The sequence below is a fragment of the Pedobacter africanus genome, from assembly GCF_900176535.1.
GTDB lineage: Bacteria > Bacteroidota > Bacteroidia > Sphingobacteriales > Sphingobacteriaceae > Pedobacter > Pedobacter africanus.
Genome location: NZ_FWXT01000004.1, coordinates 173,015 through 230,685 on the forward strand (window position 1 = coordinate 173,015; position 57,671 = coordinate 230,685).

The 57,671-nt window shown below is 45.6% G+C and carries 46 protein-coding genes (2 of these 46 running past the window's edge); 28 read left to right on the forward strand and 18 right to left on the reverse strand.

Translation table 11 applies throughout. The features are described from left to right. A protein-coding gene (locus tag B9A91_RS20565; protein ID WP_084240920.1) for an alpha/beta hydrolase-fold protein crosses the window boundary here: on the reverse strand, window positions 1-95 show its start. It extends 1,054 nt beyond the left edge of the window; the window shows 95 of its 1,149 coding nt (coding positions 1-95); its start codon is at window positions 93-95; the stop codon falls past the left edge of the window. A 129-nt stretch (window positions 96-224) separates the two neighbouring features. On the opposite strand from B9A91_RS20565, the gene B9A91_RS20570 reads away from it, so the two are divergent. The 9 genes from B9A91_RS20570 to B9A91_RS20615 all read left to right on the forward strand — a co-directional run bounded on the left by B9A91_RS20570 (window position 225) and on the right by B9A91_RS20615 (window position 13,382). Next, window positions 225-1,085: an AraC family transcriptional regulator gene (locus tag B9A91_RS20570; protein ID WP_084240921.1), complete on the forward strand. Its 861-nt coding sequence runs from the start codon at window positions 225-227 to the stop codon at window positions 1,083-1,085. 124 nt (window positions 1,086-1,209) lie between these two features. Beyond that, a complete protein-coding gene (locus B9A91_RS20575; protein WP_084240922.1) occupies window positions 1,210-2,034 on the forward strand; it encodes a phytanoyl-CoA dioxygenase family protein in 825 nt (274 codons plus the stop codon). A 144-nt stretch (window positions 2,035-2,178) separates the two neighbouring features. Next, complete coding sequence (locus B9A91_RS20580) at window positions 2,179-3,759, forward strand: alpha-amylase family glycosyl hydrolase (RefSeq protein WP_084240923.1); 1,581 nt, start codon at window positions 2,179-2,181, stop codon at window positions 3,757-3,759. A gap of 89 nt (window positions 3,760-3,848) precedes the next feature. Beyond that, window positions 3,849-6,800 carry a SusC/RagA family TonB-linked outer membrane protein gene (locus B9A91_RS20585; protein ID WP_084240924.1) on the forward strand — a complete coding sequence of 984 codons (2,952 nt, stop codon included), beginning with the start codon at window positions 3,849-3,851 and terminating at the stop codon, window positions 6,798-6,800. Between the two features lie 16 nt (window positions 6,801-6,816). Next, entirely contained in the window at window positions 6,817-8,415 is a 1,599-nt protein-coding gene (locus B9A91_RS20590; protein ID WP_200815702.1) for a RagB/SusD family nutrient uptake outer membrane protein, read from the forward strand. A gap of 18 nt (window positions 8,416-8,433) precedes the next feature. Next, window positions 8,434-9,450, forward strand: coding sequence for a SusE domain-containing protein (locus tag B9A91_RS20595; RefSeq protein ID WP_084240926.1), 1,017 nt, complete (start codon window positions 8,434-8,436; stop codon window positions 9,448-9,450). Between the two features lie 20 nt (window positions 9,451-9,470). Continuing rightward, window positions 9,471-11,798 carry a glycoside hydrolase family 65 protein gene (locus B9A91_RS20600; RefSeq protein WP_084240927.1) on the forward strand — a complete coding sequence of 776 codons (2,328 nt, stop codon included), beginning with the start codon at window positions 9,471-9,473 and terminating at the stop codon, window positions 11,796-11,798. A 225-nt stretch (window positions 11,799-12,023) separates the two neighbouring features. Beyond that, entirely contained in the window at window positions 12,024-12,866 is an 843-nt protein-coding gene (locus B9A91_RS20610; protein WP_084240929.1) for a sigma-70 family RNA polymerase sigma factor, read from the forward strand. Between the two features lie 63 nt (window positions 12,867-12,929). Further along, window positions 12,930-13,382, forward strand: coding sequence for a carboxymuconolactone decarboxylase family protein (locus B9A91_RS20615; RefSeq protein WP_084240930.1), 453 nt, complete (start codon window positions 12,930-12,932; stop codon window positions 13,380-13,382). A 5-nt stretch (window positions 13,383-13,387) separates the two neighbouring features. Here B9A91_RS20615 and B9A91_RS20620 read toward each other — a convergent pair whose 3' ends face one another. Both B9A91_RS20620 and B9A91_RS20625 read right to left on the reverse strand, forming a co-directional pair. After that, complete coding sequence (locus tag B9A91_RS20620) at window positions 13,388-14,701, reverse strand: NRAMP family divalent metal transporter (protein WP_084240931.1); 1,314 nt, start codon at window positions 14,699-14,701, stop codon at window positions 13,388-13,390. A 16-nt stretch (window positions 14,702-14,717) separates the two neighbouring features. Beyond that, window positions 14,718-15,437: a 1-phosphofructokinase family hexose kinase gene (locus B9A91_RS20625; RefSeq protein ID WP_084240932.1), complete on the reverse strand. Its 720-nt coding sequence runs from the start codon at window positions 15,435-15,437 to the stop codon at window positions 14,718-14,720. 8 nt (window positions 15,438-15,445) lie between these two features. On the opposite strand from B9A91_RS20625, the gene B9A91_RS20630 reads away from it, so the two are divergent. The 3 genes from B9A91_RS20630 (at window position 15,446) to ppsA (ending at window position 19,926) form a co-directional block, all read left to right on the forward strand. Beyond that, window positions 15,446-16,333, forward strand: coding sequence for an HAD-IC family P-type ATPase (locus B9A91_RS20630; protein ID WP_262497628.1), 888 nt, complete (start codon window positions 15,446-15,448; stop codon window positions 16,331-16,333). 284 nt (window positions 16,334-16,617) lie between these two features. Next, a complete protein-coding gene (locus B9A91_RS20635) occupies window positions 16,618-17,352 on the forward strand; it encodes a YoaK family protein (RefSeq protein ID WP_084240934.1) in 735 nt (244 codons plus the stop codon). A gap of 213 nt (window positions 17,353-17,565) precedes the next feature. Then, complete coding sequence (gene ppsA, locus B9A91_RS20640; RefSeq protein WP_084240935.1) at window positions 17,566-19,926, forward strand: phosphoenolpyruvate synthase; 2,361 nt, start codon at window positions 17,566-17,568, stop codon at window positions 19,924-19,926. Between the two features lie 8 nt (window positions 19,927-19,934). Here ppsA and B9A91_RS20645 read toward each other — a convergent pair whose 3' ends face one another. Next, window positions 19,935-20,720, reverse strand: a complete 786-nt coding sequence (locus B9A91_RS20645) for a PhzF family phenazine biosynthesis protein (RefSeq protein ID WP_084240936.1) — start codon at window positions 20,718-20,720, stop codon at window positions 19,935-19,937. Window positions 20,721-20,882: 162 nt separating this feature from the next. Here B9A91_RS20645 and B9A91_RS20650 point away from each other — a divergent pair, with 162 nt between their 5' ends. Both B9A91_RS20650 and B9A91_RS20655 read left to right on the forward strand, forming a co-directional pair. Continuing rightward, window positions 20,883-21,755 (forward strand): lysophospholipid acyltransferase family protein, encoded by an 873-nt coding sequence (locus B9A91_RS20650; RefSeq protein ID WP_159451751.1) that lies wholly within the window; start codon window positions 20,883-20,885, stop codon window positions 21,753-21,755. An 88-nt stretch (window positions 21,756-21,843) separates the two neighbouring features. Beyond that, window positions 21,844-24,327, forward strand: a complete 2,484-nt coding sequence (locus tag B9A91_RS20655) for a PAS domain S-box protein (RefSeq protein WP_084240938.1) — start codon at window positions 21,844-21,846, stop codon at window positions 24,325-24,327. Between the two features lie 3 nt (window positions 24,328-24,330). On the opposite strand, the gene B9A91_RS20660 is transcribed toward B9A91_RS20655, so the two are convergent. Beyond that, window positions 24,331-25,218 carry a LysR family transcriptional regulator gene (locus B9A91_RS20660; protein WP_084240939.1) on the reverse strand — a complete coding sequence of 296 codons (888 nt, stop codon included), beginning with the start codon at window positions 25,216-25,218 and terminating at the stop codon, window positions 24,331-24,333. A 76-nt stretch (window positions 25,219-25,294) separates the two neighbouring features. On the opposite strand from B9A91_RS20660, the gene hutH reads away from it, so the two are divergent. Together hutH and B9A91_RS20670 are read left to right on the forward strand one after the other, a co-directional pair. Continuing rightward, window positions 25,295-26,869, forward strand: a complete 1,575-nt coding sequence (hutH, locus tag B9A91_RS20665) for a histidine ammonia-lyase (protein WP_084240940.1) — start codon at window positions 25,295-25,297, stop codon at window positions 26,867-26,869. A 3-nt stretch (window positions 26,870-26,872) separates the two neighbouring features. Further along, entirely contained in the window at window positions 26,873-28,873 is a 2,001-nt protein-coding gene (locus B9A91_RS20670) for a urocanate hydratase (RefSeq protein ID WP_084240941.1), read from the forward strand. Between the two features lie 2 nt (window positions 28,874-28,875). On the opposite strand, the gene B9A91_RS20675 is transcribed toward B9A91_RS20670, so the two are convergent. The 4 genes from B9A91_RS20675 to B9A91_RS20690 all read right to left on the reverse strand — a co-directional run bounded on the left by B9A91_RS20675 (window position 28,876) and on the right by B9A91_RS20690 (window position 31,201). Beyond that, window positions 28,876-29,403, reverse strand: a complete 528-nt coding sequence (locus B9A91_RS20675; protein ID WP_084240942.1) for an SRPBCC family protein — start codon at window positions 29,401-29,403, stop codon at window positions 28,876-28,878. A gap of 27 nt (window positions 29,404-29,430) precedes the next feature. Further along, complete coding sequence (locus B9A91_RS20680) at window positions 29,431-29,895, reverse strand: SRPBCC family protein (protein ID WP_084240943.1); 465 nt, start codon at window positions 29,893-29,895, stop codon at window positions 29,431-29,433. Window positions 29,896-29,914: 19 nt separating this feature from the next. Further along, on the reverse strand, window positions 29,915-30,229 hold the full coding sequence (locus B9A91_RS20685) for an ArsR/SmtB family transcription factor (protein ID WP_084240944.1): 315 nt from the start codon (window positions 30,227-30,229) through the stop codon (window positions 29,915-29,917). A 96-nt stretch (window positions 30,230-30,325) separates the two neighbouring features. Beyond that, the gene (locus B9A91_RS20690; protein WP_084240945.1) at window positions 30,326-31,201 is read right to left on the reverse strand and encodes a glycerophosphodiester phosphodiesterase; all 876 of its coding nucleotides are present in this window, start codon (window positions 31,199-31,201) and stop codon (window positions 30,326-30,328) included. Between the two features lie 228 nt (window positions 31,202-31,429). On the opposite strand from B9A91_RS20690, the gene B9A91_RS20695 reads away from it, so the two are divergent. The 7 genes from B9A91_RS20695 to B9A91_RS20725 all read left to right on the forward strand — a co-directional run bounded on the left by B9A91_RS20695 (window position 31,430) and on the right by B9A91_RS20725 (window position 41,304). Further along, window positions 31,430-32,005: an RNA polymerase sigma-70 factor gene (locus tag B9A91_RS20695; protein WP_084240946.1), complete on the forward strand. Its 576-nt coding sequence runs from the start codon at window positions 31,430-31,432 to the stop codon at window positions 32,003-32,005. 118 nt (window positions 32,006-32,123) lie between these two features. Continuing rightward, window positions 32,124-33,224, forward strand: coding sequence for a FecR family protein (locus B9A91_RS20700; RefSeq protein WP_084240947.1), 1,101 nt, complete (start codon window positions 32,124-32,126; stop codon window positions 33,222-33,224). A gap of 198 nt (window positions 33,225-33,422) precedes the next feature. Then, window positions 33,423-36,944: a SusC/RagA family TonB-linked outer membrane protein gene (locus B9A91_RS20705; protein WP_159451752.1), complete on the forward strand. Its 3,522-nt coding sequence runs from the start codon at window positions 33,423-33,425 to the stop codon at window positions 36,942-36,944. Window positions 36,945-36,954: 10 nt separating this feature from the next. Continuing rightward, window positions 36,955-38,304, forward strand: coding sequence for a RagB/SusD family nutrient uptake outer membrane protein (locus B9A91_RS20710; protein ID WP_084240949.1), 1,350 nt, complete (start codon window positions 36,955-36,957; stop codon window positions 38,302-38,304). A gap of 19 nt (window positions 38,305-38,323) precedes the next feature. Further along, window positions 38,324-39,556, forward strand: coding sequence for a TlpA family protein disulfide reductase (locus B9A91_RS20715; protein WP_084240950.1), 1,233 nt, complete (start codon window positions 38,324-38,326; stop codon window positions 39,554-39,556). Window positions 39,557-39,689: 133 nt separating this feature from the next. Beyond that, on the forward strand, window positions 39,690-40,502 hold the full coding sequence (locus tag B9A91_RS20720) for an SDR family NAD(P)-dependent oxidoreductase (protein WP_084240951.1): 813 nt from the start codon (window positions 39,690-39,692) through the stop codon (window positions 40,500-40,502). A 55-nt stretch (window positions 40,503-40,557) separates the two neighbouring features. Beyond that, window positions 40,558-41,304, forward strand: a complete 747-nt coding sequence (locus B9A91_RS20725; protein WP_084240952.1) for a phosphatase PAP2 family protein — start codon at window positions 40,558-40,560, stop codon at window positions 41,302-41,304. On the opposite strand, the gene B9A91_RS20730 is transcribed toward B9A91_RS20725, so the two are convergent. The 7 genes from B9A91_RS20730 to B9A91_RS20760 form a co-directional block, all read right to left on the reverse strand. Further along, the gene (locus B9A91_RS20730) at window positions 41,301-44,432 is read right to left on the reverse strand and encodes an efflux RND transporter permease subunit (protein ID WP_084240953.1); all 3,132 of its coding nucleotides are present in this window, start codon (window positions 44,430-44,432) and stop codon (window positions 41,301-41,303) included. The two genes, B9A91_RS20725 and B9A91_RS20730, sit on opposite strands and share 4 nt — an antisense overlap. Before the next feature lie 21 nt (window positions 44,433-44,453). Continuing rightward, a complete protein-coding gene (locus tag B9A91_RS20735; RefSeq protein ID WP_084240954.1) occupies window positions 44,454-45,548 on the reverse strand; it encodes an efflux RND transporter periplasmic adaptor subunit in 1,095 nt (364 codons plus the stop codon). Window positions 45,549-45,553: 5 nt separating this feature from the next. Continuing rightward, window positions 45,554-46,822, reverse strand: coding sequence for a TolC family protein (locus B9A91_RS20740; protein WP_084240955.1), 1,269 nt, complete (start codon window positions 46,820-46,822; stop codon window positions 45,554-45,556). A gap of 58 nt (window positions 46,823-46,880) precedes the next feature. Beyond that, window positions 46,881-48,239 carry a sensor histidine kinase gene (locus tag B9A91_RS20745; protein WP_084240956.1) on the reverse strand — a complete coding sequence of 453 codons (1,359 nt, stop codon included), beginning with the start codon at window positions 48,237-48,239 and terminating at the stop codon, window positions 46,881-46,883. A 5-nt stretch (window positions 48,240-48,244) separates the two neighbouring features. Continuing rightward, the gene (locus B9A91_RS20750; protein WP_084240957.1) at window positions 48,245-48,922 is read right to left on the reverse strand and encodes a response regulator transcription factor; all 678 of its coding nucleotides are present in this window, start codon (window positions 48,920-48,922) and stop codon (window positions 48,245-48,247) included. Between the two features lie 59 nt (window positions 48,923-48,981). Further along, window positions 48,982-49,887 (reverse strand): sugar phosphate isomerase/epimerase family protein, encoded by a 906-nt coding sequence (locus B9A91_RS20755; protein ID WP_084240958.1) that lies wholly within the window; start codon window positions 49,885-49,887, stop codon window positions 48,982-48,984. 98 nt (window positions 49,888-49,985) lie between these two features. After that, the gene (locus tag B9A91_RS20760; RefSeq protein ID WP_084241221.1) at window positions 49,986-50,339 is read right to left on the reverse strand and encodes a hypothetical protein; all 354 of its coding nucleotides are present in this window, start codon (window positions 50,337-50,339) and stop codon (window positions 49,986-49,988) included. A 114-nt stretch (window positions 50,340-50,453) separates the two neighbouring features. Here B9A91_RS20760 and B9A91_RS20765 point away from each other — a divergent pair, with 114 nt between their 5' ends. After that, window positions 50,454-50,900, forward strand: a complete 447-nt coding sequence (locus tag B9A91_RS20765) for a KTSC domain-containing protein (protein ID WP_084240959.1) — start codon at window positions 50,454-50,456, stop codon at window positions 50,898-50,900. Between the two features lie 83 nt (window positions 50,901-50,983). Continuing rightward, complete coding sequence (locus B9A91_RS20770) at window positions 50,984-52,510, forward strand: glycoside hydrolase family 10-like protein (RefSeq protein ID WP_200815703.1); 1,527 nt, start codon at window positions 50,984-50,986, stop codon at window positions 52,508-52,510. Between the two features lie 19 nt (window positions 52,511-52,529). On the opposite strand, the gene B9A91_RS20775 is transcribed toward B9A91_RS20770, so the two are convergent. Together B9A91_RS20775 and B9A91_RS20780 are read right to left on the reverse strand one after the other, a co-directional pair. Beyond that, on the reverse strand, window positions 52,530-54,074 hold the full coding sequence (locus tag B9A91_RS20775) for a flotillin family protein (RefSeq protein WP_084240960.1): 1,545 nt from the start codon (window positions 54,072-54,074) through the stop codon (window positions 52,530-52,532). A 1-nt stretch (window position 54,075) separates the two neighbouring features. After that, a complete protein-coding gene (locus B9A91_RS20780) occupies window positions 54,076-54,642 on the reverse strand; it encodes a serine protease (RefSeq protein ID WP_084241223.1) in 567 nt (188 codons plus the stop codon). A gap of 108 nt (window positions 54,643-54,750) precedes the next feature. Between B9A91_RS20780 and B9A91_RS20785 the strand changes: the two genes are divergently transcribed. From B9A91_RS20785 to B9A91_RS20795, 3 genes are all read left to right on the forward strand, one after another. Further along, entirely contained in the window at window positions 54,751-55,323 is a 573-nt protein-coding gene (locus B9A91_RS20785) for an RNA polymerase sigma factor (protein ID WP_084240961.1), read from the forward strand. Between the two features lie 82 nt (window positions 55,324-55,405). Continuing rightward, window positions 55,406-56,557, forward strand: coding sequence for a FecR family protein (locus tag B9A91_RS20790; RefSeq protein ID WP_084240963.1), 1,152 nt, complete (start codon window positions 55,406-55,408; stop codon window positions 56,555-56,557). Window positions 56,558-56,838: 281 nt separating this feature from the next. Continuing rightward, a protein-coding gene (locus B9A91_RS20795; protein ID WP_159451753.1) for a SusC/RagA family TonB-linked outer membrane protein crosses the window boundary here: on the forward strand, window positions 56,839-57,671 show its beginning. 2,488 nt of this gene lie beyond the right edge of the window; the window shows 833 of its 3,321 coding nt (coding positions 1-833); its start codon is at window positions 56,839-56,841; the stop codon falls past the right edge of the window.

Below are 57,671 nucleotides of genomic sequence, written 5' to 3' on the forward strand. Positions count from 1 at the left end.
TTTATGCTCAATTTAACCTGCTGGGCCAAAGACGGATTGTCAAGAAAAAGCAGGCCCAGCAATAAATGCATGGTAAAGACTATAGATTTGCTCATTGATCAGGTATTCTGGTTATTTCAAAATACGGGTTAATAAGTTGTACCTACAATGCAGAAGTTGTCACAAAAGTGGGATATGTTGTCTTTTTGTTAATCAAAATAGTACCTTAGTGTTAAAAAAAGACAATGATAAGAGCAACACCAGAAATTGTTCAGCCGGCCAGCGAGCAATCTTTCCTGCTCCGGGCATTTGGCGATGAGGCTTTTAAGGCCCCATATCACTTTCATGTGGAGTATGAGCTGACTTTAATTTTAAGCGGCAAGGGGAAACGGTACATCGGAAACCATATGGCCGATTTTAAAGCTGGGGATATGGTATTGGTAGGTGCCAACCTGCCCCATTGCTGGAAACTGGTACCGGAAAAACAAAGTGATGCCAAAGCCATTGTGATACAGTTTACCGCTGATTTTCTAGGTGAACATTTTTTTGATAAACCCGAAAATGCAGCGATCCGATCGATGTTTCAGAAGGCTGTCAACGGAATCTGGTTTGATACAGAATGCTTTGCAAAGGTATATGCGGCAATTCTGGAAATGCAGCAGCAGGACAGTTTCAATACGTTGATCAGTTTCTTAAAGATACTGTACCAGCTCAGCCAGTCGCCCAAAGTGGTGTTGCTGGATAAAGAGCCGGAGGTGGTACGGCTGAGCCTGGTGGAGCAGAAGCGGATCAACCCGGTATTGGCGTATCTGGTGGACAATTTCAGAAAACAGGTTTCATTAAACGAGGCGGCGGCGCTGACCAATATGACGACCAATGCTTTTTGCAAGTATTTTAAAAAGATGACCCGGAAAACCTTTATGGAGATGGTGATCCAGTACCGGCTTAATTATGCTACCCAGCAGCTGATTGAAACTGACAAGCCTGTATCGGATATTGCATTCAGCAGTGGCTTTACCGATGTATCGCATTTTTATAAGGTCTTTAAATCGAAAATGGGGCTAAGCCCCCTGGGCTACAGAAAAAAATTCATGGTGGCGTATTGATATATTTATCTGTGTTTTTTTGATTTTTAACACATTTGGATAATATATGCCACTTTATAAGTAATTTCCTCATTTTTTTACGTTGTTGATTGGCTTTACTTTGAATCAACCAATTTTATAAAGTATGAAGACAGAAAGCACACATTTGCCAGACCTTAATGATGTAAAGCCGACAGCGCAGGATAAAATAAACGAGTTTCAGAAAAAAGGGCATACACTGATTGAACATGTGATCAGTCCGGAAGAAGCTGCTGTTTACCAGAAAGTCATCAGCAATGCAGCTACAAAATACAATGAAGAAAAGAGAAAGCTGGAAGACCGGGATACTTATGGTAAGGCGTTTTTGCAGATCATGAACCTGTGGAGGGGCGATGATGCGGTTAAGCAGTTTGTGCTGGCTAAAAGGTTTGCTAAAATTGCGGCCGATCTGCTGGGGGTAAAGAATGTAAGGCTTTACCACGATCAGGCACTTTTTAAAGAACCAGGTGGAGGCCCTACGCCATGGCACCAGGATCAGAACTATTGGCCTTTGGATACCAACAATACCATCACCATGTGGATGCCCCTGGTAGATATTCCAAATCCTGAAATGGGAATGCTCACTTTTGCTTCAGGTTCACATGTAAACGATAATGTGTTCGATTATATCATTTCTGATGAATCGGAAAATGCTTTTGAGGACCATGTAAGGGAAAAAGGTTATGAAATCTCGAGGCCTTCAGCAATGAAAGCAGGGGATGCTACCTGGCACAGGGGGTATACCATACACAATGCACCGGGTAACAGCTCGGATAAGATGCGTGAGGTAATGACCATCATTTACTTTGCCGATGGTGCAAAGGTTACTGAGCCTCAGCACAAATGGCAGGAGAACGACAGGCAGACCTGGCTGATGGGAAAAGCCCCGGGCACTGCAGCCGATTCAGAATTAAATCCCTTGCTGTTGTAAGCAGCAGGGGCGCTTTCAGCACGTTAAGGCGTTTACGAGGGCTTTGCTGCTTTCCAACGTCCTTAACGCGCTCGACGTTCTCTTTTATGTTCTCTTAGCGCTCTCCGCTCGCTAGTAATATTGCAGAAATAACCAGATATATTTATGAACGGACTTACAAGAGGCATTGCCGGTTTAATGATGATTTTCCTTTTTGGTACAGGCTGTCGGGCGCAAAAGCAAAAAGCACCGGCCGATGAAGTGATGTACCATGTATTTCAGCGAAGCTTTTACGACGCCAACGGAGACCAGCATGGTGATCTGAAAGGCCTGAGGGAAAAGCTGGGCTATCTGCAGGAACTCGGCGTTACCTCTATTTTAATGACCCCTTTGTATGAGTCTGTCTATTACCACAACTATTACTCGAGCAATTTCGATAAGATCGATCCGCGCTATGGCAGTATGAAAGATTATACAGACCTGGTAAAAGAAATCCATAAAAGAGGCATGAAGATCTATATGGATATGGAAACTCAATATGTTACCGAAGACCATCAATGGTATAAGGAGTCTTTAAATAATCCGGCTTCAAAATTTTCCGAATATATCCTGTACGATGATAAAGCGCAAAGTAAGCCTTCTTCTATTGTTTACAATATAACCGAGTTGAAAGGCTACGATGGTACTGTTCGAAAAATCACTACGGTAAACCTGAACAGCAAAGCGGTTCACGATTACAACTATAAGCTGTTTAAATTCTGGCTCGACCCGAATGGTGATGGTAAGTTTGACGATGGGGTAGACGGGTACCGCCTGGACCATATGATGGACGACCTTGATAATAAAAAGCGGCTGAGCAATCTTTTTACCACTTTCTGGGTACCACTGATCAATAAGCTGAAGCAGGTAAACCCTAAAATTACGATTATGGCCGAGCAAGCCAACTGGGGTTCTTATGGTATAGATTACCTGGAGAAGGCCGCGGTTGACCGTGTTTTTGCCTTCCGCATTCAGCAGGCCATACCTTCCTTTAATAAAGAAAAGATTGCTGCCTATGCCGATACTACTTTTTCCCGAACCCCTGCCAATAAACAGCAGATTGTGTTTATAGAGAACCACGACATTGCCAGGTTTGCCACTGTTGTTAAACAGGACCCAGGAAAAGAAAGGGTGGGCGCAGCATTGAACCTGCTGATCGGTGGAGTGCCTTCCATTTATTACGGACAGGAGATCGGCATGTTGGGCGATACCTGGTTTGGTAAGTATGGTGGCATTACCGATGCCAATGAGATCCCATCGAGGGAAGCTTTTGAATGGCACAAGAATGTCGAAGGCAAAGGCATGGCTTTCTGGTACAAAAACAGCGGGCCATGGTGGGATACCAGTACCGTGAAAAGCGGAGATGGCATTTCTTACGAAGAACAGAAAAGCGACCCATCCTCCCTATGGAATTTTTATAAACACCTTACCGGCCTGAGAAAAGAAAACCCGGCATTTATCAACGGAGTGTATAAAACCTTGAAAAATGACAATGGACAGGTTTATACCTTCAGCAGGGGGCAGGGGGCAGCTAAAGTGATTGTGGCTGTAAACCTGTCAGACCGGGAACAGCAATTTCATATAGAAAATGCCGGTGCAGGCAAGCTCAACCAGCGCTCGGGTGCAGGCACAGCAAAGCTGGATGCCGGTAGGCTGACAGCCAGCATTCCTGCGTATGGACTGCAGGTCTGGCGTATTGAAAATTAATCATACCTGTGAGTGGAGCTGTCGGTCCACGGTGCTCCGACGGGCTGCTTATGAAAAAATAAAACCAAATATAAATTAAACCTGAGTGTATGAACGTATTAACACCTTTAAAACAAGGGCTTGTGGTGCTGCTCCTTTTTACTGCAATGCTGGTAAAAGCGCAGAGCGGATCGGTGTCGGGCCGCGTACTCGATGAAACCGGTCAGGGACTACCCGGTGCTTCGGTAGTTGTTAAAGGAACAACAAGAAGCACCGCCACCGATGCAAAAGGCAATTATCAGATCAGCGGACTGCAAGGCGGTACTATAAGCTTAAGTGCCAGCTTTGTGGGGTATGTAACACTGGAAAAGAGCGTTGCAGTTTCGGGCAACAGCAGCCTCAATTTTAACCTGATGCCCGATGCCAAAGGGCTCACTGAAGTAGTGGTGATTGGCTACGGAAGCACCACCAAAAAAGCACTGACGGGGGCCGTCAGTACTGTTACCGCAAAAGACTTCCAGAAAGGGGCCATCACCTCACCCGATCAGCTCATTCAGGGTAAGGTTGCGGGGGTTACCATTGTCCCAGGTGGTGGACAGCCAGGTTCTTCGGGTACCATACGCATCAGGGGCGGTGCTTCCTTAAATGCAAGCAACAACCCTTTGTATGTAATTGATGGCATTCCCCTGAGTGGGGAAGGCATCAGTGGTGCCCCCAGCCAGCTATCGCTCATTAATCCAAATGAAATAGAGAGTTTCACTGTGCTTAAGGACGCAAATGCGACCGCAATTTATGGTTCGCGCGCTTCCAATGGCGTGATACTCATCACCACTAAAAAGGGGGGTGGCGCTGCGCCTGTGTTTAATTTCAGTACCAACAATTCGTATGCAACAGTAGCAAAAAAGGTGGATGTGTTGTCGGCCAATCAGGTGCGTGATTATGTGAACGAAAATGGACTGGCGGCTACCAAAGCATTGCTGGGCACGGCCAATACCGACTGGCAGGATGAAATCTATAGCAATGTATATGGTACGGATAACAACTTTAATCTTAGCGGCACCTTTAAAAAAGTGCCCTACCGGATATCGGCAGGATATCTGGACCAGAAGGGTTTGTTAAGAACGGACTGGCTTAAAAGGGGAACAGGCGGCATCCGCCTTACGCCTTCCCTTTTCGGTGATCATCTGAAGGTAGATTTAAACCTGAAGGGCTCCATTTCCAATTCGCGCTTTGCCAATCAGCTGGCTGTACCCAATGCCATTGCTTTCGACCCTACGCAAAATGTGCATGCCGACAATCAGTTTGGGAATTATTTTGAATGGGCAAGTGGCAATGTGCCCAATGTGGCCACACCAAGAAACCCGGTTTCCCTGCTGGAACAATACACCAACCGCGGTAAGGCCGACCGTAGTTTTGGGAACCTGCAGCTCGATTATTCCTTTCATTTTTTACCGGAGCTGCATGCCAACCTAAATATTGGTTATGATGTGGCCAAAGGCCAGGGGCAAACTGATGCGCCTGCAACAGCCGCCAGCTATTATTTAACCAAGGGATATTCCTTGGCTTACCTGGCTACCCAGCAGGACAAATTTATAGAGGCTTACCTCAATTATACCAAAACGGTAGAAAGCATCAACAGTAATTTTAACGTTACTGCCGGTTATGGTTATTACGACAACTCCAAAAAGAACTACTTTCTGCCCACCTATAATGCAGTCGGGCAGGTACAGGCAACGCCCAATTTCCCTTTTGAGATACAGCGCAATAAGCTGCTTTCCTATTACGGGCGTTTGGTATACACCCTGGCAGGTAAGTACATTTTATCGGGTACCATTCGCGCCGATGGTTCATCCAAATTTAGTCCTGATGGCCGCTGGGGTTATTTTCCTTCGGCAGCCTTTACCTGGAGGCTTAAGGATGAATCGTTCCTGAAAGACAGCAAAACGCTTTCCGACCTCAAGATCAGGCTCAGCTATGGAGAAACCGGAAATAAAGACATCCCTGTAAATTATGCCTATCTGGCCAATTATAACCTTGGGGTAGACCAGGCGCAATACCAGCTGGGCGATAACTTTTACCAGTTGTACAGCCCGCAGCCTTACGATAAAAACCTGCGCTGGGAATCTACCACTACCTATAACGCAGGACTGGACTATGGTTTCCTTGATGGCCGCATTTACGGAAGTGTAGATGTTTATTATAAAAAGACGAAAGACCTGCTGGCTACCATCGAAATCCCTATTGGCACCAATTTCAGCAACCAGCTGCTCACCAATGTAGGCAATATGGAAAACCGGGGCATCGAAGCGAGTATCAATCTGGCACTCCTCAAGAGCGAGCGCCTGAACTGGGATGTAGGCTTTAATTTCGCTTACAATAAAAACAAGGTTTCCAATTTAACGCTCAATAGGAACCCCAATTACAAACAGGTAGCCAGAGGCATTACCGGCGGAATAGACAATTATATCCAGTACCATGCAGTAGGTTTACAGCCATATGCCTTCCTGTTGTACAAACAGGTGTATGATGCTTCTGGAAAGCCTTTGGAGGGTGTTTATGAAGACCTGTCGGGCGATGGAAGGATTACCGGAGATGACCTGAGGTTTTACAAATCGCCTGCCCCGGTTTACGTGATGGGCTTTAACACCTCATTTAATTATAAGAAATGGACGCTGACTACGGTGCTGCGTTCCAATCTGGGCGCTTATATCTACGACAATGTTTCCGCTCAGTTTGGGGTAAGCCGTTTTATGATGAACGAGAAATACATCAACAATGCCGCAGCAGATATTTACAACAGCGGGTTTGTAACCAATCAGTATAAGAGCGATTATTACCTGAAAAATGCGTCCTTCCTTAAAATGGACAACCTGGGACTGAACTTCAATGCCGGTCGTTTATCCAAAAATGGTACGGCAACCTTATCCGTTTCGGCCAACTGCCAGAATGTATTTGTTGTTAGCGATTACAAAGGTATTGATCCCGAGATCTTTTCAGGCATAGATTACAATTTATACCCGAGGCCCAGAACCTATACCCTGGGTGTAAATGTTGGTTTTTAATTCAAAGCATAAAGAAATGAGGAATAGCTATAACATATGTACCGCCGCCTTGCTGATCCTGGCATCGGTATTCGCCTCCTGCAAAAAAGACAGTTTAAACCTGATCCCAACCAATGATATCATTGCCGATCAGGTTTACAGCAGCCCTGAAGGCTATAAACAGGCCTTTGCAAAAGTCTACGCCAGCTGGGCGCTGGTGGGTACCAAAGGTCCGGGCAGCCTGATTGGCGACCTGGCAGGCTTTGATCCGGCACAGACCGATTTCCTGAGACAATACTGGAACCTGCAGGAACTCTGCAGCGATGAATCCAGCTGCGCCTGGCCAGATCCGGGCGTTCCCGATGCCGTATATGGCACACCCGGGCCCGACAATAACATGATCCGGGGTTTGTATGCCCGTTGTATTTACCAGATCACATTGGTCAATGAATTTTTGAGGGAAAGTACCCCAGAAAAACTGAGCAGCCGAAACATTACCGGACAGGCCGCAACGGATATTGCGCTTTACCGCTCAGAAGCCAGGTTTTTAAGGGCTTTTCAGTACAGTGTATTGATGGATCTTTTTGGTAACCCGCCATTCCTGACCGAAGCTGATGAAATCGGGAAAGTAGCGCCAAAACAGATAAAACGGGCTGATCTGTTCAATTATGTAGAATCAGAACTGAAGGCCATTGAGGGCGAACTGGCGGCACCCATGGCCAATGAGTATGGCAGGGCCGATCGTGCTGCGGCATGGACCATCCTGGCCCGTATTTACCTCAATTCAGAAGTATATCTTGGCGCAGGTAAAGGCAAATATACCGAAGCCATTGCCTATGCCAGCAAAGTTATTGGCGCCGGGTACAGCCTGGCGGGCAATTACAGGCACCTGTTTCTTACGGATAACCGCTACACCAGTAAAGAAATTATCCTGACCATCAATTACGATGGTTTTAAAACGCAAACCTATGGTGGCACAACCTTCCTCATCAATGGCAATGTAGACCCTGGTATGAACCCAGCCTCATTTGGTATACCTGGTGGCGGATGGAGCGGATACCGCACCAAAAGCACGCTGCCATTGCTGTTTGGGGATTATAGCGGCAATACCGATAAGCGGGCTTTGTTCTTTGGTAACAAAATAGCCAATGATGATATTTCGGTTTCCACAGATGGGCTGCGGACCACCAAATTCAGGAATGTAAGCTCGACCGGTGAAATGGGTGGCTCGCAGGACGGGATGTTGTGTTCCCTTGATTTTCCATTGCTGCGCCTTGCAGATGTTTACCTGGTGTATGCTGAGGCAGTACTGCGTGGCGGAACAGGAGGAAGTATGGCACAAGCCCTTGCTTATTTTAACCAGATCAGACAGCGTGCGTATGGAAATACTTCGGGTAATGTGATTGCAATAACACTTAACGACATTTTAAATGAGCGGGGCAGGGAGCTTTACCTTGAAGGATATCGCCGTACTGATCTGATCCGCTTTGGAAAATTCACAGGATCGGATTATTTATGGCCATGGAAAGGCGGGGTAAAAGCCGGCAAAGCGCTCGAAGATTTCAGGGCCTTATTTCCACTTCCCTCAACAGACGTAGTGGCCAATCCGAACCTTAGCCAGAACACAGGATATTAATATTTAAGTCATACAGATATGAAATCATTGATTTTAAAATCCATTCTCTTTAGCCTGATGGCTATAGTATTGTGGTCCTGCAAGAAGGATGAAGCGCCTGTTGTTGCTACAGCAGGCACTCCTGGGGCTTTGCAGGCATCTGCCACTACGCTGGTGCTGGATAAAACGATGCTCAGCACCAATGTGGTTACTTTTACAATAGCAGATGCCTATTTCGGTTATCAGGCAGCCATTACCAATACGCTGCAGCTTTCGGTAAAGGGGCAGAATTTTGCTGCCGATAAAACCAAAGAATTTACACTGGAGCCTAAAGTGAAAAGTAAAAGCTATAACGGCTTTGACTTTAACAACCTGCTGCTGGCCCTTAACTTGCCCACCACCAGCAGTTCAGATGTCGAGATCAGGGTTAAATCTTCCATATCCAATGCCTTAAGTCCGGTTTACAGCAATGTGGTTACCATTAACGCACGTCCATTTCCCCTAACCGCCTGGGTATACGTTCCGGGAGCTTATCAGGGCTGGGACATTTTAAAGGCCGATAGCCTGATCTCGCCAACCGGCAATGGGGTATATACCGGGGTTATTAATTTCGTAGCTGCAAATTCTGAATTTAAAATAACTCCAGCCAAGAAATGGGATGTTTCTTACGGAGACGGGGGCGGAGGAAAGCTTAGCAAAACAGGGGGAAACCTTAAAAATACTGCCGCCGGTCCTCAGTTGTTAACGGTTGACCTGAATAAAAACGAATGGACAATAGCACCTGCAAGCCGTTGGTCTATAATCGGCGATGCGGTTCCTGGCAGCGGCTGGTTTCTGGATACCGATATGAAGTACATCAACGATGGAAAGGGACAATATGCCTTGACTACCAATCTTTTGGTTGGAGAATTTAAATTCAGGAGAAATTACGATTGGGGTACAACCATAGGTAATGGCGCGGCAAATATCAAAGTTACAACAGCAGGCAATTACACTTTGATCCTGACAGTAAATGCCGACGGAAAAACAGGCACTTATACCATCACTAAAAATTAAGCAGAAAACAGTACACACCAATGAAGAATTACATTAAAGCAGACGAGTGGAAGATTATTGAAGAGGGCTTTGATCCGCATTTAAACAAAATATCGGAGAGCATTTTTAGTTTGGGCAACGGCAGGATGGGGCAGCGCGCCAATTTTGAAGAAAGCTATACCGGTGACACCTTACAGGGCAATTACATTGCCGGTGTTTATTATCCGGATAAAACCCGTGTGGGCTGGTGGAAAAACGGCTATCCCGAATCGCTGGCCAAAGTGATCAATGCGGCCAGCTGGATCGGCTTGAATATCAGCGTTGATGGCGAAACCCTGGACCTGGCACAAGCCGAAGTGAGCAACTTCAGGCGCGAACTGAACATGCGTGAAGGCTACCTGCTGCGCAGTTTTACAGCCCGTTTAAAAAGCGGTAAAACCCTGGCGATAACTGCCCAGCGCTTTTGCAGCATTGCCAACGATGAGGTGGCAGCCTTACGCTACAGCATCACTCCTGTAGATTTCAGCGGTACTATAAATGTGACTGCTTTTATCGATGGTGATGTGATTAACCAGGACAGCAATTACGGCGAAAAATTCTGGGAAGAGGTTGAAGGGCAGCTAAACGGTAACGAAGCTTACTTAACACTCCGGACCAAAAAGACCGCCTTTGAAGTATGTACAGGAACCAGCATCAGTATTTTTAAGGGCAACGATCAGACATACCCTGAACTGGAAACTGTTCGTAAAGAAAAATACCTGGGACAAACTTTTAGCATATATTGTTCTGCCGAAGAAAGCCTGAGTATTTGCAAGATAGCGGCCAATCTTTCTTCGGAAAACCACCCGAAAGATCGGTTGATGGCGAATTGCAGGGAAGTGGTACAAAAAGCAGCAGCGCTGGGCTTTGAACAGCTGCTGCAAGCGCAGACCGCGGCATGGGCATGTAAATGGCAGGAAAGCGATATTGTGATTGAAGGGGATATTGCAGCGCAGCAGGCCATCCGTTTCAATATTTTTCAGCTGTTTCAGACTTATACCGGTAAAGACGACCGGTTGAACATCGGGCCCAAAGGCTTTACCGGGGAAAAGTACGGAGGTTCCACTTTCTGGGATACCGAAGCTTATTGTCTGCCTTTTTACCTGGCCACAGCAGAACCGAACGTAGGAAGGAACCTGCTCATTTATCGTTATAAGCAGCTGGATAAGGCCATACAAAATGCGGAGAAACTGGGCTTTAAAAACGGGGCCGCGCTATACCCGATGGTAACCATGAACGGGGAAGAATGCCATAACGAATGGGAGATCACCTTTGAAGAGATCCACCGCAATGGAGCTATTGCTTTTGCCATACACAACTATATCCGTTATACCGGAGATGAGGCTTATATGGCCGAATATGGGCTGGAAGTCCTGATTGCCATTGCGCGTTTCTGGAAGCAGCGCGTAAACTGGAGCAACGACAAGCAGCGCTATATGATACTTGGTGTAACCGGGCCTAATGAATATGAAAACAATGTAGACAACAACTGGTATACGAATTTGATGGCCAGCTGGTGTTTGAAATATGCCGCTGAAGCCCTGCAGCAAGTAAAAATGCAGGTGCCTAAACAATACCGGCAGCTTGCCGGAAAACTGGATTTTAAAGAAAAGGAACTGGCAGACTGGGCTGTAATCGTTGAAAAGATGTATTATCCGCAGGATCCCAAAAGAGGGATATTTTTACAGCAGGACGGATACCTCGATAAAGAACCGCTGACGGTAAAACACTTGTCGGCTTCTGACCGGCCGCTAAACCAAAAATGGAGCTGGGACCGTATCCTGCGCTCCTGTTTTATTAAGCAGGCCGATGTACTGCAGGGGTTGTATTTCTTTGAAGAGGATTATGATCTGGAAACCATCCGGAGGAACTTTGACTATTATGAACCCAAAACGGTACACGAGAGTTCTTTATCGCCTTGCGTACACAGTATTCTAGCTGCTAAATTAAACGATGAAGCCCGGGCCTATGAGTTTTACCTGAGGACGGCGCGCCTGGACCTGGACGATTACAATAACGACACAGAAGACGGACTGCACATTACTTCTATGGCAGGTACCTGGATGAGCATAGTAGAAGGATTTGCAGGAATGCGGGTGCGTGAAGGGCAGTTGCAGTTTAATCCCTTTTTGCCTGGTAAATGGGAGGCTTTCTCTTTCTCTATCCTGTTCAGAGGGGCAAGGCTCAACATCCGGATTACCGAACATGGGATCAGGATCAAAAATGATTCAGCTGTTGCTTTAACGGTGAAAGTAAGGGATGTTGTTTATCCGCTTGCCGCACATGCAGAAATTAAAGCTGACGATAACGTGATCTGGCCAGTGATGTAGCCCGAAGTATTTTTGCTAAGTTTGTAATGAACTTACATCAGATTGTTATGAAACTGAACTTGTTGGCTATCTTATTTATGCTGCTGCCTTTCGTCTCGGTAGCACAGGAGGACCAAAGTACCTTAACTAAGGTGGGTGATGATGTGTGCAGGAATGGTCGCATTGATCGATGCCTATATGCAGAAGCAGCAGTTACAGGGGAAATAAGCACTGAACAGAGAATTGATGATTGCTGAGTTAATCGCTGACTTAACACCGACCTTAAAAACCTATGCCTATAACATATGCGGTTCTCTGGCCGATGCAGAGGATGTGGTACAGGATGTATTGCTGAAATTCCTGCATGTAGACCAGCAGCATGTTGATAATGTGAAGGCCTATCTGATCCGGATGGTAATTAACCGCGCTATCGATCAGAAAAAGAAACTACAACGATTGGTACTGGACTATCCGGGAGAGTGGCTGCCCGAGCCTGTGGCATTTGAAAAGGCCGATGCGGGGATTAAACGAAAAGAACTGCTGTCGTACTCGCTAATGGTACTATTGGAGAAGCTTAACCCTAGGCAAAGGGCGGTATTTATTTTGAAAGAGGCGTTTGATTATGAACATGCCGAAATTGCCAAGGTATTGGACATTAAGCCCGACCTGTCGCGGCAATTGCTTACGCGCGCAAAGAAAAATATTGGTACGCCTGGGTTAGATTCCGGGAATATGGTTCCTCAGGCTTTTTTAAACAAATACCTTCATGTGCTGCAATCGGGCAGTATGGAGCAGTTGGAGGCGCTGTTAAATGAAGATGTGGTATCTGTATCTGATGGCGGAGGAAAAGCAAGGGCAGCGGTAAAACCGGTGTATGGCAAAAAATCTGTCGCAGCCTTGCTGCTGGGGCTTTACCGTAAGTTCAGAGAGGCCGATATGGTTCAGCAGGGCTGGGCCAATGATCAGCCGGCATTGCTTTATTTCTCGGGAGAGCAGTTGATCAAATGTGTCACTTTTACTTTTCATGAAGGTCGGATTAGCCAGGCTTACATCATCAGAAACCCCGATAAATTAAAAAATCTGAAATAAATGAATCGAGCTGTCACATATGAAAAGGCTTTGTAGTCATTAAGGCAATAAAAGAAAAATCATATGGAAAGAATTAAAAACAGCGATGTTCCCCAAGGCTTAATGGCTGCTATGCGCGGCGTTCAGAATTACATAGATCAATGCGGTTTCGACCCGCTATTGCTGGACCTGATGCGTATCCGCGTTTCACAGATCAATGGGTGCGCCTATTGTCTGGATATGCATACCAAAGAAGCTTTGCATGCAGGTGAGACTGTACAACGGCTGATCTCTGTTTCGGCCTGGAGGGAAGCACCTTATTACAGTCCGCAGGAGCGCGCCTTACTGGAATTTGCAGAGCTGCTGACCCGAATGGAGGAAGACGCAGAAATTGATCCGGTTCATGAGGAGCTGCTAAAGTATTTTACCAAGGCTGAGATTGCCAATCTTACGGTTGCCATTGCGCAGATCAATTCCTGGAACAGGTTTGTAAAATCTACAGGCATTGTTGCCGGCAGTTATGTAGTTAGAAAGTAGTATGTTCAGTATACAAGGGTTGCTGCTGGTGAAAAGGCTAGCAGTGCAGCGGCAGCACCCATAATTAAAAAAGTTGTCCAGAGTAAAGCTTTTGACAGCCATCCACTTTTATATTCGCCCATAATCCTGTCGTTGGTAGCAATCTTTATGATGAGAAATAGGAGCGGGACAGCGGCAATTCCATTCATTACTGCGGTATAAATCAGTGCTTTTACAGGATCAATCCCTATAAAATTTAACGTCAGGCCAACTATAGTGGAAATAATGATAATTGTATAAAACCCCCGTGCTTTGCTTATTTTAAAATCCAGACTTGCCTTCCAGTTAAGCGCTTCGGCCACCGCATATGCAGCAGAGCCGGATAATATGGGTACCGCCAGTAGCCCCAATCCAATAATTCCAACAGAGAATATCAGTTTGGCAAGATATCCTGAATTTGGAAAGGAATGTACCAGAGGTTCCAACGCTCTTGCAGCATCTGCAGCATTTTTAATGTCATGGACCCCATTTTCATGTAAAACAGTTGCTGCTACCAGAAGAATACACCAGGTTGTAAATTCGGAGATGACCATACCAATGGTATTGTCTTTTCGCATTGAATGAATCTGAGGCCAGCCGATTGACAGCTTACCATTTTTTATAAGGCCATTTTCGCGTTCTTCTTCAACTTCCTGTGAAGCTTCCCAGAAAAACATATAGGGTGTTATTGTTGTTCCAAAAACCCCGGTAATGATAAAGAGGAATGCAAAATTGAATTCGATATGCGGAATTACTGTAGCTTTAAGCACTGTGGTCCAGGGCTGGTCTATAATGAAAACGGTAACGGGGTAAGCAAGTAAGGCTAAGGCAAGCCATTTAAGTAAACGGGAATAAACCCTATAGCTCGTAAATATTTCCAGTAATAGTATAGTTGTTGTAAACAGCAGGGTAAGGGCTGTAAAGGGCAATGGTACGATGAGCTGCGCTGCAGCTGCCATAGCACCGATATCTGCTCCAATGTTTATGGTATTTGCGGCTACTACCAATCCAACTACGAAATGAAGTACCCTAGAACTATAATTCTCTTTTACTACAGCTGCAATTCCTTTACCCGTTACTAAGCCAATACGTGCACAAGCTTCCTGCACAGCCGTCATAAATGGAAGCATATACAGAGCGGTCCATAACTGACCATAGCCAAATTGAGCACCTGTTTGTGCGTAGGTTGCTATTCCAGAAGGGTCGTCATCAGCCGCTCCAGTTGTTAGCCCGGGGCCCAGCAGACTTAACCATTTCCATTTTTCTTTTTTCGCTTTTATAGGTTTGTTTTGGTCAATCATCTCATTAACTTAAATTTCAAAAGCCAGCTGTTGAAGTCAAAGCTGCATTAATAATCTGATATAATTTTTGTACATCTTTTAGATGGCATAGTTCCGTGCCAGGGTTCATCGTCGCAGCAGTTCCACAAGCAACCCCATATCGGGCTGCTTCAATCAGGCTCCTGGAATTAAAAAGGCTATAAATAATTCCTGCCAGCATGCTGTCGCCTGCCCCTACAGTACTTTCTGTTTTTACTGCAGGAACTTCAACCTTCATGCACATAGCGGATGTAATGAGGAGAGCCCCACCAGCACCCAAAGAAGTAACAATGACTTCACATTTGTACTTGTTCATCACTTCTTTGGCAGCTGCTTCAGCATCGTCAGCTGTCAGGTTCTGTTTCCCTGCCAGGCTAGCCAATTCCTTTAAATTTGGCTTAATCAGATAAACGCCCGCTTTCAAAGCCTCTTTTAGCGCTTCGCCCGAAGTGTCAACTATAAGCCTGGCATTTTTAGCCCTGCTAATTTCAGCTATTTTTTTAAATATACCGGATGGTACACCTGGTGGTAAACTACCACTAACTACAATATAGGCCGATTCTTGCTGTTGTTCTAAAATTTTTAGACATTTCTTATATTCACTGCCGCTAACCATTGCCCCCGGCATGCCAAACCGGTACTGGTTATTGGTTGCAGTTTCTTTTATGGTAAGGTTCTCACGGGTATACCGAGGCTGGGTTAAGACAAAGTGTAACAGATACTTCTATTTTTACAAGAATGTTTCCCGAAGCCAAGCTCAGGATAATTAATGCCTTAAAGGCAAATAACGAAATTGTTGCCATGACTGGTGATGGCGTTAACGACGGCCCCGCCCTGAAAGCTGCCCATATAGGTATTGCAATGGGAAAAAAGGGAACTGAGATTGCAAAGCAGGCCGCTTCGCTGATACTGGTAGATGACGATCTGGAAAAAATGGTTACTGCCGTGGCCATGGGAAGAAGGATCTATGCCAATCTGAAAAAGGCTATTCAGTACATCATATCGATCCATATACCAATCATTCTTACCGTATTTATTCCTTTGGCATTAGGGTGGGTATACCCTAATATATTTTCGCTGGTGCATATCATATTCCTTGAACTGATTATGGGACCCACCTGTTCAATTATCTATGAAAATGAGCCTATTGAGAACAATACAATGCTGCAAAGGCCCAGACCATTCAGCAGCACTTTTTTTAACTGGAAGGAACTGCTTACCAGTATTGTACAGGGGGTAGCCATTGCTATTGCGGCGCTGCTTGTTTACAGGTATGCAGTTTACTTTAATTATAGTGAAGCCATAACCAGAACAATGGTTTTTACGGTACTGATTACAGCAAATGTATTTTTAACGCTGGTAAACCGCTCGTTTTATTACAGCATTTTTACCACACTGAAATATAAGAACAACCTGGTTTCGGGGGTTATAGCCCTAACCATTGTGATTACAGGTTTGCTAATCTATAACGGCTGGTTATCCGCTTTCTTTGATTTTAATCCGCTAACGTTAAGCCAGCTTGGTGTTGGCGTAGCTGCTGGATTTTTAGGCGTAATCTGGTATGAACTGGTCAAGTGGAGCAAGAGGAACACTAGCGGGCAAATCAAGGCCTGATCAGGGTATGCTTCGGGCCTGATTGGGAAAAGGTACCCCTTACCCCGTAAAGCTACCCAGCAAGCCTGGAGATGGTCTTGATTTTGTAGATAGTTGTTCAAAAAATGTCTATCTGATAATAGTTTTTGGCTTCGCTGATTTGATTCGGGATAGATCGAGGTTCTTAAGTGTATAATATGTCCTATGAAATTAAAGCTTAGTTGAGGTATTTGTATTGGGGGAATGTCAGCGTGAAAAATGATAAATATCATCTTTTTTGCTTTTTGCATTAGCTACTTTTGATCATGCTAAGACATTTGGGTATCAAACGGACTTATAGACATAATGTGAAGCTGGCCTCTTTACTATGTGTAACAGCTGGCTTTGTAAATGCGGCCGGATTTTTGGGTTTTTCTGTTTTGACCACAAATGTAACTGGGCATGCAGCTTTATTTGCTGAACGCGTGGCGATGGGAGACTGGATGACGGCCCGGGTGGTAGCGCTTTGGATGTTGTTGTTTCTTATGGGGGCGCTTGTTTCGAGTTTAATGGTGTCTATGATTGGACGTGACCAGCGGTTTTCTTATGTAATCCCGATTTTATTGGAGGCGCTGGTTTTGTTTTTGGTGGGTTTGCTGGGATTCCGCTATAACGGCAGTTTGGTTTCCAGGGAATTTTTTGCCGGTAGCCTGTTATTTGTAATGGGGCTGCAGAATGCGCTGGTATCTATGATTTCTGGTTCAGTAGTACGTACTACTCATCTTATCGGAACCTTTACTGACCTCGGTATTGAACTAGGACAGGTACTTCGTGGCAAGGAAGGTTTAAACACCGCATTACGTTCCAGGCTTAAGCTTCGTTTAGTGATCATTTTCTTTTTCCTTTTTGGAGCGCTGCTTGGTGCTTATCTGTTTCGTGAGTTTCGATTTCATGCTTTTTTATTACCGGTCGCAGTGTTACTGTATGCTTTACTTTATGATGTTTTCAGGATCAATGTGAAATTGCTGATCAGGCGCTGGCGGTTTCCGTTAAAGGTTTAAGATGTTTGATTTGCTGCGGATATAATGGTAGGCCTGGCCTCTTCATTGGTATTCCTTGTAGTTGAATTCAAAAAGGTGATCAACAGGAAGAAAGCATTGCAGGTAGTATGATGTTCGTCATTTGAAACGCTGATAAACGTCACTGCCAGGGCTGATAGACATCATGTTGTATAAAGAACTGAAAACATAGATTTGGTAAAGTATTATAACGCCATGGAAAAGTACATAAGGAAGTTTAGTGAAATTACGATGGCCGATCTTGCACAGGTTGGCGGCAAAAACGCATCTCTTGGCGAAATGTTTACCAAGCTGACACCTAAAGGCATTCTGGTGCCAAAAGGCTTTGCCATTACTGTAAAGGCTTTTCAGGATTTCATTGCCTACAACAACCTCGAACATAGGGTAGGTGTGCTGATGAAAGACCTGGACAAGAACAGCTACCATAACCTGGAGGCAGTAGGGAAACATGCAAGAATGCTGATGATGTCCGGACGTATCCCTGCCGACCTTAGTCTGGAGATTACCACAGCATATGAAAATATGTTTGACGATGGAATGGAGGAGGTAGCTGTGCGCAGTAGTGCAACTGCAGAAGACCTGCCTGATGCAAGTTTTGCCGGACAGCATGATTCATTTCTGAATGTCAAAGGGAGTGCTGCATTGCTGTATGCAGTGAGGAAGTGTTTCGCCTCGCTTTACACCGATCGGGCAATTAAATACAGAGAAGACAAGGGCTTTGAACACGATAAGGTATTTCTTTCTGTAGGTGTTCAGGAAATGGTCCGTTCGGATGTTGGATGCGCCGGGGTTGGCTTTACATTGGAACCGGAATCGGGTTTCCGGGATGTGATCCATATTGCCGGCGTATGGGGCTTGGGCGAGAATATTGTAAAGGGAGTGGTAACACCCGATGAATTTCTGGTTTTTAAGCCAGCGTTAGATAATGGTTTTAAATCCATAATCCAAAAGAACCTGGGCAGCAAAAGCAAAATGATGGTTTACGCCGCGCTTGATGATGAGGTAAACGAAGTAGTTAACCAGGATACACCCGAAGAACTGCGTAACCGTTTTGTCCTTGAGGATGTGGAAATAGAAAAATTAGCCAGATGGGCACTCGTTATCGAACGACATTATGGAAAGCCTATGGATTTTGAATGGGCAAAAGATGGTATAGGCCACCAGTTGTATATCATTCAGGCCCGGCCGGAAACCATCCATAGCAGGATTGAGGTGCCTCAGCTGATCAGCTACAAATTGAATGAGAAAGGGATAGAGCTGAGCAGAGGTGAAGCCATAGGTAGTAAAATTGCCAGTGGCCGTGCCAGGTTGCTTTCTTCTCCATTAGAAGCGGGCAAATTAAAACCCGGAGAGATTCTGGTTACGGATACCACGAGCCCGGACTGGGACCCCATATTAAAAAGGGTGGCGGGGGTCATAACCAATAAAGGGGGTAGGACCAGCCATGCGGCTATTATTGCCAGAGAGCTTGGTGCTGTCGCTATTGTTGGGACAGGAAATGCTACCGAACGCATTACAGATGGTGAAATGATTACGTTAGACTGTTCACAGGGTAAAACCGGATATGTACTGCAGGATGAATTGGAATGGAGTAAAACAATTACTGATCTTAATGGCTTTGAACTGCCAGATTCGCCCAAAGCACAGCTCATTTTAGCTGATCCTGAAAAAGCCTTTGCGCTTTCTTTTTATCCCAGCCATGGCGTTGGTCTGCTAAGATTGGAATTTCTGATCAGCAATTGGATTCAGATACATCCCATGGCGCTTGTAAATCCGGAAGGAGTTAGCAAAGAGGCTGATAAATTGAAAATTGCAGCATTGACCCGAAATTATACTGATAAAACCAGTTATTTTGTAGACAAACTTTCGCAGGGCGTTGCCATGATTGCAGCAGCTTTTTATCCAAAAGAGGTGATTGTGAGGATGAGTGATTTCAAGTCTAACGAATATGCAGGGCTCATTGCCGGGCAGGACTTTGAGCCGCGGGAGGAAAATCCAATGATAGGTTTCAGAGGTGCTTCCCGGTATTATCATGAACGTTATAAAGCAGGTTTTGAACTCGAATGCAGGGCAATGAAAGTGGTAAGGGATGAAATGGGCTTTACAAATGTTAAGCTCATGATCCCGTTTTGCCGTACCGTAGAGGAGGGGGAAAAAGTAATTCAACTGATGGAGGAGTTTGGCCTTAAGCGTGGAGAGCGTGCACTTCAAATCCTGGTAATGGCCGAGATACCAAGCAACGTATTGCTGGCCGAAAGTTTTGCAAAGCTGTTTGATGGTTTCTCTATAGGATCCAACGACCTTACCCAGCTTACCTTGGGTATTGACAGGGATTCGGCACTTATAGCCAATCTTTTTGACGAGCAGAATGCCGCCAGCAAACAGTTGATTGTACAGATGATCCAAAAAGCCAATGCTTTGGGAAAGAAAGTAGGTTTGTGTGGTCAGGCCCCCAGCGATTCAGCTTCCTTTACCCGTTTGCTGGTAAATACCGGGATAGACAGCATCTCGTTTAACCCTGATGCCTTAATAAAAGGGATAACAAATCTCAGGTAGGAATTCCATCAAATGAAGATCTCTCCTTTCAGATATAGCACGGCCTTGCCTGCTATTTCTACCCGGTTATTTAATACACGGCAATGCAATTCCCCTCCGCGTTCAGATAGCTGAAAAGCACTTAACCCGGTTTTATTTAATTCATTAGCCCAGTAAGGTGCAAGCGTAGTATGTGCAGAGCCTGTAACAGGATCTTCATTTACACCAACGGCGGGGCCAAAAAAGCGGGATACAAAATCGTGGTTTTTGCCCTTTGCCGTTACAATAATTCCCCTTGCTTTCAATCCCGAGATCAATGATAAATCGGGCTTCATGGTTTCAATGTCCCCCTGTTCCCCGAATACCAGCATATAATCGGTTTTGCCTTTGAAAGCTGCAACCGGCTTTTTGTCTGTGGCTGCTAAAAGTTCATCGGTCATTTCTACTGCTGTAAACTCATCTGCTGGAAAATTCAATACAAATTTGTCCTGTTGAACGGCTACAGGTAAGCTGCCACTGCGCGGGGAATAGAAATTGATGGCTTCTTGCCGATAATTTTCGAAATGACGCAGCACATAAGCTGTGGCAAGCGTTGCGTGTCCGCAAAGGTCAACTTCTGCTGTTGGCGTGAACCAGCGTATCTCAAAACCATCACCTTTGGGTACATAAAAAGCTGTTTCAGACAAATTATTTTCTGCTGCTACCTTCAGCAGTGTTTCATCTGTAAGCCATTCTGTCAATGGGCATACTGCTGCAGGATTTCCTCTGAATATGCTATCTGTAAAGGCATCAACCTGATAGATGGAAAGTTTCATATGCTTGCTCTTTTGTGTAAAGTTAAAAATTAACCTTGGTTAACCTGTGTGTTACAAATGTTTATTACATTCGCGCTCATATCTAAATCTCTCTGTAACAATGAACAAAAATCAAATAGGGGTAAACCCAATTCTGGTTGTCATAAGCTAAACACGTTTTTTATGATCAGAAAAAGTCACCTCCAGAATTTATGCTATGCTGTGGTTTATCCCCCGGTCTATCTCCTCAGCATGTTGCCTTATTTTATCTCTAATCTGCTCATTGGACGCATGATGTTCTTTCTGACCTATTATGTGTTCCGCTACCGATATCCTGTTGTACTTCAGAACATTTCAAGATCACTGCCGCAAAAAGATTATAAAGAGGTTAAACAACTGGCCAAGGAATATTACCTGCATCTGGCAGCTATGATTGTAGAAGTAGTCAGGTCTTTTTCCGTCAGAAGCGGGCAGCAGATGAAGCGTGTCAGCTTTTCAAATTCGGCTTTTTTAGACGACTATTATGCACAGAAAAGAAATGTTATTGCCGTGTTGGGGCACTATGGCAATTGGGAATGTTTGAATATACTTCCGATGCATCTGTCCTTTCAGGTCAATGCCATATATAAGCCTTTGTCCAATCCGGTTATGGGTAAGCTTGTACAAAGGATCAGGACGCGTTTTGGTGTTCGTTTAATCCCCGTACAATATGCATTAAGACAACTTTTAAAACCCCAGCAAAAACCCCAGTTCTCTTTGTTTATTGCTGATCAGTTTCCGGGGAAAAATGCAAAATGTGAACTGAAATTCTTAAATCAGGATACGCTGATGTTTAATGGTGCAGAAAAGCTGGCGGTAGCAACCGATGCTGTAGTGGTATATATAGACATGAAGCCTAGGGGGAACAACTGCTGGAGCGTAGAATTTTCACTCATTACCGATGCCGCAAAGCAAACCCGGGACCATGAAATTACAGCAGCTTTTTCCCGCAAACTGGAACAAAGCATTTCATCCGGTCCGGCCTATTGGTTATGGTCGCACCGGCGCTGGAAGTAAGTTTATTAAATCAATAAAGCTTATTGTGTGTTTTTAGTTTTAATAATACTACATTTCGTTAAACAAGAAGCGAAATTTAGGAACACGAATGACACAAGCACAGAACAAGGAACAAATTGAGGAAGAACACTGGTCGAAATTGTTGGAGTCGGTAGTGGTTAATACTACCGATGGTGTGCTGATTACCGATGCTAAAGTTAATCCGGGACCGGATATTGTTTATGTGAACGATGCGCTGGTCAGGATGTCGGGCTATAGCAGGGAGGAACTGATTGGCAAGAGCCCGAATATATTTCATGGGCATAACCTGATACAAGAGGGACTAAAGAAGATTGAAACTTCAATAAAAAACAAGGAGGCCTGCAATGTAGAACTCATTAATTACACCAAAGAAGGTAATGCGTATGATGTAAGCATTAACATTTGCCCGGTCTCAGACCATACGGGGACGGTAACCCATTGGATTTCTATTCAAAGGGACATTACTGAAAACAGGAATTATGTTAAAGCAATTGAAGCACAGAATAAAAAATTAAGGGATATTTCCTGGCTGCATTCGCATAAGATCCGCTCGCCATTAACCAGGATAATGTCAATTGTTGACCTGTTGAAAAACCATTCCCCGGAAGGCGAACAGGATATGTTGCACAACTATCTTTTAAAATCTGCCGAAGAACTGGATGGTGTGATCTTCGACATCACCAATAATGCCGGGAGCGATAATTTCATCATGAATGAAAAAAGGTTTTATGCCTTTATGGATGAACTGCCGGGTTTATGCTGGATTGCCGATGAAAACAATATTTTGCGCTTTGCGAACAAGTGTTTTTTTGATACCCTTCACCTGTCTGCAGAAGTGATCGGCAAAAAACTGGAAGCTATTTTTGGTGAAGATATAGGCCGCAATGCCAAAAGCAATAACAAAGATGTGCTGCAATCTGGTGAGAACAAAGAATTTCATCAAACCGTCAGAGACATGAAAGGGCGCCTGCAGCACTATAAAACCTATAAATTTCCTTTTCATGATCTGGAAGGAAAAATGGTTGGGGCAGTTGCTTTCAATGTAACTAAAAGGGTTAAGCTGGAAGAAGAGCTGTACCAGAGCGAGGCCCAGTTTAAACAGGCCTTTGAACACTCTTTAATTGGCATGGCACTCATTAGCCCACAAGGAAAATGGAAGCGCGTAAACAAAAGTTTATGCCAGATACTGGGCTATACGGAAGAAGAGATGAAGGCGATGAATGTCAAAGACATTACCCATCCCGATGACGTGGAAGGGAGCATGGCCGTATTGGACGACCTGGCACGGGGCGAGATTGAAGAAGTCAAATATGAAAAACGATACCTGCATAAAAATGGTGCGCCGATCTGGGTAATTATTGCTGCCACCATGCTTTACGACAGCTCCGGAAAGCCACTGCATTATGTTTCACAGATTGAAGACATTACCAAAAGAAAGGAGATTGAAAATGACCTGGTGCTGAGCGAAAAAAAGTACCGCACCATTTTTGAAAATGTGCAGGACGTGTTTTATCAGACCAGCCAGGAAGGTATCGTTACAGAAATCAGCCCTTCTATAGCCCAGCACTCGGGTTATACGCGCAACGAGATCATTGGCAAGCCTGTGGATCTTTTTTACTATTACCCGCAGGACAGGGAACGTATTGTTGAACAGTTACGCCTCAATGGGGCTGTTATTGATTTTGAGGTCCGCCTTAAAACCAAGGACGACGAGTTGCGTTACGCCTCTGTAAATGCCAGGCTGATTGTAGAAAACGGGGTAGTTACAGGTACTGAGGGGAGCATGCGGGATGTGACTACGCGTAAGTTTCATGAAAATGCACTTCAGGCATTAAATACTGAACTGACAGCATCGAACGAGCAGAAGAACAAGCTTTTTTCCATTATCGGGCACGACCTCAGGAACCCCATATCAGGAAGCCTGCAATTGCTGGATATGACACTGACCGATTTCGAATCCAGTTCTGCGGATGAAGTACACAGTTATCTTTCGATGATGAGGACTGAGCTGAGCAATGCCAACGCATTGCTGGAAGACCTGCTTACCTGGGCCAAATCGCAGTTTAATGCAGTTAGTTTTAATCCGGTGGAAATCAAAGACCTGCCAGGTCTTATAGAGAAATGCATCCAGACAGTAATGCCTGCGGCACAAAAGAAAAACATTGAGGTTATTGCTTCGTTAAAAGGAGAAATGTTGCTCCATGCCGATACCGGAATGCTGGAAACGATCATTCGAAACCTATTGTCCAATGCCATTAAATTTACCCACATGGGGGGCATGGTGATCATTAAAGTTTCGGGCAATGAGAATGGTCTGCTATTTTCTGTAAAAGACAACGGACTGGGGATACCGGAGGATAAAATAGGGGAATTGTTCAATAAAAATTCCAATTATACCACCTTTGGCACACTGGGCGAAAAGGGCACCGGATTGGGGCTTAGCCTTTGTTACGATTTCGTTTCCAAACATGGGGGTGCCTTATGGGTAGAAAGCGCAGCAGGGCTTGGAACCACCTTTTATTTCAATATCCCGGATTTATTGAAAGAGTAGCCGCTATTGACGGAGCAATAAGCCTATCACATTTTTTAAGGCAGGGTTCCTGTTTGATTCCTTCCAGGCTACATAAAGCTCAGTTCGCTGGGTGATAGCTTTCAGCTCAATAAACTTCACATTGAGGCTATAACCAAACTGCAGGGAAGTAGGAACTATGGCCAGCCCAAGACCTTCTTCCACCAGTTTAAAAATGGTCAGTGCGTTTACCGAGCGGTGGAAAACCTTCGGACGGAAACCGCTGTCTTCGCAAATACTGGTGATCAGGTCATGGTAAAAAGGGCTGTCTTCGCTGGAAAAAAAGATAAAGGCCTCGTTGCTCAATTCCCGGATGCCTTTAAAGTTGTGCTCATTTACCGGGTGATCTTTGGGTAATACCAGTGAAAAAGTATCCTGGTGAACAAGGTGCCGGGAAATCCCTTCCGGAAGGCGGTGAAGCCGCACAAACCCCAGGTCAAGCTTATCCTTTTCCAGCAGCTCAATCTGCATTTTATTGGGCATCTCATCCAGGATCGTCTGCACACCGGGGTATTCGCGGTTTAGGTTCAGGACCAGCTCCGGGACAATTTTCTGTGCGGCAGAGCCTAAAAAGCCTATCCTTAATTCTGTTTCCTTGCCCTGTCCGATATTGTCCAGTTGCCGTTTGATGGTTTCCAGGTGGTTGAAAATAAAATCTACCTCATCTTTAAGGTACAGTCCGGCAGCCGTAAGCTCTACTTTTTTCTTGCTGCGGTCAAACAGCGCTACGTTAAATATTTCTTCCATCTGCATGATCTGCCTGCTCAGCCCCGGCTGGGAAATGAACAGTCTTTCTGCTGCTTTTCTAAACTTCAGTTCTTCCGCCAATACCTGGAAATACTTCAGGTGCCTCAGTTCTATTTGATAACCCATGGTTATTGATTGATGATGTAATTGGTATTTATAAGTATCAAAGGTAGAGATTATCTTTGTGTAAACGATTTTTAATATGAGTGTGAATCAGATTTTTAACTACGGATCGGACTTTCTTACCGCTGGTAAAGCTTTGGCCATTGCCAATGGTACAGTTAAGGGGATTTTGAATGCCGAAACCCGTCAAAAGATAAATGAAAGCAGTGCAATCGTAGAAAAGATAGCGCAGGCCGATAAGGCCGTATATGGGGTAAATACAGGCTTCGGACCGCTTTGTACGACCATGATCTCTGCAGAGGATACCCGGAAATTACAGGAGAATATCCTGAAAAGTCATGCCGTAGGTGTAGGAGAGCCCATTGATGAGGAGATTTCCAGGCTGATGCTGGTGCTTAAACTGCAGGCCCTGGCCAAAGGCTATTCAGGCATTCAGGAAGTTACACTCGACCGCATGATCTGGCATCTCGAAACCGGGGCCATTCCTGTGGTGCCTAAGCAGGGCTCCGTAGGGGCATCTGGTGATCTCGCACCTTTGTCACACCTGTTTTTACCTTTGATTGGCCTGGGAAAAGTGCATTACAAAGGAGCGATCATTTCCAGCGCTGAACTTTTAAAAATACATGGTTTTAAGCCAATTGCTTTGGGTGCAAAAGAAGGCCTTGCCCTCATTAATGGTACCCAGTTTATTGCTGCCCATGCAGTAAAGGTCGTAGCACGTTTCCACAATGTGCTGGCTACCGCCGACATTACAGCTGCAATGATGCTGGAAGGCTTGCTGGGTTCTCCCAAGCCATTCGACGAAGGGCTACACCAGCTAAGACCTTATAAAGGGAACCAGCATGTAGCAGCCAATATACGCGGTTTACTGGCCGGTTCTGAAATTGTGAATTCGCACCAGAATTGTGCAAAAGTGCAGGACCCTTATTCCCTGCGCTGCGTGCCGCAGGTACATGGAGCTTCCCGTAATGCCTGGCTACACCTTAAGGAAACACTGGAAACAGAAATCAATTCGGTAACCGATAACCCCATTATTTTTAGTGAAGACCTCACCATCAGTGGCGGGAATTTTCATGGACAGCCCATCGCCATGCCGCTGGATTATGCTTGTCTTGCGGCATCTGAGATTGGCAACATCTCCGACCGCAGGGTGTATCTTTCATTGGAAGGAAATACGGAAGGTGTCCCTAAACTGCTGATGAAAGAAACAGGGATAAATTCAGGATTTATGATCCTGCAATATACTTCGGCTGCACTGGCCAGCGAAAATAAAGGCCTTTGCTTCCCGGCCAGCGCCGACAGCATTCCTACTTCCCTGGGGCAGGAAGACCATGTGAGCATGGGATCCATCAGCGGCCGGAAAGCTTTGCAGGTGATTGAAAATGTAGAAAAAATATTGGGGATAGAATTGTTCTGCGCAGCGCAGGCCATGGATTATCACGCACCGCTGAAATCAGGTAGCGTAATAGAAGCAGTACACCAGCTGGTACGCTCCAAAGTAGCACATCTGGAAGAAGACCAGATTATGTACGAAATGATGCAGGCTACCATAGATATGGTACAGTCGGGCGCCATTGTGCAGCTGGCCAATGCTGTTGCTACCAGGGAAGCCATTCCGCAAACAACTTTCCATTCCACATTCGAAAATTTCTAAGCCATGAATTTTAAAGCGCAGATCCTGCAGGGGATACCGGAAGTTTTACCTGCAAAAAGAACTTATGATGCCAGTGTCAGCCATGCGCCCGTGCGCAAGGATATTTTAAGCAGGGAAGAAAAAAAGCTGGCCCTGCGCAATGCATTGCGTTATTTTCCGGCAGAATGGCATGCCGAACTGGCGGCCGATTTTTTAGAAGAACTGCAAACTTACGGGCGGATTTATATGTACCGTTTCAGGCCTGATTATGAAATGTATGCCCGTCCCCTAAACGAATATCCTTTTCAAAGCCTGCATGCAGGCTGCATCATGCTGATGATCCAGAACAACCTGGATCCGGCCATTGCACAGCACCCGCATGAGCTGATCACCTATGGCGGAAACGGCGGGGTTTTTCAGAATTGGGCGCAATACCTGCTCACCATGCAATACCTGGCCAGGATGACTGACGGGCAAACCCTGAACATGTACAGCGGGCATCCACAGGGATTATTCCCTTCTTCTACAGCTGCCCCACGCGTGGTGGTTACCAATGGCATGATGATCCCCAATTATTCTTCACCGGATGATCTGGAAAAATATAGTGCATTAGGCGTAACGCAGTACGGGCAAATGACTGCTGGCTCTTATATGTATATTGGCCCTCAGGGTATTGTACATGGAACAACCATCACCCTGATGAATGCCTTTCGCAAAAAGTTGCATCCGGATGAAAGCCCGGCAGGCCGGATTTTTTTAACAGCAGGATTAGGCGGGATGAGCGGCGCCCAGCCAAAAGCAGGAAACATTACCGGCTGTATAACTATATGCGCAGAAGTGAACCCTTCAGCCGCCCGTAAAAGGCATGAACAGGGCTGGGTAGATGAACTGATCGAAAACCTGCAGTCGCTGGTAACAAGAGTGAAAAAAGCACAGGCAGGTAAAGAGGTGGTATCCCTGGCTTATATTGGCAATGTGGTCGACGTTTGGGAACGTTTTGACACAGAAAACATTTTTGTGGAAATCGGATCTGATCAGACTTCCCTGCACAACCCCTGGTCGGGAGGTTATTACCCTGTTGGTCTGACTTATGAAGAAGCCAACCGGATGATTGCTGCCGAACCTGCGCGTTTTAAGGAAAACGTAAAAAAATCTTTGATACGCCATGCCAATGCAGTAAACAAACATGCTGCAAAAGGGACTTATTTCTTTGATTATGGCAATGCTTTTCTGCTGGAATGCAGCAGGGCAGGGGCAGAAGTAATGGCCACTAATGGGATAGATTTTAAGTATCCTTCTTATGTAGAAGACATTCTGGGCCCTATGTGTTTCGACTATGGCTTCGGGCCATTCAGGTGGGTCTGTACTTCAGGTAATCCTGAAGATCTGAAAACAACAGACCAGCTGGCCGCTGAGGTCATGGAGGAAATCAGGAATGAGGCTCCGCCCGAGATCCGGCAGCAATTGCAGGACAACATCACCTGGATAAAAGAAGCCGCTAAAAATAAACTTGTTGTAGGGTCGCAGGCGAGAATACTGTATGCTGATGCTGAAGGCAGGGCGAAAATTGCTGCCCGCTTCAATGAAGCTGTTCATTCCGGTCGTTTAACTGCGCCGATAGTTTTGGGCAGGGACCATCACGATGTGAGCGGAACAGATTCCCCTTTCAGGGAAACCAGCAACATCTACGATGGAAGCCGTTTTACAGCAGATATGGCCATTCACAATGTGATTGGGGACAGCTTCAGGGGAGCAAGCTGGGTGTCCATACATAACGGTGGCGGAGTAGGCTGGGGCGAAGTCATTAACGGAGGCTTCGGGATGGTACTGGATGGAACGGAAGCTGCTGACCGAAAACTAAAAAGCATGCTGTTTTTCGATGTAAACAACGGCATTGCCAGACGGAGCTGGGCCCGTAACCAGGAAGCCAGGTTCGCTATTGAAAGAGAAATGAACAGGACTCCGGATTTAAATATTACCCTGCCACATCTCGTTAACGATAGTTTACTCAATAACCTGCTTTAAATTTAAGGCACAAGTATTTTGGAATAGGCATCTTCCAGTTCGGTATGCCTTTTCCAAAAAGGCTGTGGTGTTGTACCTTCCAGACTGGCCAGTAAAATTTCCAGGTGATTGTGCCATCCGCTTGCAGTGCTGATCAACTCCGTAGCGTTGCTGAGGTTACGGTGTGTGATGACCAGGTTTACCCTGCCGTTCTCCGCCTCGCTCAGTTCAAAAGTAACAGCCGAGGAACTGCCCCAGGTGAAGGCCAATAAATGAGGTACATCCACCTTCAGCATGGTGTCTGTTTGCTGATGACAGGGATCCATGTCCTTATATTTTTCAGGTACCACATCAGGCAAAGGACTGAGTTCACTGTGTACGAAACAAAGCTCAACCTTGCCGCCTTCAAAAAGTTCCATTTCCCCTTTTGCGAGCCATTTGCCTCTTTTTTCTGATTGGGTAAGATAGGCCCAGACCTTTTCAATGGGGCCAGGTAAGTTGCGCTCAAAGCGAATAACACCGGGCGCTATCAGTTTTCCATAATTGTTCATATTACTTTTTTTGATTTGCTTAATTGATTAATGGTCTGCCAGTCCCTTTGGAAATTTATCGACAATCAGGTTCAGGTTGATGCCGTGTTCAAGGTAAGCCTTTAGACCATCCAATACTGTGGTAAAACCACCACTTGCCCCATTGATCTCGGCAAGCAGTTCATCTCCCGAAGTCTGGAAGCCATATTGTGTAATCGTTACATAGGTGGTATCGCCTAATGGTTTAAACTCAAAATCAACCGTGGTCTGGTACTGGTCCCATTGAACAGCTATCTTTTTATCTCTTAAGATTTCTTTCACGAAGACCTGGCTTGAAACATTGTACATTTCCCATTCCCAGGTAATCGTTTTGCCTTCTTCCAGTTTTCCGCTTCCTTTGGTAAACCAGAAATTTTTGGTGATAGCGGGATCAATAAATGCTTCAAAAACAGTCGAAACCGGTTTCCTGATCAGCATTTGTGCTGTTACGGCGGGTGATTTCTTTGTGCTCATAATGGTTTTGATTAAATGATTATTTGTCTTCGTTCAATAAATTCTCCAGGGCATCCAGTCTGTTGTTCCAGAATATTCGATATTGCTCTGCCCAGCGTGCAACCTCTTCCAGGGCCTGGAGACTGGCCCGGCAATGGCTTTCCCGGCCTTGTTTTTCCATGACCACCAATCCACATTCTGTCAGTATGCGCATGTGCTTTGAAACAGCGGGCTGACTGATCTCAAAATTATCGGCAATGGTGTTGAGTGTTAAGGTCTGATGTGCCAGTAATCCTATAATGGCCCTCCTGGTGGGGTCTGCTATGGCCTGGAATACATCTCTGCGTGCTATCATCTTTATTTTTTTTTAAATATAACCGAATGGTTATGTAAAAGTATACATAACCATTCGGTTTATCAAATTTTATTGAAAAAAATTACAGGGCTTGTTTTATTGTGCAAGGTACTGGTATGGATAATCGCTGCAAACCCTTGTCACACCAAGTGTCAGTACTTTCTCGATATCCTGCTTGTTATTGGTATTGCCGCACAGGAGTTTTATTCCCTTCTGCTTACAGAAATCCACCACTTCTTTATTGATTAAATTGGGCGAAGGCGCATAATAATCCGGAAGAAAAGTCAGCTTTTTCATGTTATCTGCAAGGCTGCCTTTTACCGTAATCAGCATAACTGCCACTTTGGGATAATCCCTCCGCACGATTTCCAGCGTCCTTGGGTCGAAGGACTGTATGATTACCCGGTCCTGTACCCCGGCTTTGTAAATTACCTTCATCATCCGTTTTACAAATTCTTCAGGCGCGGGTTGATAAATCCCATCCCTGCCTTTTGATGTTTTGGTTTCGATGTTATAGGTTGGCTTTGGATAGTTCTTCAGGTTTACATAAGCCTCAATAGAATCTAAAAGTTCTGCCAGTAAAGGGATGTGCGCTTTAAAGTTTTTCTGCTGCGGAAAATCCTTATGCTGCCTGGACCCAACGTCATAGCTTTTAACGTCTTTATAGCTCATCTGGTAAATGGCCATTTTTTTCTGAGGCTCGATTTCTTTACCATTTTTGTCTAAAGTAATCAGGTAATCCAGAAAGGGATCATGAGAGATCACCGCCTTTTTGTCTTTGGTAAAGGTGATGTCGAATTCCAGCACATCGGCTTTCAGGTCTACCGCATTTTTCATAGCTGCAATGGTACTTTCGGGCATTAAGCCCCTGAACCCACGATGGGCATGCCATTCAGGCTTAGATTGGGCATAAGAAGCCTGGTATCCGAAAGAGAAGGAGATCAGCAGGCATAAAAACTGTTTTTTAAACATAGTTTATAAGATTATTGGTTAATGTGTGTGTTGCCTTACAGCATTGCAATATTACTTTTTTACATGTTAAAAAATGTTATTTTTTGTTATATTTTGTTTAATGTTTTGTTATATTTTAACCTTATGTAATTTAATCTTTTTGTTTCTCAACCGATTGATGTAATAATCCAACAATATTCATTAACATTGGAACCGGGATCCGGTAACATTAACGGGAAAGCATAGACAATGGTTGCTTATGGGGCATATACTGATCAGGAACTGCTTGGGCTTTTGAGGAAAGGTGACCAGGCTGCTTTTACTGAAATCTATGACCGTTACAAATTGCTGCTGCACCGCTATGCCTATCGCTGGCTTCAGGACAAGGAGGTTGTTAAGGATGTCATACAAGAGCTTTTTACCGTTTTGTGGACCAGGCGTGAAGCCCTGGTTTACAATGAAAACCTGTCGGGATATTTGTACATTTCCGTACGCAATGGGATTTTACGCAAAATTAGTCAGGATAAACGTTTTGCGGCATATGCGGAATCACTCGCAGATTATGCGGATAATGGAGAAAGCATTACCGATTACCGCCTAAGGGAAAATCAGCTCAGAAAAATTATAGAAAAAGAAATTGCCGCGCTGCCTGCTAAAATGCGGGAAGTATTTGAATTGAGCCGGAATTCGTACCTAAGCCATATGGAAATTGCAGAACGGTTAGGCCTTTCAGAACACACCGTTCGTACACACATCAAAAAGGCCCTGAAGATCTTAAGGTCCCGTCTGGGCTTTTACCTCGTAATTTGTTTTTTAATGAGTTGAAAAATAAATGCTTATAATTTATTTTCATTTTTTTTTGTAACCGGATACCCTCTGAGTCTTTCCTGTGTCTCTAATACCTGTAAAGTCTCAATGGTCAGGACAGCAAATAAATAAACACATGCAACAGGAAGAGAAAGGAAAAAACCTTTTACAGAAATATCTGAATGGCAAGGCAAATGCCGAAGAACAGGCCATAATAGAAAGCTGGCAGCTTGACTTCCCTTTGCAGGAACGGGAATCCCTTGATGATGAAACTGCTTTGACCGATCTTGCTGAAATCAGACAGGAACTGGTCAGTGTTTCCAGTGCCCGCAAAACAAGCAGGCTTTGGCTGGCTGCTGCTGCAACTGCTTTTATTATGCTCAGCACAGGCCTATGGTTTTATTACGTCCGTCATAAACAGGAAAAGGACCCACAGAATGATCTTTATGCCAGTAACATCGGGCCCGGTAAAAATAGCGCGACACTTACATTGGCTAATGGAAAAATACTGAAACTGAACGGTGCCAAAAGCGGGGTTGTGATTGACAATGCCGGCTTGAGGTACAGCGATGGCACCCTGCTGGGAACCCAGGCACCCAGCTCCGTACCCGAGGCAATAACAGCCGCTACCCCCAAAGGTGGTACCTACCAGGTTACCCTTCCGGATGGGACCCGTGTCTGGCTTAATTCAGCATCAGAAATCCGCTTCCCTTCCAGCTTTACCGGGCAGAAAAGACAGGTTGCGCTTACCGGAGAAGCTTATTTTGAGGTAGCAAAGCTGAATAAGCCATTTATTGTAAGTACAGACAAGCAAGAGGTAAAGGTATTGGGTACACATTTTAACATCAATAGCTATGCCGATGAAATGGTTACCACAACTACTTTACTGGAAGGGGCAGTACAGGTAAGTTCCGGACCGGGCAACACGGTAAATCTGCGGCCGGGGCAGCAATCGGTACTGAGCGGCCAGGCACTGCGGGTAAACGCTGCAGATACAGACATGGCCATTGCCTGGAAAGAAGGCTATTTCAAGTTTAAGAATGAATCTGTTCCCGCTATCATGCGCAAACTTTCACGCTGGTACGATGTAGAGGTCAGCTACAGGAGTGGGTTGAGCAATGAAACTTTTGGTGGCAAGATCAGCAGGTCCAAAACCCTGGCAGAAGTCCTGGAAATGCTGCAATCCACCAGGAAAATCCATTTTAAAATAGAAGGAAGGAGGGTCATCGTGCAATAAAACTTACAAACTGAAGATGATCCTTTAAGGTAAAAACCAGGGGCCTTGAGCCGCCCCCGGTTTAAATATCCGGGTTTCATCTAAAAACTGCAACTAAACAATTTTAACAACAAACCCAAACTAAGCAAATTTATGAATTTTTATGATCTAACCCGCCATCGGCCTAAAACCTGCTGGAGGGGTCAAATAATGCGTATTATGAGGTTAACCGTCATCATAATGACCACCATGCTGATACAGGTAAGTGCCAAAGGCCTGGCCCAGAAAGTAACACTATCGGAGAAAAATGCCCCATTGCTGCAGATCTTCAATCAACTCAGCAACCAGACCGGCTACGACTTCTTTTACTCCAATGAAAGCCTGAGCCTGGCAAAGCCGGTGAGTATAACGGTTCGCAATTCACCATTAAATGAAGTGCTGGAAAAAATATTTGAAAAGCAGGATATTGTATATGTGATAAAAAATAAAGCAGTGATCATAGCCAGGAAAGAGGCCTCACTGCTCGACCTTATCAAAAGCTACCTGCAACGGATTGATGTAAGCGGAAAAGTACGCGACGAAAGCGGAAAGCCGCTGCCCGGGGCTACCGTGCGGGTTAAAGACGGAAATAAACTGGTAATCACCGCTGAAGACGGAAGCTTCTCTTTCAAAGGACTTGATGAAAAAGCGATACTGGTAATTTCTTACCTGGGCTATAAAACCACTGAGCTGCCGGTGAAACCTGTAATGAACATTATCATTGAAGCCGAAAATGCCCGGCTGGAAGAGGTCGGGGTCATCAGTACCGGTTATCAGAAAATAAAAAAAGATCAGTTGACGGGGGCAGCCTCGGGCATTGATCAGAAGGATTACCAGCAGCGTGTGGCCGTAACAGGGAACTTTCTGGAAAGCCTGGAAGGAAAGGTGCCTGGCTTAATTTATAACAGCGCTTCCCGCGAGATCTCTATTCGCGGAGTAAGTACATTTGATGCCGTAAAACGACCATTGATTGTGGTTGACGGTTTTCCAACAGAGATCGACCTGAGTACAATTAACCCCAACGAGATCGTATCCATTAGTGTGCTTAGGGATGCTGCTGCAGCATCGATTTACGGTGTTCAGGCATCCAATGGGGTTATTGTGGTGGAAACAAGGCGTGGTAAATCCGACAAATCCGGTAAGCCTGTATTTAATTTCAGGACTACCCTGGGGCTGGAGCAAAAGCCGGATTTCGGCTATATGAATTATATCGGCTCTGCAGAGCTGATCGACCTGCATAGGGCTATAGTTAAATCTGGCTATGATAGCCGCGATTATTATAACGAATACAATCCCATAGATCCGGCAAGGGTGATTTTGTTTGACCGCGATGAGCAGCTGATTACCGAGCAGCAGGCCAATGAAAAACTCGCTGCGCTGGGGGCATACAATAACCTTTCAGATTATGAGAACCTCTTTTATCGGAAACGGCAGGTAGAGAACATTAATTTTGATGTGGGCGGCGGAAATGAAAAAGGAACCTACTTGCTCGGGCTTAACTATATTGGCGAAAGACCGCAGGAGGTCGGCTCAGCCAACAAACGGGTGGTCTTAAATGTAGCGAATACCTATCAGTTCAGTAAAACTTTTGCGTTCGACTTCCGGGGGATTTATACCAACAATCAGATCAAAACCGGCAAAACTGCGCCCTATGCCGATTTGCTGCCTTACGAACGCTTAATTGATGAAAATGGAAACGCGCTGCCTGCAACATTTGGCGAGTTGAAGGAAACTTTTTATGCCATCAATGAAACCTACAACAACCGGGCTAAAGCCCTCGGATTGTACGATCAGCGCTATTATCCTTACGGAGAACTGTTTGCCAATACAAACAAAAGTTCCTTAAATTCGTTCAGGGTACAGGGGCGGCTCAACAGTAAAATTACCAGCTGGCTAAACCTGGATCTTGGCGGAGCATACGAAAATGAGCAGGGGATAACCGATCAGTTAAAGACAGAACAGGCTTATAGCGTACGCTACCTCATCAACTCAAAAGTAAGAAAAGACCCGACCAAAGGTACCCCTCTGTTTACAGATCTGCCACAAGGCGATATCTTAACCAAACAAACGCTAAGAAATGTAGCCTATACACTGCGTGGACAATTCAATGTAAATTATTACACTGAAAACAGGAAGCACAACATATCGGGTATCCTGGGTGTAGAGCAACGCAAAACGCAATCCGACTCCTACAAGACAACCTTTTTTGGGTACGACGGGCAATCGCTGATCAATAAACCGGTCAATTTCCAGGTACTGAACTCTACTGTTACCCCCGCTTTTCCCGAACTCGGGAATTATGGCTCCAGGTTTAGTCAGGCAAATTACTTCAGCGAAGCATACAGCGACCGCAGGTTCCGGTCCTTCTACGGTCAGGCAACCTATGTGTACGACCGCAGGTATGTAGCTACAGGCAGCTTGCGCATAGATCAGTCCAACCTGTTCGGGGTAGATCCGAAATACAAAAATAAGCCTCTATGGTCGGCAGGGTTAAACTGGGTATTGGGGGAGGAAGCATTTATGAAGCCCCTGAACTGGGTAAACAGCTTGCAGCTGAGGGCTGCCGTTGGTTTTAACGGGAATGTGCCCAGCAGTTTTAGCGGACCATTCCTGCTGCTCAGTTCCAGACTGAACACCATGTTCAACAGTGCGCTGCTGATGTACGATGTACTCTCACCCGAAAACCAGTCCATTCGCTGGGAGACCACCTATAACTATAATTTAGGTTTGGATTACGGACTGCTGGACAATAGGATTTCAGGTAGTGTTGATCTGTATTATAAAAAGACCAGGGATGTTTTCGGGGTCATGTCTGCCGATCCTACACTGGGCTTTAATCAATACAGTGCAAATACGGCCTCCATTGAAAACAAAGGCCTGGAGCTGATGATCAATAGTTTAAATGTGAAAGGCACAAATTTTAGCTGGCGTACGGCGCTTACGGCAGCATTTAACCAAAATAAAGTACTGGAAGTTCAGCCCAAAGACAAAACCCTGTCTTATGATATCGTAACAGGGACCGATCTCCAAAAAGGGTACGCCATGAACGCCATTTTCAGCTATAGATATGCCGGCTTAAATGAGCTGGGGCAACCGGGGGTCTACGATAGGAATGGTAATGTTAAAATTCTGAATACCGAGGGCGTGATTGATGACGTAGGCTTCGACGACCTGGTGTATAGCGGAACAACCACACCTAAATATGTAATTGGATTGAACAACCAGTTTTCTGCCGGTCCTTTTGATTTGTCCTTCCTTTTTATGTACTATGGAGGGCATATCATGCGGGTGCAGCAGGCCGACCCGAATGATGCGAATGTAGGTTATCCTTTGAAGGGGGCCTCGGTTTACTGGAAACAAGAAGGCGATGAGGCCACTACAAATGTCCCGGGCTTTCCGGTATATGGTACGCCAGGCGATTTCAGCTATGCGGCAAGGGATGGCTTTACCTATGCCAATCAGTTTGTAAGAAAGGCCGATTACATCAGGCTAAGGGATGTTATCCTGACTTACAACCTCAAAGATAAGGTGTTAAAGCGGGTAGGCCTAAATCATGTCCAGCTGCGCCTCCAGGTTCAAAATCCGTTCAAGTATACCTTTAGCGGGAATGACATTGATCCGGAATCGATAGACCGCAGGAAAGGCATAAGAACCCTCCCTCAGCAGTCTTTCTACAGCTTAACATTTTCTGCTAATTTTTAAGATCAATCAGATGAAATCATTACTAAAAAAAGAAATACCAGTCTGCCTGTTTGTTTTATCATTGCTCTTTTTCCTGCCTTCCTGTAAGGATTTTCTGGAGGTAAAGCCAAAGGGGGTGATCATTCCCGAAAAGCTGAGCGACTACGAAAATATACTGAACTCATTTACCATGACACAGACTTTTCCTTCAGCATTGCTGTACTGTACGGATGACTATTATGAGGATTACAGTCCGATAGACCGTAGCGTTCAGGCCAATATGTTTTTCTGGCGCAGGGAAGTAGATGTGAACGACCAGCTCAGTCCGGCCATATGGGGACAACTGTACCGTGTCATTTACGATGCAAATGTGATTGTTAAGCATGTGATGAACGCAAAGGAAGGTACAGTGCAAAAGAAGAAGGAAGTATTGGGAGAGGCCTTACTGGTTCGCGCCAACGCCTATTTTACCTTACTTACCGCCTTCGCAAAAGCTTATGACCCTGCAACCGCTGGTACTGATCCCGGACTGCCGCTGATCACTTCCAACGATGTCACAGAAGTTGCCCCTCAACGGTCAAGACTGCAGACTACGCTGGATAGCATCATCAACAATGCCCAGCGCGCAGTGGAATACCTGCCTTTGAATAACCTGAACCGTTACCGGAGCACCAGGGCGGGAGCCCAGGGTTTTCTGGCCCGGGTATATTTGTATATCGGCGATTATCAAAAGGCCGGCAGCTACTCGGAAGAAGCTTTGAAAGCAGCGCATCAGCTCATCAATTACAATACCCTTGGCAGCAAAGACGATCTCCCGGTTACAGACCTCAATCCTGAGATCCTCTGGCAGCGGGCCAGTGATGAGTTTAACCTGCCCAATTTTATGTTGTATTCAGACAACCTGAAAGGATATTTCAATGCCAGCGACCTGCGTTATACTTTGTTTTCCGGTACAAATGCCAAAGGCCTTTACAGGTCGGTAGCCCGCGGGTGGGGGAATTTTGGCATTACATTCCCGGAACTTTACCTGAACGTGGCCGAGACGGCAGCCCGCGCAAACCAATTGTCGAAAGCAATGGAAATGCTGAATAAAATCAGGGTGTTAAGAATTAAAAGTAACGCTTATCAGCCCTTAACGGCCTCCGATCCTGAATCGGCCCTGGCGGCAGTACTTGCAGAGCGGAGGAGGGAACTGGCTTTTGGCGATTTAAGATGGATGGACATGAAACGTCTGGACAAGGAAAACCGCATGCCGGATGTACAGAGGATCAACAGAAAAACAGGTGCATTACTCGCAACATTGAAGGCACATAGCAAGGATTACACCTTGCAGATCCCTGTCAGGGTACGGAATTTCAATCCGAAAATGGAACTTAATTAAGTTAATCAGATCCAAACTCATGAAAACAATAGTGTATATCCTGCTGATGCTGGGCGGTAGCTGCTATGCTCAAGCCAGTAAAACCGAACTAAAGGACGACCTGTTAAAAAACAAAGAGGTCCTGCTTGCAAAATACTTTCCCAGGGCAGGCGGAAAGTACTTATACAGCATGTATGTCATGCCACCCAAGCATTTTCTGAAAAAAGTTGAGGGCTATAAGTCGGCCCTGAACGGCCAGTATGCCAGCGAAAAAGACCCTGCGCTGAAAGCGCTGATGATTAAGGATGCAGATTTTTCTGCAAGAAATGTGCTCAGCTGGTACCTGGAATTTTATGGATTGGATTCTATGGGGGTAAAGCGCTTTCACGATCTGCTGGAAACTAAAAAATACACAGCTGCCCAGATCGACTCTGCCCAGAAAAATGCTTATGTAAAGCAATTGAGTGAAAAGGACAGGAAATACCTCAGCGGAATGGTCAATGACGGTACATCTGTAAACGACGAATCTTTATTTAAACGTTCTGCAGCGTATAGGCAATGGCTGGACAACTACCTGATACACCTGAGTGAAACAAAATATAAGGCAGATACCAGTTCCGGGGGCCACTTTGAGGAGCTGCTGAAAATTAAGCAGATCAACCTTGAAATCAGGAACCCTTTTATCAGGACTTACCTCAATTACAAAGCAACAGCAATGATTTTGAAAGCAGTAAAAGACAATGCCGTTAAAGAGGATGCCTACAACAACTTTAGGGCATTGCCCGGTAACACTGCTTACCTTGAAGAGATCCGGCAGATTTATGCAAACTACAAAAGGATGAACGGTAAAGGGCTTGCGCCTGATTTTACCTATGCCGATGCCGATGGTAAAATGGTCTCCTTGAAAAGCCTGCGTGGTAAATATGTATATATTGACGTATGGGCAACCTGGTGTTCGCCCTGTAAGGCCGAAATTCCTTTTTTAAAAAAGCTTGAACAGGAGTTTCATCACAAGAACATTTATTTTGTGAGCTTGTCGGTCGACAAGATGGCCGATCATGGCAAATGGATGGATTATGTAAACCAGCATCAGCTTGGGGGGATACAATTGATTTCGGACAAAGACTTTAAAGCTGATTTTGTAAAACAGTTCAATATCAGTGGGATTCCAAGGTTTATCCTGATCGATCCCGAAGGCAGAATTGTGTCGGGGGATGCCAGAAGGCCCTCCGATCCGGAACTGAGGAAGGAGCTGGATCAACTCCTGAAGTAAAGCATATTCAAGCATAAAGGCCGGGTTTGCCCGGCCTTTTTTTGTCGCGAATGCCCCTCTAATTTGTCAGGTTGATACAGCATGCCGGATTGGCTGCACAGCTAAATTTGCGGCGTACATAAATCAATAACAGATGATACTTCAAAATAAAAATGCAGTAATTTATGGAGCAGGGGGATCATTGGGAGGGGCAGTTTCCCGCGCACTGGCTGCTGCCGGGGCACGTGTATTTCTTACCGGCCACCGCCTGGCTTCGGTTCAAAAGGTCGCAGATGAAATCCGTGCAAGTGGTGGAAAGGCAGAGCCGGCAGAAGTGAATGCCCTTGATCCGACGGCAGTTAATGATCACATCTGGTATGTCGCCAGTACGGCAGGCAGTGTCGATCTTTCTTTCAATCTGATCAACACCCAGGATACACAGGATATTCCTTTGGTAGACATGTCGCTCGACGATTTCACCCGACCCATCAATATTGCCATGGAAACCCATTTTTTAACCACTACTGCGGCTGCCAGGATAATGATGAAACAAAGGTCTGGTGTAATCCTGTCGCTAACTGCCACCCCGGGAGGCACAGCATACCCATTGGTGGGCGGTTTTGGCCCTGCCTGTTGCGCGCTTGAAGGTTTTTCCAGGGACCTGGCTTCGGAGCTTGGGCCCTATGGTGTACGTGTGGTAAACATCAGGTCGGCCGGATCGCCCGATTCAAAACCATTTATGGATGCCCTTGCCAGCGGAGGGCCTGAGGTTGCAGGTTTCATCAAAAAACTGGAAGAGGACACCATGCTCAAAAAGCTGCCTATGATCAATGATATTGCCAACGTAGCAGTATTTCTGGCCTCAGAGCTTTCAGGAAAAATAACAGGGGTTACCATTGATGTAACCAGCGGTACCACAAGTGCGCTGAATTATAAAGTTGAAAGGATCCCTTTTGTAGCCAAATAGGCTACAGATTATCTTCAAAATTGTATATTAGTTTTGAAACTGAACCATTTTGAAGATGATGAGATTGAAGTACATGCTGCTGCTTTGCTTTTGCCTGCCTTTTTTTTGCTATTGCCAGCAGGCCGGAGCAGATACTGTTGCCAAAAAGAACAGCTTTAAAATAGCCCCTTTTATCATACCGGCCGTATTCCTTGGCTATGGTGCAATGGCCGGGGGCGATAATTTTGTTCATGACCTGGACGTAACCACCAGGGCCGAATTGCAGGAAGACCATCCTTTTTTTTCTGTGAAGGCCGACAATTTTATGCAATATGCACCTGCAGCAGCGGTGTATGCACTAAACCTGTCAGGGGTAAAGGGCAAGCATAACCTGGTAGATGCCACCGGCATTTATGCCATATCATTTGGTTTAATGAAGGCCTCAACCCTTATTGTTAAATCGGCCACACACCGCTTGCGTCCTGATGGCAGTACCTACAACTCCTTTCCCTCCGGTCATACTGCGACTTCATTTGCGGCAGCAGAATTTTTAAAGCAGGAGTATAAAGATGTCTCCCCCTGGTACGGCTATGCGGGTTATACGGTAGCTACCGCAACAGGGATCATGCGTTTGTACAACAACAGGCATTGGGTAAGCGATGTGGTTGCCGGTGCGGGCTTTGGCATTATTGCTACCAAAGTCAGCTACCTGGTGTATCCAAAATTAAAACAACTGATTGCCGGAAAGCGGCAGCAGGATTTTAGTTTGGTGCCAATTTACCAGGAAAAAGCTTTTGGTTTCTCCTTTGCCAGCCGTTTTTAATTGCCTGCCACCGAAACGATGTGTTTCACCCTCTTCTTGTAAGCCCAGTAAAACACTATGGGATAAACAAAAAGATTGAACAGGGTATTGGTTACCAGACCGCCAATCACCACAATGGCAAGTGGTTTGGAAGCCTCGGAACCTATCCCGGTTGATAAGGCAGCAGGCATTAAACCTATAGCGGCCATCATGGCCGTCATGATTACCGGCCGCATCCTGCTGGCCACACCATCCCTTATGGCATCGGCAAAGCTCCAGTCGGCACGGTGTTTCAGTTCAGCTATATTGCTTTTAAACCTGCTGATGAGGATCACCCCGTTTTGCACGCAGATGCCAAACAGGGCAATGAAACCGATACCTGCAGAGATATTGAAGTTTACCCCGGCAAGGAGCAGGGCTGCAATTCCGCCAACCAGGGCAAAAGGAACATTATTTAACACCAGCAGCGAATCTTTGATACTGCCAAACAATACAAAAAGAATGAAGAAGATGAGCAGCAGACTGATGGGTACTGCAGTCGATAGCCTGGAAGTTGCCCTCTGCTGGTTCTCAAAATCGCCAGCCCATTCCAGTTTGTAAGCTTTAGGAAGCCTGATCTGTTCCTTTACCTTAGCCTGCGCTTCGGCAATGGTACTGCCCATGTCGCGTCCGCGGACAGAAAATTTGATTGCCCCGTAGCGCTGGTGCTTGTCGCGGTAAATGATACTCGGGCCCGTTATTTTGCGTATGCCGGAGATTTCGCTTAAAGGCACTTTGGTGCCCGACAGGGTAGGGATGCGCAAAGCGCCTATAGATACCTCATCGCTTCTGAAATCCTCAGGATAGCGGATCCTGAGCTCAAACTTCTGTTCCCCCTCATAAATCTCTGTAGCGGCTTTTCCGCCAATGGCCATTTCAATAATGGAATTGGCATCCTCGGTCCGCACCCCATATAAGGCCATTTTATCCTGGTCCAGGTTAATCTGCAACTCAGGCTGTCCAAGGTTCCGTAAAATGCCCAGGTCTTCAATGCCCGGAACGGTTTTCAGGATGTCGAATATCTTTTCTTCCTGCGCTTCAATATAAGCGTAATCATTGCCAAACATTTTTACTACTATAGAGCCTTTAACACCCGAAACTGCTTCTTCCACATTGTCGGATATGGGCTGTGAAAAGTTCAGGCTAATGCCCGGGAAGCTTTTTAGTTTTTCCTGCATGCGCCTCACCAGCTGTTCTTTGCTCTCTTTACGTTTCCATTCCGATTTGGGGTAAATGTCTACCAGGAATTCCATATTGTAAAAACCTGTGGCATCCGTACCGTCATTGGGCCTTCCGGTTTGCGAGAGCACCTGCCGTACCTCCTCAAAACTTAAAAAGATCTTTCGGATCTCGTCGCTCAGTTTTTTGGTTTCATTCAATGATACGCTTAAAGGCGCACTGGCCCTTACATAAATAGAACCTTCGTCCAGACTGGGCAAAAATTCTGTGCCCAGGAATTTAAAACTCAATAAGCCGGCAAACAGTACAACCATGGCGCCTGTAAATACGGCTTTTTTAAACCTGAAGGCTGCATTAAACACCTTCATTACCGCCCGGCTCAGGTATTCCAGAAAAATGTTGTGTTTTTCTCTTACATTCTTTTTCAGCAATACACTCGCCATAGCAGGTACCAGTGTAAAGGTGAGCAGCAGGGCGCCCAGCAGGGCAAAGCTCAATGTCCATGCCAGGGGCGAGAACATTTTGCCCTCTACCTTTTCAAAGGTGAAAACAGGCATCAGCCCGGTTATGATGATCAGCTTTGCAAAAAAGATGCCTTTCCCATTTTCCAGGCAGGCTTTTTTAATGAGGCCCAGCTTGCTCATGCGGTTGAATTTTTCAGTGCCGTTTTTAGCGGCGCTATGGTCAAGGGCCACAAAAATCCCCTCCACCATAACTACGGCCCCATCTATGATGATCCCAAAATCGATAGCGCCCATAGAGAGCAGATTGGCCGACATGCCCTTAAGTTTTAAGCAGATGAAGGCAAACAACAGCGCAAGCGGAATGATGAGGGAAACGATGAGTGTCGTTCTCCAGTCGGCCATAAACAGAAATACAATCAGGGTTACAAAAATGATCCCTTCCAGCATGTTGTGCATTACAGTATGGGTCGCAAAGTCGACCAGGTTTTCGCGATCATAAAAGGGACTTATCTTTACATCTCCCGGAAGGATATGCTCGTTTACCGCTTTGATTTTAAGCTTCAGGTTCCGGATTACCTCGCTGGGGTTTTCACCCTTACGCATCACCACAATGCCTTCCACCACATCCGGGTCGCGGTCACGTCCCACTTGTCCTAATCTGGGCAAAGCCGATTCTGTAACCTCTGCAATGGTTTTTACATATACCGGGCTGCCGTTAAAATTGTCGACAATGATGTTTTTAATGTCGTCTATATTGTTCAGCACACCAATGCCCCTTACCACATAGGCCTGTCCGCCCTGCTCAATCACGTCGCCACCCACATTTACATTACTTTTCGATACCGCATCAAACAGCTCGGTGGCGGTTACGCCGTATTGCAGGGATTTCTGCGGGTCAACCGTAATCTGATAGGTTTTAACTTCGCCTCCAAAGCTCACCACATCGGCAATACCAGGTACCGAGAGGAGTTCCCGCTGTACCACCCAATCCTGCAGGGTTTTCAATTCCCTTACCGATTTCTGGTCGCTTTGAAGCGTGTATCGGAAAATTTCACCCGTCGGGCCATATGGCGGCTGTACCTCGGGTTTTGCGCCGGCAGGCAGATCTGCCTCGTCCAGGTGGTTGTTTACCTGCACCCGTGCAAACTGGTAATCTACATCATCTTCAAAAGTGATTTTTACGACCGACAAACCAAAAAGGGAAGAGGAGCGGATGGAAGTCCGTTTTTCGGTAGGGTTCATCGCTATTTCAAGGGGCCTGCTCACAAACTTTTCCACCTCTTCGGCGCTTCTTCCCGGCCATTGGGTAATGATGGTGATATTGGTATTGGTTACATCGGGGAAAGCCTCAATGGTGGTGTGCTTAAAGCTGAGATAGCCCGCTAAAACCAGGATGAAAGTGGCAAAGAAAATGAAGTACTTGTTCTTCAGGGCAAAGCCGATGACAGACTTAATGGATTGATTCATCAGTAAAGGTTTTTAATAAGGTTATGGTTTCAGGCTATCGTAAAGGAAGAGCTGTTTCGAGGCAATTACACGATCACCCGCCCGCAGGCCATTGCTGATGTAGGCTTTGTTCTCAAATTTCCTGCTCAGCTCAACCTCCTGGATACGAACCTTTTTAACCGGATCCAGCACCAAAGCAAAGTATCTGTTGTTGTCAAAAATGAGACAGTCGGCGTTCACTACAGGCAGGCTGTTGTTGTTCCTGCCTGCAATCTGAACCCGGCCCATCATGCCGGGTTTTAACAGTTGTGCCGTATTCGGGATCACAACGCGGGCATTCATTACTTTACTTTCGTTGTTCAGCATGCTGTAGACCTTACTGATCTTTCCTTTGAAGACCTCGTCGGGGTACGAAAGAACAGTAATGCTGACCTCATCCCCCTCTTTAACCCTGGCAATATCACTTTCATAAATGTTGAGCATTGCCCATACGTCCGACAGATCGGCAACGGTAAACAGGTTCTCACTGTTATCAGGCCTTACCTGCATGTTATCGGTCAGGTTCTTTTCGATGATGAAGCCGGAAATCGGTGATTTCAGCGTATAGATCCCATTTTTATTTCCCCCGTTCAGGTTCAGGAGGGTACGGTTCCTTTTATCTTCTGCCAGTTTCACCATTAGCTCGTTATTGGCCTGTTCCAGTTCGCGTGCCGATGCCAGTCCGCTGTTGTACATATCTTCTGCCAGTTTTGCACTTCTCTGAGCATTTTTCAGCTCCGCCGATGAACTGATGGCCTCTTTGTCGAACCCGGCCATTTCTGCACTGGTCATGACAGCCAGTACCTGTCCTTTGCCAACCCTGTCGCCCAGTTTGACCGGAACACGTTGTACATAACCGCTTACCATGGGGTATATGCGGGCTATCTTTTCCTCATTGGCTGTAATCCTGGCCGAAAAGTTCAGCTCGGTTTGGTTATTGGCCCCTTGTACGGTATCGATCTTCAATCTGCCGATCAGTGTATCTGTCAGTTCAAATTTTTCTTCTTTAGGCAGTTCCCTGCTTTGCTCAGTACAACCAGACCATAAAATGGCAGACAGTATAAAGGCGGTACCGATATTTTTTAGTGTGTGTTGCATTTGTGTTATTTAAATAGCGTAGAGCCGGTTACAAAATTGAGTTCTTCCCTGGCGTTCATCCTTTCATATTTCAGTTCATTGATCTGCAATGTGCTGGCTTTATAGGAATCGTAAAAATCCAGGAACTCAATCAGGCTGATGTTCCTGTTTTTAAAGTTTCTGATCACTTCTGTAATCAGTTTATCGAAATCGCCGCTGAAATTCGGATCTATGCCCTGGTAGAGGTTTTCAGTTCTCAGGGCCGAGGTAAAGGTCTTATAAACTTCGTTTTCAAGCTTCAGATTTTGTTGTTTCAGGTTCGTTTTACCTTCTTCGAGGGCGATTTTTGCTTTTTTGATCTCGCCCTGGTTCCGGTTAAATAGTGGAAGCGGCACTTTGATGCCGATGCCGGTATATTTTTCAGGATAACTTCCCTGCAGGTCATAGCTTAAGGAAAGTTCTACATCAGGAACTGCGTTGGCCTTTTGTAGTTTAAGGTTGCTTTCGGCATAGCTGATGCCAGTTTGTGCCAATTGCAAATCGGCCCGGTTCAGCCTTGCCGAGTCCAGCAAAGCAGCATAAGATTGCTGCTCCGGATGGTAATCCTTTTCTTCAGCACCGGTGAGTTCCAGCTTCAGATTGGCATCCGGCCTGGTATTCGTCATCAGCTTGATTTCTGTTTGCAGGTCTGCTATATTGTTGAGGAGGCCGGTGTATTCTACCTGCAGACTGTACAGCAGGGATTTGATCCTGATCATGTCTTTCATGGCCACGTTGCCCGCTTTAAACTGCTGTTCATTGGCGCCTAATAATATTTTCAGGGAGCGGATCTGCTCTTCATATACTTTTGCCGATTGTTGCTGGTAGTAAGCTTTGTAAAATGTTGAGCCCAGGTTAAAGCGAAGGCTGCGCATCAGGTCGAAATATTGGTGTTCGGCCATTTTAACGCCTGCACCCGCCAGTTGTATATTTTTGTTGCGCTTGCCTGCAAGTCTGATCATCTGCGACAGCGTAGCCTGATATTGACCTGTGGCAGCATTGGTTTGCAGCCATTTTTTGGTGTCCTTGTTGTAGAGCTGGTTTTCGTAGCTCAATTCAGGGTTGTCAAATAGCCTGGCTGTAATGACTTCGGCCTTTGCCTGTTCAATTTGATAATGCTGGGCAATCAGCTGCTGGTTTTGCGCTGCAAACATTTTTTCTGCCTGCCGGAGATCAAGCCTGAGCGTATCTTGTGCCATGCTGACGGAGGTAAAGGCGGACAGTAAAAGCGCAATCAGGATTAATGGTTTTTTCATCTCCCGCAAAGCTATCTGCAGGAGATTAAAACCGGATTAAAGCCAAATTAAAGCGGCATTAATGTTTAGGGAAAATAACAGTAAAGGTAGCACCCTGGCCGGGCTCTGAGTTGACCCGGATGGTACCTTTATACAGCGTAATGATCTTATGGGCCATGTACAGCCCCATGCCGCTGCCTTTGTGCTGGTGCTGCGCAGCCGAACTGTAGAAGGGCTTAAAGAGCTCTTGAAGTTCCTGTGCCGCAATGCCGCAACCCCGGTCTGTAAAAGATAGGGCCATGCCGTCTTCCGTAATTTTTAAAGTGCAGTGTACGGGCTGCCGATCGGAAAATTTAAATGCATTGGAGAGGATATTGTTGAAAGCAATCTGTAGCAACACAGGGTTCGCCTGTATGCTGAGCGCCGCTTCATCCTCGGGCAGATCGTTTGTCGTAATGATAAGCTCGCAGTTTTCTTTTTCTTTCCATTCTGACTGCAAGGCCCATAACATTTCATCTATACGTACAGGGCTTAAGGCAGCTGATGCAAATTCAAGATCGGCCTGGGCCAGGCTCATTAAGCTGCTGATGGTCTGTTCCATTTTTCCCGCATCTTCCAGGACCGAGGCCAGTGCATTTCTGTAATCTTCCTTTTCCCTGTCCTGCGAAAGTGCAATCTCGGCGGCTATGCTCATCCTGGTTACGGGGGTCCTCAATTCGTGGGATGCATTGGCTACAAAAGTTTTTTGCAGCACAAAGGCCTGTTCCAGGTGTTCCATCAGGTTATTGAAATTTTGTGCCAGCAGGCTGATCTCATTTTTATCAGGGCCTTCCTGTACCCGGAAATGCAGGTTGTTTGATTTGATCTGTTTAACTTCCCCAATAAAGCGGTCCAGCGGCTTTAATATTCTTTTGGCAATCCACCTGCCCGATAAAAGCAGCCCGGCAAAAATGACCACGAAGATGATGATCATGATCTTTTTCAGCTTATCAAGCCGGTAATAAGTACTCCGGTCTATGGCAGAGGCCAGGATCACAAAATCGCCCTGGTTGTCTTTATAAAAGATCCCTACCACCTGGCGCCTGCCGTCCTTAAATTGTATTTTCTTTTGCTTTCTGACCTTATTGATGGTCTCATTGTCCCAATACTGCTGCTCGTCGCCAATAAATGTGGCGCTGTTCTTTGAGTTGTAAATGCGGATGACTTCGCTGTTCAGGGTTTCCAGGTATTGGTCCCTTACTTTTTTCAGCGAGTCAGACGAGATTTCATCTGCTTCCAGGTAAAGCTTGGCCGTTACCATGGTACGGTCTTTAAGCCTCGAAAAAAAATCAATCTCCATAAACCGGGCAAACATAAAATATACCGCGCACAATACAGCCAGAAGGGTCAGGGTGCTGATCAGTGTAAAGTACAAAGCCAGGCGGTCTTTAATTTTCATTTTGCCTATTTAAGTATGTAGCCCATATTGATTTTGGTATGGATGACTTTTCTTGAAAAGCCTTTCTCAATTTTATTGCGTAGAAAATTTACGTAAACGTCTATCACATTGGTGCCGGTATCGAATGTGATGTCCCAGGCATGCTCGGCAATGTATTGTCTGGACAACAGCCGGTTCGGATTCCGCAGGAACAGTTCCAGTAAGGTGTATTCCTTAGCGGTGAGCGCAATGTGTATACCCGCCCTCTTCACTTCTTTGCTATAGGTATTCAGGGAGATGTCCTCAAATACCAATTCATGCTCTTTTTTTTCTGGCGTTACCGCATACCTGCGCAGCAGTGCTTCAATCCTGGCCAGCAATTCTTTAAAATGAAAAGGCTTGGCCAGGTAATCATCGGCACCGGCATTTAACCCCGTTACCTTATCATCCACATTTCCAAGGGCAGTCAGCATTAAGATGGGCAGGTTTTGCTGAACCTGACGCAGTTGGCGGCAAAGTGTGATGCCATCTATGCCCGGCATCATAATGTCCAGGATCAGCAGGTTGAAGCCCGTACTGTCAAAGTTCTCCAGCAGCTGCCTGCCATCTGTAAAATGAACTACTTCATAGCCGCTTTCCTCAAGTCCGGTTTTAACCAGGCTGCCAATTTTAAGGTCATCTTCTGCCAGTCCAATCTTAAACATACCGCAAATATAGGGCTTAATCGGAATTGGCGTCAATTGCCTGGCAAATCCAGGTAGGTTTAAATGCTGATCTTAAGTTTTTTGGTCAGATAGTCGCGCGTAATCTGTCCGCTTTCCAGAGGCGTACGGCCTTTAACCGGAACAGCATCCAGTTCAACAATGGCGTATCCGTTAAAATGAATTGTTTTTAAAGCTGCAAATACTGAAGGGAGGTTAACGCGCCCCTGTCCAAGCTCTACAAAAATGTATCCTTTTGCATCTGCGGTATCCTTTACATCTTTAATGTGCAGGCAGTCCAGCCGGTCTTTGTATTTTATAATTGCTGCTGCAGGATCACCACCCCCTTGCTGATAATGGCCAATGTCCAGCAAGAGCTTTACATATTTCGGATCGGAATTTTTTAAGATCACATCCACTTCTTCAGGGCTTTCGCCAAGTTGTCCCATGTGGTTATGATAAGTTGTTTTTATACCGATCGCTGCAGTACGTTTGCCAATCTCATTCAATAATGCAGCATATTTAACCAGGTCTTCATGGCTTACCTTACCTGTTTTAGGACGGGATGAATTGGTAATCTGGATGCTGTTGCCACCCAGGATCTTCACAAAACGGGCGCTTTCCAGGTGTTTGCTGATCTCGGCCTCATCATTGCCTGTATTGATGTTCGCATTGCCACTTGAATACATGGGCAGAGCGAGTTTGGCATCTTTCAGCAAACGGATCAGCTCTTCAGGCTTTTGTCCGAATTGGGTATGGGCATTTGCCCTAAGCTGTATGCCTTTGAAACCCAGACCGGAGATCTCCTCAATGGCCTGTTTAATGTTGTCGCCCCAGGTAATTGCCGCGTATCCGTATTGGATTGAGGCAGCAGGCAATACCGCGGCCAATAAATCGGAGGGGGCCAGCAGTGGCGCGGCTGATAAAAGACCAATTTGGGTAAGGAAGCTACGACGCGATTGTTTCATTTTTCTTTTTTAGGGGTTCAGGTGTACAAATTAAGTTTTTTTTGATACAAAAAAAGAGGTGCCGTTAAACACCTCTCTTACCATCAAACCTCACAAAACTATTTACTTTTTTTGCCCTCTTTATTTGCTTTGTAGCGCATGTCAGGCGTGCCGTCTTTTTTAACTGGTCCGGCTGGCTTTACTACAGCTTTTACTTTGTTTTCTTTTAAACGCATATCAGGCGTACCGTCTTTTTTTAAGGTACTTGCTTTTGCTGCTGTTGTAGTGGTTGTAGTTTTTACAATTGCGGTAGCGGCCTTAGTTTCGGGTTTCACTGGCGCAGTAACGGTCTTAACCTCTTTTTTTACCATTTTTTTTGCAGGGGCAGCCGCTGTTTTTGCTGCCGGTGTCTGGGCAAATGTGGTGCTTAAACCTAATGCCATAATTGCGATTAAACTCAATAACTTTTTCATGATCTTTTTATTTAAATGCTGTTCATTAATTATGAGGTAAAGTTGAGGGATTAGCATGAAGAATACATGAAGAATAGATGTATAGGATAATAATCTTACCTTTGCACAAATTTTATGAAAAAGATCACTGATTACAGAAAACTATTGGGTGTACAAAAGGATACCGAATTGAAAGAATTAAAAACCATTTACAGGAATTTAATGAAAGACTGGCACCCGGATAAATTTCAGGACAGTGAAGCAGCCAAACTGGAAGCGGAAACCAAAAGCAAGGAAATCATTGAGGCTTACCATTTCCTAGTGAGCATTGCTCCTGAAACACTGGCGCTTTCTATAGAAGAATATACACAAACCATTACCAGCTGTGGCATTGCTGATTATAACTGGGCAGGTCTGGTACTTACCGTACATTTCCTGGATGGCAGCGCCTACGAATATTTTGGTGTTCCCAAGGCCATTTATGTAAAGCTGGTCAATGCCGATTCGCCGGGAAGGTTTGCACGCAGGCATATATTTCCTGCTTTCCCGTACAGAAATATAGCCAAATTACAGTCCGCCTAAATGCTGTAAAAAATGCTTTACCTGTAGGTTAAGGTAAATAATTGTGCTATTTTGTGGCATTGAACTACCAAACCAGCGAACCATTGAAAGTATTAATTAAAAACCTCAAAAAAGGCCTGGCATTGTGCTGCAGCAGCCTTTTTTTATTTTATTCTTGCGGAACAAGCAAAAAGGCAACTGTTGTTGCCGATCCAAAAATTGTAGCAGATCAGCCGCAGGTGGGCAGGGAATTCAGGGCAGCCTGGGTAGCTACTGTTGCCAACATCAACTGGCCCTCGAAACCAGGATTGAGCAGTATGGACCAGCAAAAGGAGGCTATCTTTCTGCTCGATTTCCTGAAAAAGAATAATTTCAATGCGGTGATCTTCCAGGTACGTCCGCAGGCAGATGCGCTGTATAAAAGCAGCCTCGAACCCTGGTCGGCCTTCCTTAGCGGAAAACAGGGGCAGGCGCCCAGTCCATATTATGATCCTTTACAGTTCTGGGTAGACGCAGCCCACGAACGTGGCCTGGAGCTGCATGTCTGGCTGAACCCTTACCGTGCGCACCACACCTCAGGCAAAACTATCAGCGAGCAGTCTATCGTTAAAAAACGTCCGGACCTTGTGGTAAAACTGAAAGACGGGCAATACTGGATGGACCCTTCCAATAAGGGTACGCAAGACCACGCCGCTGCAGTGGTGAAAGACATTGTAAAGCGGTATGACATAGACGGCGTACATTTCGACGATTATTTCTATCCTTATGATTCTTATAACGGCGGGGCCGATTTCCCGGATGAAGCCAACTGGGCAGCCTATCAGAAAAGCGGCGGTAAACTGTCGCGGGGCGATTGGCGCCGGCAGGGGGTAAACCAGTTTATAGAGCGGGTGTACAAAGAGATCAAAGCTGAAAAGAAATATGTAAAGTTTGGCCTGAGCCCGTTTGGCATCTGGAAGCCAGGTTATCCCGCTTCAATCGAAGGGATGGACCAGTACAATAAATTGTATGCCGATGCAAAACTCTGGCTGAACAAAGGTTGGATAGATTATTTTACCCCTCAGCTGTATTGGGGCATCAATACCATCAAACAAAGCTTTCCGGTGTTATTGGGCTGGTGGGCCACTGAAAATACCATGAACAGGCACCTTTGGCCAGGAATGAACGTAGGGCTGGGCGGCGACGATAAGAATGTAGATGAGATTGTAAACCAGATCATGATTACCCGCGGCATGCTGCCCAATAGCAATGGTGCAGTACACTGGAGTATCGGGGGTTTAACCAAACACGAAAAGCTGATCCGCGGAATTGCCGATGGTCCCTATAAAAAACAGGCACTTGTTCCTGCCAGTCCCTGGCTGGATGATAAAGCACCCGCGGCACCTGATGTGAAAACGGAACTTCAGCAGGGGCAGGTAAAGATCAGCTGGAACCATGCTGACGCGGCCGACGTATTTAAATGGGTGGTGTATTACCAGTATGGCAATACCTGGAATTATGTAGTCCTGAGCCAGAAAGACCGGTTTTTGATGAAATCCGCATCAGAAGCAGGACAGAAACTGAATAAAGTAATGGTTACCGCGGTAGACCGTACCGGAAATGAGAGCATAAAAATAAGCGCCAGCCTGTAGGGCCGGCGCTTATTTTTAATTAGGCTTTTTTGTCTTCACCAGGTTTGTTGATTATGGTGTCAACAGGACTACCTGCCTCGTCAGTACCTTTTAAATAAGTAGGGAGGTTCAATCCGGCCATATTGAACAGGTCATTCAGCGGAGGAACGGTTTTCATCATACCCGATACAAAATTGGCTGTTGATGAATTGCCATTCTCGCCGTTGCCATTACCAGAATCCCAAACCGTGATCTTATCGATTTTGATGTTCTTGACAGCCTCTACCTGGGTTTTTACCAGTTCCGGTAGTTTTTCAATCAATAACAACTGGAATGCCTTGGTCGGGTCGCCACCAGCAGCAGCTACTACTTCCCGGTAACCTTCGGCCTGCTTGGTCAGTATTTCAAATAAACCTTTTGCTTCGGCTTCCATCTTTGCATAGATCGCATCGGCTTCACCCTTTGCATTCTCCCTGATGGTCTCAGCATCTGCCTGTGCCTGTATAATTGCTTTCTGTTTTGCGATCTCTGCCGGGATTACAATGTTCGCAATCTGTGTCGACCTTTCTCGTTCTGAACGGGCAGTTTCGGCCTTTTGTTCTGCCAGGTAAGCTGCTTCCAAAGCCTGTGCCTGTTGTACCTTTTCAGCAGAAACAGCTATTTTCAAAGATTCCGCTTCTTTTTCACGACGTAAAGCATCAGAGTTGGCAATATTGATTTTTGCCTCATTCTCTCCTTTTACCGCAAGGGCATTCGCCTCAGATGTTTTGATACGGGTATCCCTTTCTGCTTCGGCCTTACCAATGGCTTCATCTTTCACTGCCGCTGCGATGCTTACTTCCCTGTCTTTTTGCGTGATGGCAATTTTTATGTCGCGTTCGCGCTGGGTTTCGGCTATCTGTACGTCTTTTTCCCGGTCGGCAATGGCTTTCCCGGTTTCCCCGATTTTGGTCTGCTCGGCCACACTGATCAGGGCTTCGTTAATCGCCTTTGCAGCAGCTTCTTTACCAAGGGCTTCAATATAGCCCGATTCGTCCTTGATGTCCGTAACGTTAACATTGATCAGTTTAAGGCCGATCTTTTTCAATTCGGTATCTACGTTCTTGGAGATATTGTCCAGAAATTTGTCCCTGTCGGAATTGATCTCCTCTATGGTCATGGTTGCAATAACCAAACGCAGCTGCCCGAACAGGATGTCCTTGGCCAGCTCCTGAATGTCGGTAGGGGCAAGGCCCAGCAAACGTTCTGCAGCATTGTTCATGCTGTCGGTTTCTGTAGAAATGGCGATGGTGAAACGGCATGGAACATCCACCCTGATGTTCTGCCTGCTCAGCGCATTCACCAGATTGGCTTCTATGGAAATGGGTTTAAGGTCAAGGTAAGCGAAATCCTGGATAACCGGCCATATAAAGGCACCGCCACCATGGATACATTTTGCTGATGTGCCGCCGGTTTTTCCGTAAATGACCAGGATCTTGTCAGAGGGGCATCTTTTGTAACGGGCAATCAGGGCCGATAAGGTTACAAAAATAACGATAACACCCACAAGAATGAGGGTAAGAGGTGATTGTAAGAGGTCTTGCATGCTAAATTCTTTCTACGAGTACGAGGTTTTGGTTTATTGTTTTAATGATTCTGATGGTTGCCCCGCTTTCCAGTAGTTCTCCATCGGTAATGGCATCGAGTTCTTTAAATGAGCCATGGATGCTGACATGGATTTTTCCATTGCCGCTGCGGTTTGCAGGGATGCGCAGGTATACTGAGCCGGATTTGTCCAGTGTACTTTCTATTTTAAAAGTATTGTCTTCCGCCAGTTTCTGGATTTGCCGGATGATGACAAAGAACAACAGGATAAAGCCTATGCCCACCGCTACGGATAGCGCAATTAACAGTGGTTTGTTATCGATAACCCTGAAAAATGAAATACCGGTCCAGCTTAACCCTAAAAGGAAATTGATCAGGTTCCGGAAAGAGAAGAGCTGAAAAGGCGCATCAGCATGATCTAAATTGCCGTCAAAATCTGCATCTATACCGTCCGCTGAATCAATACCGATAAAGGTCATGACGGTTTGAATTGCAAATACCAGGCTTACAGGAATTGCGATAAACCAAAAGATCCTCAATAAAGGGTCAAGAGTGTTAAAATAGTCCATAGGCGTAAAAATATAATTTTTCTGAAGATAAAGAAAAATAAAGGCAAGACAGAAAACCTGCATTGCTGAATTTAAAATTTGTAAATTTGCTTAAAGGGGATTTTAAGCATGAAGGCCTACCATACGCTTGCTGATATTGAACTCGTTGCTTTATTAAAAGAAAGTAACCGGGATGCCTTTGCGGAAATATACAACAGGTATAAAGGTATTTTATTCGTTCACGCCTATAAACGTTTGCTGAACAGGGATGAAGCCGAGGATGCTGTACATGACTTATTTGCTGCTTTATGGGCCGGCAGGGTAAATTTCAATTTGCAGACCGGTAATTTACCGGGCTACCTGTACAGTGCCGTAAGGAACCGGGTGCTGAAGGTGATTGCCAAAAGACAATTTGCCGAGGGCTATTTGGCCTCGGTGGCAGAAATGGAAAACACGGCAACCGACTACAGGGCCAGAGAGAACCAGTTAAAAGCGATTATCGAAAGGGAAGTGGCCCTGCTGCCTCCCAAAATGCGCGAGGTATTTGAACTGAGCAGAAATGCCCAGCTCTCGCATAAGGAAATTGCCGCTCAGCTGGAGGTTAGCGAAAAGACAGTGAAAAACCAGATCAATAATGCGCTGAAGATACTGAGGGTAAAATTAGGATTGTTCGTATTCCTCTATTTCCTGATCAATCATTAGGATTTATTTTTTTATTTTTTTTCTGGGCCCTGAACCGGGTTCAAGGGTCTGGTCTATAATTGCAGGATAAATCTGCCTGATTATGGAAGAACGTAAGATCGAAATATTGTTAAATAAATACCTGCAGGGTACGGCTACAGCTAAGGAAAGAACTGCTGTAGAAGAATGGTACCTGAAATTTAAGGAAACAGAACGGCCTGAAATCACCGATACCTTTGTGGAAAGTTCTACTGACCGGATCTGGCAAAGACTGGAAGCGCAATTTGACCTGCCGGAACAGACAACCACCATCCCGCTGCACAGAAGGATAAGTACTTGGGCAGCCGCTGCAGCAATTGTGCTGGTGGCCTTGGCCGGATTGTTTTATCATTACAGCAACGGCAGCATTGCGGAGCGTCCCGGGCTGGCAAATCAAAGCGATGTAGCGCCCGGAGGTAACAAGGCCATCCTAACCCTGGCCAATGGTAAAAAGATCAGCCTCAATGATGCTGAAAACGGTGCGCTGGCCCAACAGGCAGGCATCAGCATTTCCAAAACTGCCGACGGACAGCTGGTATATGAACCAAAAGCCCTGGATAAAGAACTGAGCCCTAAAGAAATCAGTTACAATACCGTAGAAACCCCGAGGGGAGGGCAGTACCAGATCAGCTTACCGGACGGGACTAAGGTCAGGCTTAATGCTGCTTCTTCACTTTCCTATCCCGCAACTTTTGCTGGACAAGACCAAAGAATGGTGCAGCTTACAGGAGAGGCCTATTTTGAAGTAGCAAAAGACAAACAACATCCTTTTACGGTAAAAAGTAAAGGCCAGGAGATAACCGTATTGGGTACCCACTTTAACGTGAACGCCTATGCCGATGAGCCTGCTGTAAAAACAGCCCTGCTGGAAGGGAGTGTAAAGATCAGCGCAGGAACAGTGGCGGTTGTGATCAGGCCAGGGCAACAGGCCAGCCTTAAAAACGGAAACATCAACATAGAAGAAGTAAATACAAGTGTTATGGCCGACTGGAAAGCCGGTAAGTTCAGGTTTAAGAATGAGCCGTTGGCCAGTATTTTAAGAAGGGTTTCGAGGTGGTATGATGTAGAGATCGTTTATAGCCCTGGTTTCAAAGATATGCCTACTTTCACCGGGTCAGTTTCCAGGTTCGACAATGTGTCTGCAGTGTTGAAAATGCTGGAAGAAACCAGCGATGTGAAGTTTTCTATTGAAGGAAAAACCATAAAAGTACAGTAATCATACTGGCCTGACCAGCCATTTAACAGATCAATAATCAACTAAAAAAACAAAATGAAGAAACAGCTACGAAAGAGAAGTTAACAGAATGGGTTTTTAGGCAAAAAAAGCCATGAAAGTGTGACTAGCACCTGCATGGCCTTATGGCCGAGTTAACCCCTAAAAACAATTTTGCGAAGAGTTTTAACCGTATTAACCCAAACCTAAACGAAAGTATGAAATTAAATGCTTTTTACCTAGGCATGCTGCGCCTGTGGCTGCCTAATAAACTATTGTTAATTATGAGACTGATCATAATTATGCTTTTTGCCAGTTTAATGCAGGTCAGCGCTGCCGGCTTTGCACAAAGGCTTACCTATGCCAAAAAGAATGCTACACTGGAGCAGGTTTTTCAGGAAATTGAAAAACAGACGGGCTTCCAGGTGTTGTACTCCAACCAGAAAGTAAACGATGCCAAAAAACTGGATGTGGATTTCAGGAACTCCAGTGTAAAAGAGATCCTTGATTTTTGTTTGAAAAATGAAGCTTTAACCTATAAGATTGAGCAGAAAACCATCCTGATCAAAGAAAAAGACCCGGTTGTTCAAATCCGGATGCCTATTTTTCCAACCGAGATCAGGGGGCAGGTAACAGATGCCAAAAAACAGCCTATGGCCGGTGTAAACATCCAGGTAAAAGGAAAAAGAACAGGGGTGATTTCAGATGGCGAAGGCCGTTATAACATCAAAGTGGATGACGCTGACGTGTTGGTGTTCAGTATGGTAGGCTTTAAACCCCAGGAAATTGCCGTGAAGGGCATGCAATTGCTGAATGTGACCTTGCTGGAAGACGTTGGCGAACTGGAACAGCTGGTAATTACCGGGTACGGTAAAAAGAAAGTCAGTGAGCTGACAGGTGCCCTGGCCACTGTGAAAGGAGAAGACCTGAGAAATGTTGCTTCTGCTTCGATTGTCCAGAACTTAAAAGGAAAACTGGCAGGCCTGATTGTGAGCGACGTTGGCGGAGATCCCGCCAGTGCCTCCAGTTTAAACGTAAGAGGTGTAGGCTCCCTGGGCGGAACTTCTTCTACACAGCCCCTTGTCGTAATTGACGGGTTGATCCAGGATATGAGCAA

Bases quoted from the DNA above. Each gene is read 5' to 3' on its own strand.
- B9A91_RS20745 (WP_084240956.1), bottom strand. From the start codon at position 48,239: ATGAAAATTAAAGACCGCCTGGCTTTGTACTTTACACTGATCAGCACC.
- B9A91_RS20725 (WP_084240952.1), top strand. From the start codon at position 40,558: ATGATGAGATTGAAGTACATGCTGCTGCTTTGCTTTTGCCTGCCTTTT.
- B9A91_RS20780 (WP_084241223.1), bottom strand. From the start codon at position 54,642: ATGGACTATTTTAACACTCTTGACCCTTTATTGAGGATCTTTTGGTTT.
- B9A91_RS20585 (WP_084240924.1), top strand. From the start codon at position 3,849: ATGAACGTATTAACACCTTTAAAACAAGGGCTTGTGGTGCTGCTCCTT.
- B9A91_RS20775 (WP_084240960.1), bottom strand. From the start codon at position 54,074: ATGCAAGACCTCTTACAATCACCTCTTACCCTCATTCTTGTGGGTGTT.
- B9A91_RS20620 (WP_084240931.1), bottom strand. From the start codon at position 14,701: ATGATTGACCAAAACAAACCTATAAAAGCGAAAAAAGAAAAATGGAAA.
- B9A91_RS20670 (WP_084240941.1), top strand. From the start codon at position 26,873: ATGAATTTTAAAGCGCAGATCCTGCAGGGGATACCGGAAGTTTTACCT.
- B9A91_RS20735 (WP_084240954.1), bottom strand. From the start codon at position 45,548: ATGCAACACACACTAAAAAATATCGGTACCGCCTTTATACTGTCTGCC.
- B9A91_RS20705 (WP_159451752.1), top strand. From the start codon at position 33,423: ATGAGGTTAACCGTCATCATAATGACCACCATGCTGATACAGGTAAGT.
- B9A91_RS20590 (WP_200815702.1), top strand. From the start codon at position 6,817: ATGAGGAATAGCTATAACATATGTACCGCCGCCTTGCTGATCCTGGCA.
- B9A91_RS20730 (WP_084240953.1), bottom strand. From the start codon at position 44,432: ATGAATCAATCCATTAAGTCTGTCATCGGCTTTGCCCTGAAGAACAAG.
- B9A91_RS20650 (WP_159451751.1), top strand. From the start codon at position 20,883: ATGATCAGAAAAAGTCACCTCCAGAATTTATGCTATGCTGTGGTTTAT.
- B9A91_RS20610 (WP_084240929.1), top strand. From the start codon at position 12,024: ATGATTGCTGAGTTAATCGCTGACTTAACACCGACCTTAAAAACCTAT.
- ppsA (WP_084240935.1), top strand. From the start codon at position 17,566: ATGGAAAAGTACATAAGGAAGTTTAGTGAAATTACGATGGCCGATCTT.
- B9A91_RS20760 (WP_084241221.1), bottom strand. From the start codon at position 50,339: ATGAAAAAGTTATTGAGTTTAATCGCAATTATGGCATTAGGTTTAAGC.
- B9A91_RS20660 (WP_084240939.1), bottom strand. From the start codon at position 25,218: ATGGGTTATCAAATAGAACTGAGGCACCTGAAGTATTTCCAGGTATTG.
- B9A91_RS20675 (WP_084240942.1), bottom strand. From the start codon at position 29,403: ATGAACAATTATGGAAAACTGATAGCGCCCGGTGTTATTCGCTTTGAG.
- B9A91_RS20710 (WP_084240949.1), top strand. From the start codon at position 36,955: ATGAAATCATTACTAAAAAAAGAAATACCAGTCTGCCTGTTTGTTTTA.
- B9A91_RS20635 (WP_084240934.1), top strand. From the start codon at position 16,618: ATGCTAAGACATTTGGGTATCAAACGGACTTATAGACATAATGTGAAG.
- B9A91_RS20600 (WP_084240927.1), top strand. From the start codon at position 9,471: ATGAAGAATTACATTAAAGCAGACGAGTGGAAGATTATTGAAGAGGGC.
- B9A91_RS20750 (WP_084240957.1), bottom strand. From the start codon at position 48,922: ATGTTTAAGATTGGACTGGCAGAAGATGACCTTAAAATTGGCAGCCTG.
- B9A91_RS20685 (WP_084240944.1), bottom strand. From the start codon at position 30,229: ATGATAGCACGCAGAGATGTATTCCAGGCCATAGCAGACCCCACCAGG.
- B9A91_RS20655 (WP_084240938.1), top strand. From the start codon at position 21,844: ATGACACAAGCACAGAACAAGGAACAAATTGAGGAAGAACACTGGTCG.
- B9A91_RS20595 (WP_084240926.1), top strand. From the start codon at position 8,434: ATGAAATCATTGATTTTAAAATCCATTCTCTTTAGCCTGATGGCTATA.
- B9A91_RS20645 (WP_084240936.1), bottom strand. From the start codon at position 20,720: ATGAAACTTTCCATCTATCAGGTTGATGCCTTTACAGATAGCATATTC.
- B9A91_RS20575 (WP_084240922.1), top strand. From the start codon at position 1,210: ATGAAGACAGAAAGCACACATTTGCCAGACCTTAATGATGTAAAGCCG.
- B9A91_RS20690 (WP_084240945.1), bottom strand. From the start codon at position 31,201: ATGTTTAAAAAACAGTTTTTATGCCTGCTGATCTCCTTCTCTTTCGGA.
- B9A91_RS20715 (WP_084240950.1), top strand. From the start codon at position 38,324: ATGAAAACAATAGTGTATATCCTGCTGATGCTGGGCGGTAGCTGCTAT.
- B9A91_RS20720 (WP_084240951.1), top strand. From the start codon at position 39,690: ATGATACTTCAAAATAAAAATGCAGTAATTTATGGAGCAGGGGGATCA.
- B9A91_RS20570 (WP_084240921.1), top strand. From the start codon at position 225: ATGATAAGAGCAACACCAGAAATTGTTCAGCCGGCCAGCGAGCAATCT.
- hutH (WP_084240940.1), top strand. From the start codon at position 25,295: ATGAGTGTGAATCAGATTTTTAACTACGGATCGGACTTTCTTACCGCT.
- B9A91_RS20580 (WP_084240923.1), top strand. From the start codon at position 2,179: ATGAACGGACTTACAAGAGGCATTGCCGGTTTAATGATGATTTTCCTT.
- B9A91_RS20615 (WP_084240930.1), top strand. From the start codon at position 12,930: ATGGAAAGAATTAAAAACAGCGATGTTCCCCAAGGCTTAATGGCTGCT.
- B9A91_RS20700 (WP_084240947.1), top strand. From the start codon at position 32,124: ATGCAACAGGAAGAGAAAGGAAAAAACCTTTTACAGAAATATCTGAAT.
- B9A91_RS20765 (WP_084240959.1), top strand. From the start codon at position 50,454: ATGAAAAAGATCACTGATTACAGAAAACTATTGGGTGTACAAAAGGAT.
- B9A91_RS20785 (WP_084240961.1), top strand. From the start codon at position 54,751: ATGAAGGCCTACCATACGCTTGCTGATATTGAACTCGTTGCTTTATTA.
- B9A91_RS20755 (WP_084240958.1), bottom strand. From the start codon at position 49,887: ATGAAACAATCGCGTCGTAGCTTCCTTACCCAAATTGGTCTTTTATCA.
- B9A91_RS20695 (WP_084240946.1), top strand. From the start codon at position 31,430: ATGGTTGCTTATGGGGCATATACTGATCAGGAACTGCTTGGGCTTTTG.
- B9A91_RS20740 (WP_084240955.1), bottom strand. From the start codon at position 46,822: ATGAAAAAACCATTAATCCTGATTGCGCTTTTACTGTCCGCCTTTACC.
- B9A91_RS20680 (WP_084240943.1), bottom strand. From the start codon at position 29,895: ATGAGCACAAAGAAATCACCCGCCGTAACAGCACAAATGCTGATCAGG.
- B9A91_RS20790 (WP_084240963.1), top strand. From the start codon at position 55,406: ATGGAAGAACGTAAGATCGAAATATTGTTAAATAAATACCTGCAGGGT.